The organism is Haloarcula onubensis (assembly GCF_031624605.1).
Taxonomy (GTDB): Archaea; Halobacteriota; Halobacteria; order Halobacteriales; family Haloarculaceae; genus Haloarcula; species Haloarcula onubensis.
Genome location: NZ_JAMQOS010000006.1, coordinates 172354 through 230024, shown reverse-complemented (window position 1 = coordinate 230024; position 57671 = coordinate 172354). Strand labels below are relative to the sequence as shown.

Genomic DNA, 57671 nt, shown 5'->3' with positions numbered 1-57671 from the left:
TGGTGCGACCCGAAGCGAGCCCTCGTTCGCGTCCAGATGTCCGAGGATACGACCGCACTAGAGTCGGCCGCGGAGTGGCGGGTGACTGGACTCGCACGATTCCAGGAGTACGGTCTACAGTTCTTCCTTGCTGGTGAACCCGCGTTCTGGTACGCTCCGGATGAAGACCTCACGCCCTCGGAGGTCGTGTGCCACACCCTCGTCCTCGATAGCGGCTCGCGACGCGTCAGTTACTCGATGCTGCTGATCGAGAAGTTGGATATCGACCAAGGCAGCCTCACAGAAACGGCAACGTGGTACGATCTGGAGACAGCGGTGGCCGCGATGTACCGACCCCTTCACGGAGAGTTCGAGGTTGCTGACGACCTCCCGGTGGTCCTCCCGAGTGAATCAGAATTTACTGCCCTCAAAGAGCAGTACGGTGTCTCGTAAGTGAAACACGGATTCTGTAGCTCAACGCGACTACTGTCTGAAGCCAGTAATACCTGATTGCTAGTTTTGCTGCGTCCTGTGCTATACCTCGGCTAGCATTCCCGAGTCGAGATTTATCTTCTCTCAAGAGAATGAGGGGAAGGCGAGTTGACTCAACGATTGCCCGTCGGACTCGTGCTTTCGCTCTATCGTGCCATAGAACCCTATGAGTATAGAAACATCCACAGACCGTTCTGACGAAGAACAGACTGAGAACAGCCGTTCAGATGCGTCCGCACAGCCAGAGACTGTCGCGGAGCCCTCCGAACAACTACCAGATTTCGTCGACATCTCTGGTCTCGACACGGAACAAGCGACCCGTCTGCGCGAACAGGGAATCAAAACGATCGAGGCTCTCGAAGCCGCTGACTCCGAGACAATCGCGGAGTTTGCAAACGTCAGCGTGGAACAGGCTGTCGATTGGCTGGAACAAGCCCGAGTCCTCGAATCTGAGACAGAGGCAGAACCAAAAGCAGATGTCGATACTGATGGGGAGGAAGCAACGGATGAGATTGCTTCAGAGCCACCGTCGACGTTCCGAGCAACCATCCAGGCAAGTCCTCTAAAAGCTATCCTCAAGGCACTTCGGGCGAACGTCGACGAAGCCCGATTCAAGATCGACGAATCTGGAATTCGCGTCCGTGCAGTCGATCCCGCCAACGTCGCAATGGACGATCTCACTCTGAATGCCTCAGCATTCGAGTCGTACGATGCTACTCCAGGTGTCCTCGGTCTTGACCTGGACCGCTTCGCTGATCCCGTGAACCTCGCAAAGAAAGACGATCTGGTCCAGTTCAGTCTCGATAGAGAGACACGCAAGCTGGTTGTCTTCGTCGACGGCATCGAGTTCCGAATGGCTTGTCTCGATCCAGCGACCATCAGAGCAGAGCCGACGCTCCCTGAGCTGAAACTACCAGCGAGCGCTACGCTCAACCGCGACGTTCTCCAGCAAGGGGTCAAAGCCGCAGACCTCGTTGCTGACCACGTCGGCTTCCGGATGGACGCCGACGATGAGGTTCTCACAATCGAAGCAGAAGGCGATACTGACGCTGTCGACTTCCAGCTTGATGCGGAGGAACTCGACCAGGCTACGTTCGCTGAAGCCTCGTCGCTGTTCAGCCTCGACTACATGAAGAAGCTCGTCCGAACCATTCCGAAGGGGGCTAGCGTCACGGTCGACTTCGGGAGCGGGTTCCCAATCATGCTCTCGTACGAACTTGACGATGATGCAGGGTCGATGACCCGGATGCTGGCTCCCCGTATCGAGACGTAACTACTCCCAGACAGTTTTCCACGTACTATGAAAACGAGCTACTCACAGTCAAAGTACCGAGCGCGGCGGTATCGCGGAGAACGCACACTTGGGGGCTGTCTCGTCTACGCCGGCGACGATCTCCTTGACAAACACCTGATGGTGCATACCGTGTCGCCGGGCGGGTTCGATTGGGGGCCGGACGCGTCACCAGAACGCGCTTGCCAACTCGCTATTGCCCTGCTTGCTTCCGCTTTCGGGGTTGAAGTCGCAATTGATGACTATCACCTGTTCGCAGAGAACTTTGTCAGACGCGAACTGAGCGGTGAGGAGTGGTCGATTCGTCTGCAGGATCTCCGAGAGTCGAGCTTTCGGGAACAGTACCTCCACAGGGATTATCCCGAGAACACCGCACCCCAACCGGACAACGTCGCCATCAAAACGATCGACTTGGATTCGATCACTTACGCTGATGAACTTGCCCTGGTCCGACGATACGACGAAGTCCTCTGGAAGAAGGGAAAAATCAGGGGAAACCTGCATCGACTTCAGGAAATCCGACTGGGGAACCGTGATCCTGCTGCCGAATCACTGCCGGAGCAGTGGCTTTCGACACATGGCCGACTGACGTCCGCTGCTGCCAAGCGGGCCATCGCTGAGGAGTTCGAGACGATGGGAGAGTTCGCGGCGTGGGCCTGCTACGCCACTACGCTCAGAACCGTCGATCACGTTGGTGAATCGACCGAGGAGAGAATTCGAAGTCTTCGGCCAACTCTCATTCGCTGGTTCGGTGGTGAAGAGCACATCCCACCCTACGATGACGATCAAGAGATGCTTGTGAGCGGTAATAATCGAGATATACACTGAATAAGGGAAGGAGCGACCTTCTATGTATGGCTCTGTTGAAATCCTACCATTTCGACGTCTGTCTCTCTGAAACAGTCGTTAGGTCGAACTGCGGACTGAGAGCTACAGATTCTGATTAATCCACCGACACCACGAGTGAAAGTCGCTTGCTCCACACTGATTGGCAATTGACTGGAGTGTCCCAGTTGGGATATCATCTGCTGATTTCATTGGCACCGTCACGATACGGACTTCATCTGTGTCAGGCGATTCGTAGCGGAGTTTTAGATGACTGCCAACTCGGCCTGTCCGGACGAACCCGTGGTCAATTAGAACAGATGCGATTTCACGGCCGGAGAAGTTCGTCCGGACCATCTACTGCATAAACTCAGGAAGCTCCTTATCCCCGAGCTCAACGTCTTCAATCCCCCACTCTTCAAGATCGGCGTCAGTGACTGGTTCTCCGCCACCCTCGTGCAACTCAAGGGCCTCCGCAAGCATGCGGAGTGCCTCCGTTTTGGTCTCTCCGAACGAAGCGACGCCAGTTTCGAGGTCACGAGCGGTGATTTGCCCATCGTCCTCGTGAATAAACTCCACGCCTTCTTCGGGAGACTCATCATTCGTTGCACTTGCCATACTTTGAGTAGGTAAAGCGAGGGAATAAGCGTTCGGTTGATGAGCTCTGCGAACCGGAATACTGCGATTTCGGGAGAGCCTGCATTCGGTCAAACTACTCCCCAATCCTGTACATCTCTTAGGATTTCAACAGAGCCGGTCGATAGTGTTTGTGAACCGCCTCGGAGTCAAGTTCCCACGCACTCGCTTTGTTTTCTCTGCAGATCCAGAGCCGCTCATTAGAAAAGAACCTATTCGTTTGCATGGTGCCGAGGGTCCTCAGAACTCGACCGAACCATCCGGGTAGATGCTTCCCGATCTTTCCGGAGCTGCTCTTCTGTCTGGCCAGTAATCTCAGCCAGTTCCTCAATCGAAGGGATGTCTGTCAGCACCGTTCTATCTGTGTCAAAATTTTGGACCTACAAGAATATAGCTTTCGTCAGCTTGCCAATCTGCGCTATCTCAGCTCAATCTGAGTTGCGCTAAATGACACGCATGCCAGCGATGATGAAGAGCAAACAGGCCCGAGAGGAGATTCATCGGCATCCGCTTAGGGGTAGTGCTGTATGAGACAGCGCCGCCCCATTTTACCCTCATCAATGGGTTGAGGGGAAGACTCGTCGAGTGTCCACTATGGCTAGCCTCGACTGTTTCCCATCTGATTCGCAATGTTCACACATACACAGTCAGAAGCGAACCGCGAGCGAGAACACTCCACGTCGAAGTCCCGTTCAGGGGAGGATAACCACCAATCAGCAGTCACATCCACGTCGATCCTCGATCTTCTGGATCAGGAAGCAACGCACGCGTTTGCAGGGTTGACACCGGCAGACGACGCAGTGTATCCAGACGCTGTTTCACCGGAAACGAGGTGTCTGGATCCGGATCCACAGTCGCTGAAAGACGTTCTCAGCGTCCTCCCCCAAGCGAGTTCGGGTGGACTCTGGGCCACAAACGAGTTCGTCGGTGTCGACGGGACCATTGACATCGAAGCTCTTCGCAACGTCGATGGGCTGGATATCGATACACTAGAGACTGCAACTGGCCAGTCACTCTCAGAAATAGCCACGAACGCGTCGTCAGACCCGTTGGTTCGTGTTCGCGATCACCAGGATATCGTCGACGAACGACGCAAAGCGCTCTGCGCACTCGGGTTCGATGTAAAGTTCCGCTGGCAGATCGCCTCTGATCGGTACTCCATCATCAATCCACAAGAGGCGTACTTCCCAATCGTGGGAGCACTCCAGCAGCGCGGTGAGACTGAGGCATTCGGCTGGGCAAGCTACCGGGACTGGGGCGGTCTCCTCAAGATGTTCGTCGTCTGTCCCGGCCTCGAGCACACTGTCACGGCAAGAGAAGACCCCGAGATAGAGGAGGATGCTGACGGTATCACCACCGTCTCTGGGCCAAACGAGTCAGATCTCGTCGTCTACGGTGGATTCGAGACTGGCTACGATTTCCGGGGGACACAGATGCTGTGGGCGAAACCCATCCTCTACTTCCCCGAGACCGGGACTATCGTCCCTGACACAGGCAAGCGCTACACTCGTCGGCACTACGGTCGGGCCACCGACGCCGACCACGAACGGGCGAACGACAGAGTTCCGATCAACGAGTGGTGGAAAGCAATCTACGACGATATCGCTGATCGCCTGGTGAAGGTCGATCTGGCGATTCGCAGAACGCGGGCCATCGCCTACGACTTCGGCGAGCTTCCGTTCGATGCGGCCGGTTGCTACCGCTACTGGGGCGTCGCCAACAGATATGCTGAGGCCGCTGCGGACCGGGCCACGACGCTGGCATCTCCATCATCCCGACCAACCGTTTACAACCTCCAGCTCTCTCTGTTGATCGCACTCCTCGACGAATACGAGGGCTCCTGGGCATCGAATACCCACCAGGAGTACCTTGAGATCGCTGGTGAACTGCTTCGAAAACCGGCGATGATGATTCAACTGGCGATGAAGGAACACGACCGGAAAACCGACGAGCCCGAGGAACGTGTTCTGCCAGCTACTCAGCAGACGCTCAGCGACGCGCTCGAAGACGTCGTCGATATTCCCGGCATCGAGGTAGATACGGAAGCGAATCTCACCGACGGGGCCGCTCAGCGACTCCACGATCGGGTTCAGCACCGCCTCGACGACATCGAAGGCTCGTCCTGAGGGCTGGGCATTTATCAGCCCGAAAGCGGGCGACGGGGCTCCTAACGGGTCTCGCATACGTACTATGTCTTCATCAGAACCCGACCCGACAATCGACCCGCCAGAACCGCTCGTCGTGCTTTCGCACCTGGTGCATCGCCTCCTCAAGCGCGAAGGCGGGACGATCCCGGTCGAACGCGTTACGCTTCGAGTCTGCGATTACGCCGATATCGGTGAGCAAGAGGCCGCTGACCTTATCGATGCTGGGGCAGCGGATGGGATGTTCACGCTCGACCGGGGGTCTGGCGGGAGCACGACAATTGTCGGCGTTTCTCCACAGGGATCAGAACCGCCCGTGATTACGGAAGCGTTCGGTGGTCCCGCTAGCACGTCTGGGGGTGACGATTTCGAAGTTCTCGATGTCGTCACGGAGAGTATTGCGACTGCACTCAGAGATGCAGGCTACAGAACATTTACCGAACTAGTCGACGCCGAAGTCGCTGAGCTTGCGAATCTGACTGGCACGCTAACAGAGAGCCGAGCAGAGGCGATTATTCAGGCCGCTCCCCGGCACGTTCCGGTGGGTGTGTGGCTTTCGCGAGCTGCCGACGCTCGGTACTCCCGTCGACTCGATGAAATGGGGAGGCACGGTGTCGCTCGAGTCCTCGACATCACGACTGCCGATGAACCCGTGGGGGAACCACGCTACCGCACGGATGGCTTGTCACCTGATGCTGTCGACGCACAGTACGTGTCCGATATCGGGCGGAATGCGCAGGACCCTGTCCCAACGGGTCTCCACATCCTCGATAACCCTGACCACCCCGACGTACCGAAGGCAGCGACACATCCAGACGCCGGCGATGACGCACTACCCGTCGACGAAGCGGGCGACGTCGTCCCGCCAGCAGTTCCGACCGAACCACGGCTTCAAATCCCGCTCGACGAACTGCTTGCGAAGAAACTCGCTCGTGGGCTGGTTCCAGTTCGGATTGTTGGCCCGCGAGGCTCTGGGAAGAACTACCTGATCAAGTACCTGTGTCACCGGACGAATCGCGGCTACGTCTCGGTAGACTGTGACGAGGCAACCCATACGGAGGACCTCTTCGGACCACTCACTCCCACTGAAGATGGGTTGATTGCGCCTCGTAACGGTCCCGCAAAGCAAGCGCTGCTGAACGGATCGGTGCTGGTGCTCAACGAGTTCCCGGTGATGCGAGCCGGGGCGGCGATGTCGCTCCATCGTCTGCTCAATGAGGGGAAACTCCTCGTGAAGGCCCACGGCGAACTGGTCGAACCCCATCCGTCAGCGCGAATCGTGATTACGATGAACCCACCGACGCGGGAGTACCGAGATTCTGAGCCGATGAACTCGGCCACTCGTGGCCGGTTCCGAGCGCTGGAACAACCCTACATCCAAGACGTCGACGAAGAGGTCGCCACGCTGGACGCGCAGGTGAATGCCAGTCACGAAGTCGTGGACCGTGGGACGCTCAGGAAGATTGTTCAGTTCGCTCATCAGACCCGGCAGAACGAGAACTGGCCGACTCTCTCGACTCGGAATCTGACGATTCTCTGTGAGCACATTGAGGACGGTGCTTCACCGAAGGCGGCGGTCAAGAACGAGGTATGGGCGGTCGCCGAGCCGAATCAATATCCGGAGGACACCTACGAAACGCTGAACGACTATCTATGATTGTTTTTGAACCTCTTGCCTAACCTGATGGAACAAGTATTGTCTTATTGATATTGTCTCAGGATGTCGTGCAAGATATAGAGGGTGGATGCAGCATCGGGGTCCGACAAATACAAACAGGCATTTCGCCAACACATACCATCACAGCGTCGGGACTGCAACATATGTCCTCCCCCGATTCGCAACCCGGATGGACGTGTCCAGAATACGTTACAACCGTCGTCGATGCCCTCGCTACTGGTGGTTTCGTGTTCTACAGCCCACTCGCGCAGTCCGGTCCAACACTCTATAAATTCTAATGGTAGTTGCTAATCACGCTTTTTTGGATCATATCAAACGGTATACTATTCCCCTAAGAATTATATTTCGGAGAACAAACAGTTAGTTATGAGAATTCGCGGGTTGGAAGTTCCTGAACCACTGGATACGAGGATTATCGAGGTGGAGATAGATCGGATCAGTAACTCTGGAACACCGATTGCATACCCGACCAAACCCAAGTTCCAAGGTCTGTTTTCAAGTGGTGATGGGATTCATCTCTCCGACGGAGAACCAGGCGATGTCTTGGAGGTTTTACTCACGGAAATAGATGAGATGCGAGCAATAGCTGAACCTATCGATAGAGTGGAGTCTTCCGAGGAAACGGGGCAGAGGTTATCTGACGAGGAACGTAAAAAACGACGCAAAGAGATCGCAGAAAAGTCCGAAGCAAATCGGAAAAAGAATGAACAGGCGATTGCAGATGCCGCTGAGGAACTCCCTGTTATCACGGATGACAAGGAGAATAAAAGCGGCGTAGACCGATCACAGGACGATGAAGAGCCATTTGCAGACGGGTTGCGGGACAGCAAGAACGATCTCCTGTAGGATCTCGGAGAGGGCTTTGCTCTCATTATTGGGGGCCGCTGAAACCTGATCCTACCCGGGGTAAAGCTCTGCGGGTCTCTACCAGAAGTGAAGTGCTTTTTATTGGCTATATTTGAAGTTGAGCAGTGACTGGAGAGGCCCTTTCTTGGAACCAGTGAAGCGGCCGTGCTTGACGGAGTCTGCGAGATACGCGCCCTGTATCTTGCACGGGCCTTTTTAACACATATCTGACAGACCGTGTCACTTAGTGTGGTGAGAGTCACATTCTCCGGAGGAATTTATCTCCCGAAATTGAGTGAGGGGCTACGCACTTCTCGTGTAACACCATGTTCAATACCACTACATCCGCTGAGTCTATAGCAGAGAAATTCGCCCCTGAGATGGCTGCTCAGGTGCGGATGTCACCTGGACGAACGGAGCGACTCCATGCATTCGTTTGTGGACACCTGCCTTCAGGCATCGACGTAGAAGTCGTTCTTACGCCAACCGTCAAGACCGCGGCGGTCCTCCCAGCAGAAGCCGATGCGCTCGTGAGAAGTGATGCGACCGAGCTTGAACGGCAGCAGGCCGCACAATTGGTCGAAAGCGTCGACGCTGAGTTCCTCATATTAGTAACGACAGACCCAGCACCGATAGACAGAATCCCCGTGAACGATCAGCTGACAGCTGACCACGCTCACCAGTTCGGTCTCGCCTTTCACGAACTGCTTCATATTCTCAAGACGGCTATCGGTCCCATCGCAGAACTTCTCGAATCCGAGATCGAGCCCAACCATCGCCAGCAGGTACACGACCTCATCAATATCATCGAGGACGGAGCTATCGAACAGGAAGCGATTGAGGGAGCAAACTTCAGCGACAACGCCGAGATACGCCTCGAACTCACCCGCAGAATCCACTCACAGGTTCCTGATGATATCTCTGACGGTGAGCAAGTCCTATTCTCCTTCTGGGATGCCGTGACGAGCGCCCTCTACGAGTGGGCAATCTATCCAACGGGTATCACAGAGGTTCTCCTCGACGAAGATGACCAGCACATACTCTTCGCGTCGGAGGCGGATGCCTCGGGATTCGACGCTGTTCAGGAGGCACTCCAGACGTTAGTACGGGATGCCCTCGCAATCCGGGGCACAGAATCCGACGACGTCACCCACAGCCACGACAAGACGGCATCAGTGCGGCGAGCTCAGTTAGTTGTCGAGACGTGGCAGACGGCGATCCTCCCGCTCCTGGAAGTGCGCTCTGAAGCATCAACACAGTCGCCATATCAGGACGAGTCTGGGGACTCTGATGTTGACTCCAACCCCTCATCGGACTCTGGCTCTCCCGGAGCAGCAGATTCTAACTCTGATCCAGAACAGCCAATCGACGAGGGGGCTGGCGGAGTTCACGATGAGCACCCGCAACTCGAACGGAGCGCGACCGACGACCCATTCCAAGACGTTCTCAGCCAGCCCTCGATCACTCCGGATTCGTTCGACAAGAATCTCGAAGCGACACCTTCCCCACAGACCTCTGAGTCCTTGGACGCTGGCACATCAGCCCCCAATTCCGACGAGGCATCAGGTTCGACCGACAGTGATCAAGACCAGCCGTCGCAGACCCCGAAGTCTTCCGACTCTAGAGCCCGGGCACTTGCTCGCTCTATTGACCAGCCTAGGACACACCTCGATTTACCGCAGAGTGGAGAGACCCCACTGGAGGAGAAGAGGGATGACGATTCTATTGATGCACGTCAGTCGACTATTGGAGACTTCGACGCGGTCGAGGCTGCTAATACCGACCACGAAGCGGGAGAGACAACCAACTCTCACGAGGACTTAGAGCAGGGTCATGACCGACGGGAGCCACTGATCACGAATCCCATACCCGACGACCAGCTAGACTCCATAGCCGATCCCGGCCCAGCGCATGCTGAGGTACTCGATCGAGATTCTGATGACGAGGCAGACACCTACGAAGGGGCACTCGAAGCGGATCGAGCGGCAGCTCACGACGAAGCAGATCGAGAGGGTATTGACACCGACACCCTAGAGCGGGAGCTGGAAGAGCTCGCCCACCGGCTATCCCGAGATGGTTCAGACGACCAAACAGCCGGCGGCAACGCAGGAGGACCAGGACAGCTCGACGAACTGGAGATCGTCCCAATCGCTGACAACCTCGCACCACCAGGCGTGTGGGCTGACATCGAAGACGGCGCTGCTCAGGTTGCTGGCACGCTCGAGAAACAGCTTCGTCTCGACCGACAGCGTGGTGTCCGGCGAGGCTTGACCGCCGGCAGATACGATACTACTGCGGGACATCGGCTTCTGATCGGTGATCCCCGGGTCTGCAAGGTCGACACGCCGGGGCGCGAGAAACGATACGCACTGGTGTTGGTTCTCGACCGGTCTGGCTCGATGCGGAACGGCGAGCCTCTGAAGATCGAGGTCGCAATGAAGGCGATGGCGCGGTTTGCTGTCGCCGCCGAAGGATTGGGGATCGATGTCGCGATAGTCGATTTCATCGACAGCCATGCCCGGCTCGTGAAGCCGTTCTCAGTCGAGACGCGACACATCCAGGCAACCCTACTCGACACGGACTGTGGTGGGGGTACGCCGTTGGCAGACGCGCTCCAACTGGCAAGTCAGCTCGTCGAAAACATTCGCGATGAACCGCTTATCGTGGCCGTCACCGACGGAGAGCCCAGTAGCGTCGACGATGTCATCGAACGGATCCGAGCATCCCCAGCCCCAATCTGTTCTCTCACAATCGCTACTGACACTCAGGCAGGGAATCTATCGGCTGATGCCTCAGAGCTCGCCACATACTACGAACGGGAAGCGACAATCTACAATGGGGATCAGCTAGACGACCGACTCGATCAATTCGCCAGTCTTCTCGTCGGTTTCTAAACTCTACGCTAACCCCGGTTTATCCGCCCGAATGGGGTACAGGGCGGAGTCCAGTTCAGCCCGTGAGACGAATGCAACGAAGACACATCTACGCCGCGTCGTCGACGCTACCGCCCCTTCGACTCCCACCAGGGTCCATGGGTGGAACCGACGCTCTACACGACTACGATGTCGAGAGCGATCCTCCGGCAATTGAACCAGTCGAACACCGTATTCGGCTCGATTTCATGGCTGGCGGCCCCATCCGCCGCGATCAATTACTGGAGAAGTACAACTCTTGGAAGGGCGGTCCTGAGAATATAGATCCCTGGAAACAGTCAGGAAAGGCGAAACCGGACGGTCTGAAATACGCTGAAGAGACGTGCCGTCGGACGTTCAACGAAGAAGAGCGATACTACGATTTCTTCGAGGACGATCGAGCTCTCAGTGAGGCACCTGCGTTTCTCGCTCACCGCTTGCGGCAGTGGCAGTCAGCTACGGATCCCGACGAAGCACTTCACTCTGAACGCAAGCGCCGTGCGAACTGGTACAGGAAGCTGATTCCCTGGCTCAATCTGTACCAAGTTCTGAAAGAATCGTCGTACGGGACGCTTTTTGGGAGTAGTGCTGGACCCCAGCCAAACGCTGAGGCCCTTACCAGGCAGAACACGCTCGTTGGGATGGTCGTCCTCGGAGATGACGACCAAACACCTTCCAAGTATGCTCAATCTCACCGTCTCCCAGCGAAGTACGTCATTCGAGAAGCAGATCTATCCTGTAGTGAGAGCTCTGCGGCAGCACCTCCGAGCAAGTTCGGAATTGAACTCCCGGCACCACTGCTCGTGGGAGAGTATACGACTGGGGGACGGTATCCGTTCATCCCCTGGTCGGATGGCCTTGTCTGTTCGTGTCCATACAAGCACGATCAACCTTGGAGAGTCCTCTGCAAGCACGAACTGCTTGCAGCTGTCGTCGCCGCCGATCAGAACTCTATCTTTCTACCAGTAACCAAGGGACTTGATATCCCGTATCGAGCACGGCGGTTCGTGAGTCCGGACTTTTCTGACTAGGATACTCCGGAACTCCACAGCTTGGAGCAGACGTGAGGCTTAGTTTTGATTTGGCAGATTCTGAGTTACCCCACAATTTGCAGGACTGTATCGGCTCGTGGGGTAACTATCGTGCACTATCAGATGAGCGCATAGTTGCGTATTCCGCAACAACTGTGTCTATTTCCTGTTTGCCAACGTCCCTTCCTTCGATTGTCGCTATGCCAGACCTCGATACCCGGCCTCAAGATGATGATTCCCGTCCGCTCTCCTTTTACGAGGAAGATAGCTGGCGCCGGCGTCAAGTTCTCTCAGCTGGCACAGTTACGGTACTTACGGCCCTCTCCGGCTGCCTCGGCTTCCTCAATCAAACTGGGGATGATGCATCCCCTGAACAAGAGACGAGTGTTTCGTCAGGTCAAGAGGTTGGAAGAGACGAGACATCCAGCTCAAGAGATTATAGGGAACCTCGATCCGAGATAGAGAGCCCCGACGCCTCTGAGTCAGCTGAAACAACTCTCGGGAATGAATTCGTCAATGGACCCGTCGATAGTCCTCTAACTAATGATCATCCCTGGATAGACGATCCTGAGGGAAATCTCCAGTTGACGGACGTGACTGTTCACATGGGGACACAGTGGGTTTTTGATTACCATCTGTTGGAAGACGATACATTAGCAGTATCAGTAGCTGGTGATCGATTCATCGTTGAAGGCAATGTCCATCTCGAGTGGGAGTGCGATACGTTTGGTCTGACGCATGTCTTGATGAACGGCCGGGTGGGCGAGATTTATCTCGAACCCGTCGCCAACGATGCTTGCCGCACGAATGAGAACAGTGCTGGAAGAGGTCCATGGCTGGCTCCGTTCTCGGTTACAGGCTGCTTCAACGGCGGACGGCCTGACGCGCTGGAGGTCCATCTCGAAGGACCGTTCATCCAAGGTGATGGTCCCCGTGGTGGTGCCTATACTTTTCAAGAGCTCTAACCGAATCTGGGCTCAAATGGAAAGATAGGGCCGTATCAGCGCTGGTTTATCGACCCGAACAGAGTGGAGGGGCCGGACAGAATCTGGCTTCTCCACGAAGCCATGGCAACGGAACAAGAAACTCAGAATGAAGCGGTTCAAGCGGACAGGCAATCCACACTGAAGCGAACAGTCTCCAGACAGACGGTGTTCGATAGCGGTGGACTCGCCGTCGACGGAACCCCGGTGGAATCAACCCTCTCGGATCACGGAATCGAACTCGCACCGTATCGGTCAAGCCGTATCGATATGCCTCGCTGCCGAGACTTCGTGGATGAGAGACCAATTGAGAGCAATAATGACATCAGCGAGAGTAATCATGCGGCTCTTTTCGCAGCGACAAGCTGTGATCAGCGTACGCTAGACGGACGTCTAGCGGCCATTCAGCCGCTTTTCGGCTCGTCCACTACAGCCGGTGAAGGAGAATAGCCTGTATGAGGCCGTTGCTCCTTCTCTTACTACGCGCTACCGAAGTTACCCCACGTGGTGAGCAGAGTGCAATTCGTGGGGTAACCTGTGCCGGAGGAGATCATTTCGGGACCAGTTGGTGTCACAACCTACACGAGAGAGGCCAATGAGACAGCTGGCACCTACGCGAATCGCAGAAGCGTTGCCTCCAGAGAGACTTCTGGAGACCAACCAGCAAAGGCTGATACGAGGAGGAATCGTCTGTATGCACGATATCCTAACCGTCCAGCAGTACGTGGCCTACGAGAATCAGCATGAAGGACGACGTTGGGTTCTCAGAATGCTCGCAGCGCGAGCAGCGGTGCTACGTGAGTTGGAAACAGAGCCAGAGACTGAAGACTGAGACTGCAGGCAGACTGATATTCGTCCCCGACGAATCTGAGTCATACAACGGAGGATTTCGATGGCAGCTCAACCCGGAACTGGCAGTGGTCGCGACTTCGTCACAATCTTCAAAACAGGCTCGGTTGATCGTAGTGAGTATCCCGAACTCGCAGATCTACTACTCGAGGGACGGACACAGCTTACCGCGGAAACGAGCTACCTAATGAAATTCGGAGACGAGTCACACCGCAGTCTCACACCCTTCGACGTTGCCTCGCTCCACGATGTCCCAGCCTACCCGTTGCCGGAGACTGCACTGGATTCCCTGCCTGCTCACGTTCGAGCAGAACTCGAACAGAACGGTGCCATCCAGATGGTCGCCTCGTACGACCCTGAGAACCATCGGTTCGAAGAAGTCGACCTCGCTTGGGACGACCAGGACTTCCTCGAACGAGTCACGGAACTGATCGCCGGGGAACTCTCGCTTCACGAGGCTGTCGACTGGGTCGTCGTCGAGGAAGCAGAGCGGTTCACTGTCGCCCAGTGGGCCGAAATCCGAGATGTGACCGAAGATGCAGTTCGGTCGAATATCAACGCTGCTCGCGAGAAGTTGCTCGCCGAGCCCGAGTAGCCTCAGAACCCAAGTATTGGGCAGTCAACATGCAGTCCCGGGTTCGGTGTTAGGCTTCGTTTCTAACGTTTCTAATCTCATAACGTATTGGCCTACCCAGCGTTTCTAACGTTAATAATAGTGTTACCGTTGCTGCTGTTGTCGATATCGCCAGCTCTGAATTTTATCCCTCTGAAGAGCGTGGAGGAGCGAACGGTCACACTCGTTCTTCCATCCCTCTCCACATGGCAGTCACAAACTCACCCTCAATCCAAGAAGACGAACAGGGGCCGATAGTTGATGACCGCGATCGGCGGGCTCGTGAAGAAAATATGGACGTAGCACTGCTTCGCCAGGGTGGCCTCTATGAGGTCCAGTCCGAATCAGGCGCGCGATACGAGGTAGACCTTCTAAACAGACAGTGCAACTGTCCCGATGGAGAAAACCCGTCTACTCCGAGCCCCTGCAAGCACGTCAGGCGAGTTGAGTTAGAATTAGAGGCCGGTCAAATCCCGCGTCCAGATGGACGCCTGCCACAGCGAAGTGACATTGGACAGTCTGAACCCGTATCCAGGGACTCCGAGGTGAGATTCAAATCTCATCTTCTCTCGAAAATCCAGCGCCGAGAGGAGGAGCTCGCTCATCTGGATGCTGAGGTACAGGCTCTCCAGTTCGTGTATGATGTCATCGAGGAAATCTCAGAAGGGGATGACTTCAATCTCAAAACTGCGTTGTCTGAGGAATACGGACCAGCGAGTCAATTGTAAGCCTCTTACTTAGATATCTCCTCATCGTCCAGTTCTTCGTTGGCAAACTCGATCAGTTTCTGCAATCGGTCGTCAAACTCGTCTTCGAACTCAGTATGGAGCGCATCATCGTACATTCGAAGAGTACGTCCCAATCCAATGGCAGCGAGGTAGTCTCGAAACTGGTTGCTATTCATATCCTCGGGGGGCGTTTTCAACGATTCCGCGTTCCAGCCCGCTGACCAGAGTTGGAGAAGGTCGAGGTGTTTGACAACTGCAAGTCGAGCAAAATCTGCAAGCGCAGCATCAACCTCTCGAGATAATTGCTTGTATGAGACTGAATCGCGGTCGAAGTCTCGTTCGCCGGCCAACAGATCACTGAGATAAGAGAGCGAACGCAGTGACAGGAATCCATCTCTATCGATTGCCATCGGTGGATGGTTCTCGGATTCAGCTATATCGGATAATGCCTGTCCACATGATCCACAATAATGGTGAACCGCCTTGACCTGACCTCCGCAGTTCGGGCAGTATGGCATAGCATGAGCTACGTGCCATAGACATTGGTTTTTATTGATAAGATTATCCCCTGCTAGATCTTCGTGTAGTAGCCTCAAATTGAGTCGATATCGTTGAGTGCTTCTGTCGCCACATCACCGAGTTCGCCGGCCTCGATGTGGGAGTACCGTTCTCGCACCATCTCCTCGGAGTTATCAAGATATCGGGCCGCCACGGTGTATCCAAAGGCTCTGACGAGGACCTCACCCATCCCACGCCGGCCGCCGTGGGGGGCGAGATAGTCGTGTTTCGGATGGTCGATGTCGATCTCGGCGGCCTCTGAGAGTCGCTGGAGAATCGACCGTGCGCCGTCAGTCGTGATTGACGGTGGTCGAATATCCTCAGCAAGTGCCAGCAGGAGGTCGCGAGCGTATTCCTCACGGCGTTCAGTAATTGCTTCCGGGCGTTCCCCTCGGTCGGTGAGCGCATCCTGGACGAGCCCTGCGAGCGTCCGCTGGTCAAACGTCGGAAACACTGGCCACCGCTCAGTCGGTGGGTCCATCAGCTGACGGTAGCTCCGCAGCGGCGAGATCACCGGGTCGGGGAGACTGGCGGCGTCCCACTGCTGTTTCTTCCGGTAGACGTCCATACTCCCGTCGTCGAGCGAAAGGTCCTCCCAGCGGACGCCGCGCCGGCGTGGGTCGTTCGGATCTCGGAGGAGTTCCCCGACGCGGACAGCAGTGTACGCGAGGACGAAGACTAGGGCCCGGTCACGTGCCGCCTTCAGAGCTGTGTAGCGCGCTCGCTGCTTGTCGAGGGGGTCAGTAGACTCCGGGAGTGTCGTGTACGCCTCGATAGCGTTGCGAGCCCGCTCGTCGACGTGACGAGTGAGTGCGTGACGCTGTTCAGATGTCCAGGCCTGCTGGTCGCCGGGCTTGCGACCATCGTCCTCGGGCAGCGGCGCCGTCGCACTCGCCCGTTGGGCGTAGTGCGCTTCGAGATACCCCTCGTTGACGCACCAGCCGCACCACGCAGAGATATAGCGATAATAGGTTTGTACCGTGTTCTGCTTGAGTCCCCTATCTCCGGCGAGGTGACGAGCGTACTCTCGGAACATTCGTTCGTCGAGGTCCTCGAAAGCTGGGTCTCGGTCGAGGTCGTCGGGGACGACTCCCGTCCAGTCGTCGCGACCGCGTTCGCCGGCAGCCCATTCGGCAAATCGCTTGAGTTCGCGCGCAACGTTGCGTCGATAGTTCCCGCCATCACCACCCCGACCCTTCCCCTTATCTTGGAGGTACCGCTCGAAGGAACTCGCGAGTGACCGATCGGCGCGTTCGCGTGGTGTCATGAGTCCCCGTTCGCGTACTGGTAGGTCGGACGGACATCCTCGAGAAGCGCTTCGACGATCTCCCAAAGGATCAGCGAAGGGGTCTCGTGTTCAAACGTGATTCCCCAGCGATCCTCCGCATCGCCGGCTGAGTACTGGAAATGCGTTCGTCCGAGATCGGGATGGTCCTCGTCCTGGTGCCATCCAGCGTGAAATCCCGTGTTCGGGTCGGTGTAGTTGATACGGAACCAATCGTGTGGCTCCTGTCGGTACCACTTGATGGACAGTTCCGGCGACTCAGGCCCTGTCGAAGGGTCGAGACGGGCTGGATCAAAACGTGCCCGCAGCTGTTTGGCCTCGATATCATCAGGAACGAACTCGACCGCCGTAATCTGTGGCACACGGTCGAGGACGTCTCGCTTCAGCTGGGCGTAGAGGTTTGCGTTCGGATCACCACCGGGATGCGGAACCGACATCCGTCAGCTACTGGCCTCGGCAGGCTCGTTCGTTGGAGCGAGAAAGTCCCATTCGCGGATGGCGAAGCCGACGATGTCGATGCGCCGCTGGAAGTGTTCCCACTCGCGGGCGATCTCACGGCGGCGGTCTTCCTCGTCGGCGTCGAGACCCTCCTCGGCGAGCGTTCCGCGAAGGTGGTTCGGTGACTCGACGTCGAATTCGTCCTCCCAGTCGCGGATCTGCGCCTTCATATCGGCGAGACGGTCCGTGAGTTCCTCGACAGTGTGCCCGCTGTCTCGAAGCCGCATCGCCTCCTGCATCGCTTGGCGGCGGTAATCAGGGTAGTACGTCGTGTGAGTACCGCTCTCGTCACGGTGGAGGATCCCGTCGTCGACGAGTCGTTCGAGGACGCGCTTGGTCGGCTCGTGTGACCAGCCCGCTTCGGAGGCGATCCAGTTTGCCGTCCGCGGCTCCGACAACTGTCGGGCGGCCATCCTCACCCGGTCTTCGCCCGTGGTCTGACCCTCCATCAGACCCTTGGAATTCGCTTCGTCTTCGGTCATACCCTTCCGTTCGCGCTCTATCTCCATATAAGTTGAGGGCATTCGTTCTATATCGAGCTTGGGTATTCTACCAAGTCTTCGACGTAGCTGAGTGGAGCTACAGCAAACTCGCAGCCCAGTCTCGGCTGCTCTAACCCGGGATAAGCGCCGTTCTGAGCCGATTGCAGCATTCGTGGTTCACCGACGGCGTCGGGGTACTTGAAAGTGGTCGTGATTACCGGCGTAATCGAGACTACACTCTTGACATCTCGCAGCCTTTCCGGAAATCCCGGAAGCGACGATTTACCGGAAACAGAATCGCTTGACAACGGCCGAGTTGGCGACAGGAACGAACTGTAGCTCCGCAGATTCCGGAAACTACCCAGCCACCATTATATACCGCGCTAGAAAACCAGTCTACTAATTAATCCATGATTCGCGATGCTCGTGTGCTTCGGGCGGGGTTCATACCGAAGGAAATCGAGCATCGCGACGCCGAGTTGAACCACCTCTCCAGCGTTCTGGAGCCGATTACGAACCAGGAACCCGCCGACACAGCCATTGTCACCGGTCCCAGCGGCGCCGGGAAGACGTGCATCTCGAAGTTTGTCACCGAACGCCTGCGAGAGGAGGTACTGGACATCGAGACAACCTACGTTAACTGCTGGCGCAACTACACCCGCTTCCGAACGCTGTATCAAATTCTCGACGACCTCGGCCAGACCATTGATATCCATCGGCAGTCGACACCCCACGACGAACTTGTCGACCGGATTCAGCAGTACGACGGGCCGCGAACGGTGATCATCCTCGACGAGGTCGACCAGCTGGAAGATCCGGGCATCCTCTACGATCTGCACAGCTTGGAGCAGTTCGCGCTGGTCTGTATCGCTAACAAAGAAGAGGAGCTGTTCAGCCGTGTCGACGACCGGCTCGTAAGCCGACTCCGCTCCAGCGAACACGTCCGGATGGACAAGTACAACGACGAGCAACTCTACGACATCCTGAGTGCCCGTGCGAAATGGGGTCTCGACGAGGATGTTATTACCGACGACCAACTCTATCGCATCGCCGACGCGGCCGCCGGCGACGCCCGTCTCGCGATAGGGATTCTCCGTACTGCCGCTAGTGAGGCTGATAGAGAAGATGAAGAGCGAATCACAGACGAAATGCTGTTGGACGCTGCGGATGACGCCCGGGCACAAATTAGGCAGACGAGCCTCGATTCGCTCACACCACACCAACAATCCGTCTACGAAATCGTTCACGAGGATGGTCCGCTCGGACCAGGAGCCATCCACGAGCGCTATCGCGACGCCGTCGACGATCCGCGAACGAAACGGACGATTCGGACGTACCTCTCAAAGATGGTCCAGTACAACCTTCTAGAAGCCAACGGGACGAGCCGAGACCGGCAGTATTCTGTAGTCACTGAGCCAGTCAGTTCGCCGACTAACTGAGTCCCACGCAGTGATCCGACGCTAAAGTTGCTCTGTTAACCAACATTCGGACTGGCTTGGCTCGTTTTGTTGGTTAAACTGTTGCAGACGATTCCGGAGAGTTTCGCGGAAGCGGGCGAGACACTCAAAATCCCGGGTACAACGGTCTATTCCAGAATGCTCCGGTCGATTTCCTGAAACACGGAAGCTACACGCCGCAGGTTATCGGATCCGTGGACCACTACTCACGTATGTCAGACCACGCATCCCCGAATCGCTTGGAAGTCGAGCAACCAACGCGGGGAGCGGACCGGAATCGATCCATTTCCAGCCAAGCAGATACAGCGAGTGACGACATCCTGCTTCCCTACCTCGAGAACGGGGTCACGCTGTTGGACGTCGACGGCAGTCGGGGCGTGCCTATCCTGCAGTCGATAGTCCTCGATCATCTCCTCATGCACGACGGGCCCGCTTTCTGGGTCGACGCCAACGGGCACGCCACGACCACCACGCTCTCACGAATTGCTCCCAGCCAACGGCTGCTCAATCGAATCCACGTCGCACGCGGATTCACCGCCTACCAACACTACGGCGCCGTCTGTGATCTCCCGACGGCAGTGAACCACTGTATTCAGGAATCGACGACAGGGGACAGCCTGGGAGGGCGACAGTCCACGGGTCACGACGAGGACACATCCCCGTATACGCCCTCCCTCATCGTCGCCCCAGCGATCGATGCACAGTACCGTGCCGACGATACCCTCGGAGAGGCACACGCCGAGACGCTCCAAGCCCGAGCGCTCGCAAAGTTAGCGACCTATGTTGAGGGGTACGACATCCCCGTTCTGGTCACCCGAAGCAAGCGCGACGAGTTCGCGGCACCGGTCGAGACGGCCGCTGATCACTATCTGGAGTGCGAGCAGACCCGGATGGGACCGAAAATTAGTGGCGACGACTTCGAGACACTCCTCTACCCCGTCGACGGCGGCGCTTACTACCAGACGACGTTTGCCTACTGGCGACAGTTGCTCGCGGCACGCGCCACGCAGGTCGGCGTGGAACCGGCGACGCCGTCGACGCCGACCCAGGAGGGCGTCGGGACAGGCGTCACAGCCGACGGTGAGACGGTTGCGGCCACCGCGGACCCCTTACTCGATGCGTGGACCGCGACCGGGACAGGAGGCCGATAGCGATGGGGCGCACAAACCCGACGTACCGGGATGCGCTGCGGGCCATCGAAGAGCGCTGGGCGGAGTTCCGTCGGGCACTGCGGCGTCGTGACCAGCTGCGATTCGACCGGTTGTTCGAGTACGCCCGCGAGCATGCTGACGCGAGCGGGCTGTTGAACCACCAGAACCCGCTGCTACCGGCGCTGCTCAGCATTGACCTGGAACAGGAGGCCCGACTCGACGACCACGAGGAACGCCTCGAGGAACTCGAAGCCGCGGTCGCAGCGAACGATGATCAGGAGGCCGCTCCACCGGACACGAACCCGTGACGATGCCGTTCAGTATCGACTTCTTGGACGACGGCCGCGTCTTGGAGTGGGAAGTGACCGACGACGGCGCCGTCGCGACCGAGCGAAATGACTACACCCCACGCTTCTACGTTGCCCCTCGCGACCCAGAGACCGACCTTGACCTCACGACGCTCCAGTCGGTGTACAACCAGCACCCGGACGTCGTCGCGACCGAGACGGTTGCGCGACGGTCCGGCTTTCGGCGGGACGAGGAGACAGTCCTCGCCGTCGACGTCGCCCACATCGACCGCCTCACTCCACTCGCCCGGCAGGCACGCCAGTTGTCCGACTATCCGATCGGTGATCTCGCATGCTTCAACGTCGATTTCTCGCGAGAGTTCCGGTACTGCTTGGAGAACAGCGTCGATCCCACGCCAGCGAGCGATCTGTCGACGCTCCGACTTAGCGTCCCGGTGACCGAAACGAGTAACGACGTCTACGGGGAATTGTCCGTCGCCGGCGACACCGTCACTGGCTCACCCTCGGAGCTCTTGGCCGCCGTACAGGCTGCATTCGACGCATACGATCCGGACGTCCTGGTCTGCTCGACGAGTGAGATTGTCCCGACACTCTACGAGATGGCAACAGACGCCGGCGTCGACGACTTCTCGCTGAGTAGGTGGCCGGACGTGGACTACCAGCAACTCGCAGGTGCGTCGACCTACGCCAGCTACGGCCAAGTGGGCCACTCACCAGCACGGTACAACGTTCCGGGCCGGGCAATCATCGACGAATCGAACACGTTCTTCTACGGAGAGACGAATCTCGATGGTGTCCTCGACCTCGTGTCGCGCTCGAAAAAGCCCGTCCAAGAACTCGCCTGGGCATCTATCGGGAACTTTCTCACAGCGATTCAGATCTGTGAAGCCCACGACCGCGGCGTGCTCGTCCCGTGGAACTCCTGGCGCCACGAATTCTTCAAGCCAATGGGCACGTTGCACGATGCCGACCGTGGCGGGTTCATTTTCGCGCCGGAAGTTAGCTTTCACGAGAATGTTCACGAACTCGACTTTTCGAGTCTGTATCCGAATATAATCTGTACGCGAAACGTCTCGCCCGACGTCATCCGGTGTGACTGCCACAGCGATCGTGACGATGTGCCCGGGTTGGGCTACTCGATTTGTGACGAGCGTGGCTACCTCGTCGACGTCCTCCAGCCGATCATCGACGCCCGAGACGAGATCAAGGCAGCCATCCGTCGAGAACGCCAACGTGACGGGCCCGACGAGAAACGACTCGACGAACTCGAGGGCCGCTCGGGAGCGCTGAAGTGGATCCTCGTCGCATGCTTCGGCTATCAGGGGTTCAGTAACGCGAAATTCGGCCGTATCGAGTGTCACGAAGCGATCAACGCCTACGCTCGTGAGATATTGCTCTTGGCGAAACAGCGCCTAGAGGCGAGCGGCTGGCGCGTCGTCCATGGTATCGTCGACTCAATCTGGGTCACGCCCGATCCAGACGTCGACAACGCGTACCGCGAGGACCTCGAAACGCTCGCGATGGACATTACCGATGAAGTCGAGATTCGCCTCGAGTACGAAGCTCACTACGATTGGGTGGCGTTCGTCCCGCAGCGAGAGAGCAACGCCGGCGCGTTGACGAAGTACTTTGGAAAAGTCAGCGGCGAGGAGGAGTTCAAGCTCCGTGGCATCGAAGCTCGCCAGCGGTCGACACCGCCGTTCATCGAAGCGGTACAACGGGAGTGTATAGAGGTGCTTGATGAGACACGGTCAGCAGACGCAGTCATCCGCCGGCTCAAAGCCGCGATTGCGAGCCTGCATTCCGGAGAGGTTGCTGCCGACCAACTCGTCGAACGGAATCGAGTCTCAAAACCACTGGAAGGGTATACCCAGAACACGCAGAATGTGGCCGCGCTCAAACGAGCACGAGATCAGGAATTGGGCGTCCATCCGGGACAGGACATCAAGTACGTGGTCGTCGACGATCAGAAATCATCTCGGGACCGTGTCGCCCTAGCTCATGAAGAGATTGAGGAATACGATCCCGAGTACTACGAGACACAGCTCGTTCGAGCGGTCGAGAGTATACTCTCTCCAAAGGGTTGGGATCGGACAGATATTCGACGGGAGCTCGCTGATACGACTACGAGGAGACTGAGAGACTATTGTTGATATGTGGTAAGGGGGACACCGGATTTCCGGTGAAATACAGTGCTGGTGAGAGTCACGGTAGTAATCAAGAGGGCTTAGTACCAACTATCACAGTGTTATTTTTGAAACGCCACAGTTTCTGCATGAAATAGGTTGATTGTACTATTCGCTAGCGGCTCTGGCGACATATTTCCCTGCCGCTTCAACCGAATATCTAAACGCAAGAGTCAACATTTACACTTCGATGACGGGGGGTGCAATATGTCTGGGAGAGATTCCAGTCGAGGACTGCCGGAGATGTGGAAGTTACACATCGATGACGGGGGGTGTGGCCGACAGATGATTTGAACGACAATATCAGAGCGTTATCCAAATCCAGCCAATCCGCTCGCTGTTACACTTCGAGCACGGGGGGTGAACCACAGCAATGTACTTCGTTACCGGTACAGAGCCCAGATATTCCAGATTGGCAAATATGAGGGATAGCCCAAATGAGGCGGAGAGATATACATCGACGGAGGTTAATCTTTTTAGTACCTGCGTCACACAGCAAGAGTATGGCCGGCAGCAATCAGGGTGGGAGTGACCAATCTACGTTGGAAGGGGAATCAACGCAATCAGAGGTAGAGGAGAAGCCCAACGCCACTGAAAATAATCCCGCTGCCGACGACGCATCCCTCAGTCTTTCTGAAGAGGATTCTAGCGAGAGTACACAGCAGTCGATTCGGGATATGCTCAACGAGGAGGGTAACGGGTCAGTATTCGTCAATCGTGATCTCGTCGAGCCCGACACTATCATCGACGAAGAGCGAATCGTCGGTCGCGACGATCAGCTCGAATCGGTCGTGTCATTCCTGAAGCCGACACTGCAAGCAAACCGACCGCCGAATATGCTCCTCTACGGCCCCGCCGGTACTGGAAAGTCACTCATTATCGGTGCTGTGACCCAGCAAATCGTCGAGCTCTGCAAATCGAAGGGCGAGAGCTTCGGTGTTGTCGACATCAACTGCCAGCCGATCAATACGCTCGATCAGGCGGTCTATGAACTTGTCCAGACAGTCGCTAAAGACGTCGGCGCAGAAGTGGGCGTCCCCGAAACTGGCGTGTCGACGAAACGCAAGTACCGACGTCTCTACGAACTCATCAACGAACACTACGATTCGGTCATCTTCATCCTCGACGAGATCGACCTCCTGGTCGGACGCCGCGCTAACGACGAACCCGCCTACTCGAAGTTGCTCTACCAGCTCTCGCGAGCCAGCAACACGAACGAGATCGAGGGCCGAGTATCCGTCGCGGCGCTGACGAACGACCCGAAATTCATGGAGGACATCGACGGCCGAGCCGAGAGTTCGTTTAACCCCCGGGACGTCTACTTCCCAGATTACGACGCTAATCAACTGCGCGAGATACTCCAGAATCGTCGGGATGCCTTCCGACCAGACGCCCTCTCTGATGACGTGATTCCACTCGTCGCTGCCTTCGCAGCGCAGAGTCACGGGGACGCTCGGAAGGCAATCGACCTGTTCCGTGGCGCCGGCGACCTCGCCGACGAGCGTGGTGAGGACAGCGTCGACGAACACCACGTCCGAGATTCCCAGGAAGAAATCGATAAGGACCGCTCGTTGAAACTCGTGGAGGGGCTCACGACACAGAAGAAGATCTCGCTGTACGCCACTGCCGCCGTCGCACATTATTCGAAGCGTTCAGGAAGCTCTGTTCCGAGCCCAGTTGGATTCAAAGTGTATCAGTGGGTTACTGATGAGCTCGACGCGGATCAAATGACTCGAGAGACGTATGTCAAGTACGTCAAAGAACTTTCTACGTACGGGCTCATCTCGACGTCGAGGAAGAGTCGAGGCCGCGGCGGGGGGATGTACATGGAGTTCACCTTCACGGGTGACCCTACGGGGATTATGGATCGAGTCACCGACGATACTCGTTTAGAGGGCATCGTTGGACAAGGAGAACTACTCCGAACGGTGGTTAACGCACAACTCAAAGAGTTCCACCAAGACTGAGGGACGGTATTTTCATCAAGTTCGAGTAGGGACACACCCCCCGCCGTCGATGTGTAAGTTCCTGACCCCACCCCCCGTCATCGAAGTGTAACTGATTTCGATGCAGTGACTGATTCCACGAAACCGAACAAGGGAGATCGTGATGATTGAATACAGAGTCCAGGTCGTCTATAGTGGCAAGCACTCTCGCTAGATTCTACTGATTCTGTAGGATGCATTCATTCAAAAGAGAGGGGGAGGTCCCTGAAGAATTACCTCGAGTTCATACTCCAACCCCCTCCCCCCGTCATCGATGTGTAAATCACCAGTGAGGGATGGGTAGAGGCGACAGAACAAGTAGTCTCATTCAGGTAGAGAGCGTCTAACGCTAGTGATAGTAAGAGAAGAAGGGTGTAGAAAGACAGTTGTCCAAAGCGATTGATCTCGTTCGATCAACTGGAGAGATACTCCAGTTGACACTCACTCTAGGTCCACTACGGATTAGGTTAACTCGGGGGTTACATAAAACTTCGTCAGACTAGAGTCATAAGTTCTAGAGAAGTTATTTATAGAGTGTGAGGACCTCTCGCCCGTGTTTGCGGCTGTTCCCTCCGTTTTCCTCGATTTCGTCTTCTCCCCCCGCCCCCTTCTCACGGTTTTACACATCGATGACGGGGGGAGGGGGTCATCGCTTCCAAACTCATCGACAATCTTCACTTGGGGTTAACCGGGGCAATGTACTCATTCTTCCACGAATCGCCCTCTCATACGAGATTTTATATACGATTTCGCTATAGACGCTCGCGATGGCTGACTCTTCACCCAAATCTGACTGCTCTCACTGTCCCGTCGACGGGTGTGAGAAGTCCTTTTCCTCGAGACACGGAGCTAGAATTCACTTTCGCTACCACACCGATGTGGAAAAACAAGCGACATTACTTGATGCTCTGGCAGAACTCCAGAACAACCTTGGTCGATCTCCTACTCCTGATGAAATGGATAAGAATGGGCCATTCAGTGTCACCACATATCAAAACCACTTCTCTTCCTGGGTTGAAGCTCTTCGAGCAGCAGGTTTGAAGCCTCATCGGAAAACGGATTTATCTGAAGCTGAGCTATTCGATGAAATCCATCGTCTTCGTGACGAACTCGGACGAATTCCAACTGCTCCTGACATTCGACAATATTCTGATTACAGTGTCCAGTCTTACCGAGGGAAGTTTGGCTCTTGGAACAATGCACTGAGTGAAGCTGGATATCAACCTACCTCATTCCGGCATATTGACGCCAAAGACCTCATTGACGAGATACATCGACTCCACGATTTGCTTGGTCACGTTCCGAAGACTGATCATATGGATGAACTAGGCAAGTATGGGAAGAGCACTTACAGGGTGAGATTCGGGTCATGGGCGGAAGCAGTACGAATTGCTGGTTATCAGCCAAGACGAAACGACGAGGGTCCGTGGAATCTTTACTACGGTCCTGACTGGACCTCGCAACGTGAGGAAATAATTCAACGAGATAACGAGCAGTGTAGAGTCTGTAAGAAATCGCGCTCAGAGGTATCTCCTGATCTGAATGTCCATCATATAACTCCTGCTAGAGAGTTCGTTTCTAACGATTCTCCGGATTTCGAGCCGATGAATCACCCCTCGAATCTGATTGCACTCTGTTGTGAGTGCCACCATTCTTTCGAGGGACTCTGGAGAGACAGTACGCCCGATCAATTCGCGCACAACGCCAAAAAAGCAATACGATTCTAAATCTCTATTCTTTAGGCTTCACAAGAGCGATATACACGTTTTTCCACTAGTCACCGTCTGGTCACGTCTTACACTTAATATCATATACCGCTCTAACTGATTCTGATGGTGATTGGCCGTACCGACACTCTCTGTGTCACTACTTCGACACGGTGTCCTGTCGATGGGTGCAATGAGGTCTAAGTGGGTTGAGGGGCTTTGGAAAGACAGCTATCCCGATAAATTCGCACGCCGCGGGCGCAGAGTAAATCTCCGATAAGTACGCTACTCTCTCGGATTGACCGGAGCAATGTATTCATTCTTCCAGGAATCACCTTCTCTCCATTGCCAATAGTAATATCTGTAATTTTCATCATTTGTCTCCTTCGTAGTCTTCACCGTGATGTAGGCTCCACCCGGAACATCGCTGTAGTCCTCGGTATCGGTCGAGATATCTCGTTCACTAAGCTCTTCAAGGTCCTCTTCATCTACTTCTTCCTCAGCTCGACGTTGTTCCAGTTCTGCCCCTCGTTGTTCTCGTTTCCACTCGGCAAGGTCACTTGCGTAGGCCGCTACCGTTTCTAGCCGTTCCGGGGACTGTTTCTCGAGTGGCTCGTGAAGATACTTCGGAAGATCCGGAGTCGGGGGCCTCTCTGTCATAGTTACCCCACGAGGCGAAAATACTTTGAATTTGTGGGGTAACTATGGTTTACTCTGCTCACACCGATTCTCTCACGATTCACGGGATATTTTCGACGCACTTGATGAGATCGTCCTCGGTGGTCCATCGATAGAGTCGTCCGTTTTCTTCAAGCATCTCGAAAATTGCAGTCTGCATCCCACTAAATGGGTTTTCGACGTCGACGCCAGTATCAACATCGTCGAAACTGAGGTCGTCGTACTCACGTTGACAGACATACGTTTTCGTGAAGTACTCCTCAAGAGCAGTGAAGTAGCCCTGTTCGACCAGGAAGCCGCCCTGTGCGTGTTCGGCGATTCCAACGATGTAGTCCGTGTAATCCGCGAGGAGGCGGAACTTGAGATAGGTGTTGACCCACTCGCTACGGATGTCTACCATCAGGAAGGCGTAGGTATCAGCCCGGCGATTGAGCCGATCTTTGACGAGTTGGAGTCGGCGAATCTCTGGCTGGCCATAACTCCCGAGGATGAAATACGCCCTGTCGGCTGAAAATATTGGGGACAGTTCGGCGACGCTCTGTTTCAGCGCCTCGTACTCCTCAGGAGTGAGCGAGGTTTCGTGGAGGTGGTTTTCGGCACGCTCGGCCAAATCCTCGACGGATACCATCTCCTTACCCATATTTTGGGCTCTCGGCCGTTGGATATCAATGTGCCGACCGAGACAGTTAGCGTATCGCTTCAAACCGATTCGTAATTGAGCGAAACGCTTTAGACTGTACTCCACAAATCTGAATGTGATGAGCACTCCTGACGAAGCTACGAACGATCTCGATACCGTTCGCGAGCGTCTCAATGTCGTTACACAGGAGACGCGATTTTCGCTCGTTCAGGACATCCTCGGACATCCGTCGGGGTTGCCGACGCTGAAAGAACTGGACTACGTCAATCCGAGCCGGAGTCAAACGACGATCCGCCAGCATCTAGACCGCCTCGTCGCTGCAGGCATCGTTGAGGAAGTTGAACTTCCTGCGGATCGCCGACAGAACGATTTGCCGTACAAGTTCTACGGGATCAGCGAAGCTGGTCGTCGGTTCCTCGACGATCACAAGTTGCTGCGCGCTGAGGAGACTCTCCGAGAGATCTACGCTCGGGTCGAGAAGACCGCCAAGATCGAACGATACGAGTCGGCTCCGCGTCCTGATCGGTGAATGACTCTCCAGATTCTCGTTTGACATTCTGAAAGTTACCCCACAGAATTCACGATGTTCTGTTTTGTGGGGTAACTATCGAGAGCGAGCTAGAACCGATTGTCGTTCTATTCGATAATACATATCGCACACGGGGGGTGTCCGATTTGATATTTTCTCCCGCTCAAACAGAAACCTCACCCATGGCTCCAAGTTTGGCACCCGAATACTGCGCGGGTTCATATCCGATGCCGACGTAACTACCCTCCGTAAATGACTGCACCCTCCCAAAACGACGGGTCACCAGACGCCGATATCCCCAGTAATACGCCTAAGTACAGCCCAGTCACACTCAGTTCGGTCCACGCTGCTATTGGCGAACTTGGTTACTCGAAAGAGTACATTCCTGTGGTCTCTCAAGCCCTCGATGAACTCCAACTCGCGCTGTCGACTGCTCAAGGTGGGACCTTCCTCACTGAGGGGCTCGCGCACGAAGCGAAGTCCTCGAAATATCTTCACATCGACACTCATTCCGAACCCAAGAAAGGGCCGACCCAAGCTCTCACAGACCACTCTCCTGGATTCGATGAAATCATGCTCGCGAGCGGCAGTCTCGTCCGGACGATACTCGATGAATTTCTCTGCGTCGTCGACCCCGCATGGCAGCACTCGCTCGCTGAGGAACCGTTCCCGACTCGGAGCACCGAGTTGGGGGGTGGTATGCCTGGTGGCCTTTCAGCAGACTCTCCCAGTACGAACGCGTTCGCTGAGGATAGACTCATTCCTGGCGTCAACTCTCTTGAGATGCTGTACGCTGTCCACGCGATCGTCGAATTGGCTTTTTATATCTATCTCACAGAGCCTGGTTTCGCTGGTTCGCTGACGACTGACTTGGAACCCGACGTACCCCGATTAGTCGCCCGGACTGCTCACTTCGACGATCTTGTGATGAACGAGCCCGGCCCGTACCGCGCTCCTATCGCTAGCGACTAGGTCTCATCTCCGTCCAAGGTGTATCGCTCGATAAAACGCACATATCTGATTCTCACAAAGATATATTGCGCTTCGTGCCCTATCCATGCTTATGACGGAGTTTGATCCGGCGCCAGAGTCAACAGCCACCGAGCCACGGTGGCAGCAGGGAGAGGATACGTTCAGTCGTGTCTACGATGTCGCTATGGGGATTACGTCACCCACCCCCGCTGCCGAGATTGCAGATGTCGCAGATTGCTCTCCGAACGCTGCCAAAAAGCATCTTGATCGACTGGCGAAGATGGGTATCGTCAGTGTGAACCGTGACGGCCGGCCCGTGCAGTACGAACGCAACGAGGGGTATCTAGAATGGCAAGATGCCAGCCGGATTGCCGACGAACTGACCGTCGAGGAGATTATCGACCGGGTAGGTGAACTGGAAGAAGAACGGGCCGACTATGAAGATGAATTTGACGCTACCGATCCAACTGCTGTGAGCGTTTACGACCAGGACAGCCACGGGGCTATTCATGACCGGATGACTGCAGTCAGTGAGTGGCACGGTGTTATTCGGGATATTCGACTGTACGAACTCGCCCGCCAGCTCGCAGAGAACGATGGGCACCTCATCCCGGCATAGATGGGGCCAGACCCAACCACACCGAATTCAGGTTCTCCCGGTCCACCCGACCGACAGACGCTGCAACTCCTGGCCCGGAACCTTCGAACTGAGGCACTCATTGTCGAGACGGAATTCGATCCAGACAGCTACGAGCCTCGTCTGCTTCACGCGTTAGTTGACGCGGGACAGTATCCTGAGGGCGTCGTAGCGGCTCGACTCGACATTCGCTGGTTCACGACGGGAGATTTCTCGTTCCACTACGTCGAAACACACGAGGATGAAAGCCGATGGGAGTGTCGCTGGGACCGTCATCCAAATCCACACAACGCACGACTGCACTTCCACGAACCACCAACCGCAGTGGACGCTACCGACTTGTCACTGTCATCACGCCATCCGCTGGATGTCTACTCTACGGTTCTTGATGCTATCGAGGGACGTATCCAAACGCTCTGGAAGAATTGAGCAGCTTGCAGTCTTGAGTTTCGAAACGGTGACTGGTGTACAGACCATTCACCGGTGCCTCTGACAGCCGTTATCCAATCGGCATCTGTACATTATCTGCGGACGACATAAAATCTCCCGTAACACCAGTGTCACCTCCCGAAACGAGTTGCAGAAAACCGGGCGTGGGCAACACCCGGCGGGATGCAGTTGGGCGAGGTCCCGGCAACTGTAAACTGGAGGTGGGAAACTCGCGGGGACCACCGCCCACACAGAAAGTTCTCCACTCACGATATACGCTTTGTGGTGAGTTTCTCTCACACCGACGGCTGACGACGTCGACGACCGGCCGGACGCAACCAACGTCCGGCCCTAGACACACGGGATTCGGATGTGTGGTCGGGAGCTACTAGGGGGTATTGACCACAAATCCGTGTCCCACTGAAACCGTACCTTAGGCGGTGTTATAAAAATTAGCCAACCGGGGCTCTCCGTATCGAGCCATCGGAAGTAGAACACCCGCACTCGTGCGTGTACGCTACCTCGGATGCAGCCACGCTCACCGTGAACTGAGACTGGTTCCTATGCAGGGTGCTCTGCCAGTGTGTTCACCAGGACGCGGTTGTAATCGGGGATGTCCGCAACGACGCGTCCCCAGACGATGTTGCCGTCGCGGAACGCCGGTTCGTCGACCCAGTTCGCGCCGGCGTTTACGAGGTCGTCCTTGATGCCGAGTGACCCCGTCGCGTCCGAGCCCTCGACGATGCCGGCGGAAATGCCGACCAGCCCGGCGTGACAGATCAACCCGACGATATTGCCGTCCTCGTAGACGTCCCGGACGAGGTCGAGTACCGATTCGTCACGGCGAATCTTGTCGGGCGTCCAGCCGCCGGGCACGAGCACCGCGTCAAACGCCGGTGGGTCGACCTCCTCGGCCGCGAACTCGGTCTCGGCGGTGAGTCCGCCGCTCTTGCCCGTGTACTCTACGCCGGCCTCCATGCCGACGACGTCGATATCTGCTCCTTCCTCTTCCATACGCATGTAGACGGCCCAGAACTCCAGGTCCTCGAATCCGGGTCCGACCAACATCGCGATTCGTGTGTTTTCCAGTTTCATGTAAGATCACCGTTGGGATTGCGAACTATACGTTCCGGCCTGTGCCGTCCATACCGGTCCGTTCGGTCGGTACCCAACCGTACATCGAAATAGACACGATTTCTTGATAATCTTGGCCCTGTTGAAACACTCAACAGTTGATAGTTTTTGATGCCGTGCTGAATTCAGAGCGCATTTCGGTCAGTGGTCTCCCACTCAAAACCAGGACTGAATATCGGTCAATACAGACGGTGAACTTACCACCTCCTAAAGCCTCGTGATAGTGCATGAGCGAGAAAAGCGAGACAGGGTCGAGCGGGAAAGACACGGGGGTAGGGATGGCAATTGGACTTGCAATCGGCGTCGCTATCGGTTTTGCTACGGACAATCTCGGACTGTGGCTCGCTATCGGAGTGGCACTTGGTGCTGCAATCGGAGCTGGACTGAGTAACCGGGAATAGAGAGATATGACTTTGATTGATGAGTAGGCACACTCATTCTAACAGCCGATTCAGAAGAACAGACTGAGAAATAATTTGGCGTGCAATATCCAATCTCCAGTAACACCGTACGAATCGCCGTATCAGTAATACCCGCGCGTGCCTTGTCCAGAGTCCTCGAAGTCTTCCGCATCGATATCCGTGGTGTCTGGCGTACTAGTCCCAATCGGATCGTTTCCGTCAACACGGGGTAGCTCCTCGATGTCGTGATTCCTCATATCGGAGAGTTCCTCTAATTCCTCATTCGGTGGGAAGTCCTCTCGCTCAACACACTCCGCATCGCGTTCAGCTGCCTTTCTCCGCGCATCTTCGACGATGTCTTTCAATTCCGCTCCGGTGAGTCCTGCAGTGTGGCTTGCGAGTTCGGCCAGGTCTTCACCGGAGAGTTCCGATGGAACAGCGGCGAGATGGACGTTCAGTATGGCATGACGTGCCTCTTCGTCGGGGAGGCCGACCTCAAAGTGAGCCGATAGTCGACCCGGACGGAGTATTGCCGAGTCGATATCAGCAGGGCGATTCGTGGCTGAGACGACGATAGCCTCGCGATTCTCCTTCGTGAGTTGGACGAGGAATTCCGAGGTCACTTTACGATCCTCTGCATGAATCGTCCCGTCACCGAGAGTACGTGCACCGAAGAGATGCTCCGCTTCATCGATAAATATCACGCAGGGGCCCAGCGCTTGCGCTTCCTGAAACAGGACCTGAATCTGTTCAGTACTGGCGTTGACCCATCTGCTAGTGACATCACCCGGTGACAGCTCCACGAAGGGAATCCCGAGTTCGCCGGCGAGTGCCCGAGCGAACATCGTTTTCCCTGTCCCTGGCGGCCCGTAGAACATGATCCCTCGAGACGGCTGGATTCCGAACCGCTCGTACCGATCATCGCCTTCGAGTGTGGTCCTCAGTGGCTTTAGAACACGCTGATTTAGCGCTTCTTTCACCTCGTAGTACCCGCCGATATCCACAAACGTAGTTTGGGAGTATCGCCAGTCGTAGGATAATTCTTCCAGAGAAACGGTCATCGGGGTTTGCGAGGATTGCTTAGCTCCCTGAACGGAATTCTCTTTTGTCGGTCCCAATCCAGATGTGATTTCCCCCTCGCTATTATCCGGATTCAAGCCTCCAGAAGCTGTGTCAGGTTCTGTTTTTGATTCTGTGCTAAATTCCTTGGTGTCATTTCGATAATGGGCACCAGCCACACCAACACAGAATACTGCAAAAAGGGCAGCTGGCACGATGTACTCACCAGTAAACCCTTGACGCAAAACTTGCTCTCCTACGTAGTCCTCGACGAAAGTCAGCGCCAACGCGAGCAACAACATTAGCGCACTACCTGTTCCAATAGGGCCGTGGAACCTATCCTTCCAAAATGAGGCTGGGATGAACATTATTCCATAGATTAACCCATACATAAGAATTCCATTGTACCCTATACTTTCATCCCAGATTTCCCATGGCTGACCAAAAGCAAATCCAAAGTATGCCGCTACAGCCATCGTAAACAAGGTCGTGAACGCGATTTTGAGCTTAAGCTGCTTCCATAGAGAGAATGATAAGAGTGGTATGACCACTATGCATATGTCTATTAGGATGAGTAGTATTGCAAGTTGAATGTATTGGAAGTAGGACATTATATTTTATGTTATTTTTACCACACGAATATCACTGACGTATCCGTTGTCTCCTTCTATCACTTCTATATTATTTGAATAGAACGGTGGTTCTAGTTAGGCGAGTGTTCCCATTGTAATCTATTCTATATTTCCTGAGTCTGCTGCCCTTCCGGCAGATGCTTTACCGAACTCGTCCAATCTTGTTTCCTCCTGAGGCCGATCTCCAGAACTCCCTTTCCCGTTCGGGCTAATCATCATATTAGATGAGGATCGCTTGGTCCCGGAATAGGCTAGGTAGGGATTCCCACCGGCCGCACCCACAAGAGCTGAGGACCCTACCTTGGTGACATTCTTGGGTATAGTGAAACCAGCCATTTTCGCCCCACTTTTCGTCTGGACTGCCGCAGTTTTTCCGTATCCAGCGGCCTTCCCTCCTCTACTCTGCCACTTTTGTTTGTCGTCAACTTTGTCAGCGGCATCTTGCATCCGCTCTCCAGCAGCCTGCTGCACTTCCGAGAGATTGACTGTCTGTGTTCCGCCGATAGCATCTTGATATGTGGCCATTGTAGCGCCGGAGTCTGAATCAGTATATACCGACGCCGAAGCCCCTTCTGCCGGTTCCTCGGGGAGAATCCCCCTGTCAGAAGCTTTCTCGAGGTTCAGTTCGCCTGAGTTGACTGCATCAGAAATGAACTCACTGGTTTCTCTTGTCTCTTCGGCCTCCTTCTTCACTGCGTCGACAGAGCGGTTGTATCGACTAACTGGATTGGCCTTATCGGCAACACCAGATGCCGTCTCGCTAACTTTGTTCACCCCGGAGCTGACGCTGTCGTCGACTTTCGATAGCGTCTGGCTCTGACCAGTAGCGAATTTTCTTCCTCGCTGCGCTACACTCCCCATACGACTGGCCAGTCCAGAACCACCACTTCCTAAGCTAGAGGCACCTGTACTGGCAGCGCTGGCGCCTGAAGCACCAGCCCCGGACGCCCCAGCGGCACCTCCTGCACCACCAGCACCACCGGCACCAGCAGCGCCGGCGCCACCGGCTGCTGCACCACCACCTGCCACAACGCCACCGACACCAGCCGTGGCGACGGTTCCGACTGCTGCAGCGGCGGCCAAGGTTGCAGTGGTCGCTACTTCCCCGACACCGAGTGGTTTTCCCGCCCAAGATATCTGTTTCCAGACGACTACGACCAGTATTATCGGGAAGATCATAATCAGAGCTATCTCCGCAGCGAGAGTTGCTGCAGTTCCAGCTATTCCGTCGGCACTCTCGACGAATCCACCGTTTTCGATGAGTGCCATCGTAAGGATGACCAGCGAGATAATGGGACCCGAAAGTAGCGCGTAGACGCCCATTTTGAGATAGGTCGCCCCGACGTTACCAACGGCTTCCAGCGGCCCTCGCCCAACGAACCAGAGAGCCACGAAGAACGGGGTTCCGATGAACACGAGATACACTATGAACCACCGAAGAAGCAGGAAGAATATCGTGAATATCACGGCTAACATCGTCAGGAAAGCCGTGAACAGAGAGATGACCATACTCAGCGTGGATGCCAAATCCCCAGCCGACTCGTAGGAACCGAAGGCCCCACCGACAGTTGGGTCGTAGTCCAGCATTCCGATCGTCACGGCATTGGTCACATCGATAGCGAACCCCCACGCCGGCTGGGAAATCCCGATGAAGAAAATCGCCATCACCAGCCGGATTATCATCTCAACGATGCTGAATTCCCTATTCTCCCCGAACGGCCATGCGACGAGTGCAACCGCGAAAAAAATAGGCAGCAGTATCAGGGAGATATCGAACACGCCGTTGAATACGTTTCCTGCAGTGGCTGATTCATACGGATTCGGGGCGACGATCAGCTGTCGAATCATCCGCTCAGTAATCGCGGATGAAAACTCGGTGGCGGCATCCTCGAATATCTCCTCGACCTCGTCGAGGAAGAACTCGACAATGCCGGTCATGACATTTCTGAATGCGTCTTCGAGTTCTCCCATTATCGATCTCCCACAGTCGAGGTCGGCTGGGTGTTCTGAGAGGGCGCTTCAGATGCGTCCAGTGTGCTATCAATACCTGACGTGTCTTCTTGGACTGGTTGAAGCGAATCGATGTCTTCACCCATTCCAGCACTAACCGCTGGTTCGCTCGGTGCTACACCACCCTCTTGCTGGGCGATGTACGCCCATGGATCGAGGTCGTTATCGAGGACGTGATGTTCGAATTCCCCGGTGTGAACCTCGATACGGCGACGGCCGTGTTCCGTGGAGGAGAGAAGACAGCCAGAAAATCCCGAGGCTTGGCCTCGAGGCGCGTCTGACTGTAGGTAGTTCACCTCTTCCGGAGAGAGGTCGAAGTACTCTCGCGTCTCCTCGGCCACTGACTGCGTGTAGAACAGCATCTTGATGTCGCAGTTATCGTAGACCTCGTGGGCCTCTGGTGTCCGGAGGAACTCGTGAGCCGTCTGGCTCATGAGCGTCAGACCGGCGTCGTAGTGCCGGGCGTGTCTGATGAAGAGGTTGATGAGATCACGCGTCGACTCCCGGCCCAGCAGATAGTGCGCCTCGTCGAAGGTGACGTCGAACCGGCTGGGTGAGCGTTTGGCCTCGAGATACGCCCAATTCAACATCGCGTGAAGAATGAGGGGCATCTCCCCGGTGTCAGCGAAGGAGCTCATATCCATCACGACGAGGCGTGAGTTGAGATCCAGATTCGTCTGCCCGTTCAAATTCTGGTTGATGCCTCCGGGCTTGAACGACTCGAATTTCGGCTCAAGCGCTTCGGCAAAGCTACGGTGTGCTTCCGATGGCTCGAATATCGCGTCAGGAACAGCGAATGGCTGTGTCCCTGCCATCTGTCCATCGGATTCTAGGATATTGAGTTCCTGTAACTGGAGGAGGTCCTCCATTGGGACAATCTCTTTCTCGAACGCTTTCGCAAAGCCGCCCACCGAGATGATTTTGACCCCGCGGATGAGGTCACCGATAGTCGGTGACTCATTCTCATAGGTGTCGTACTGCCCCATCACGATCCCTTTCGAGAGGTACGCGTAGTGCGCTGCCTGGGTCAGCATTCCTTCTTCAGCCGGTGGGACTCCGCCACTGGCTTCGAAGAGGGTGTGTAGCATCTCGACGATGGCCCGGACGGTCAGTGCATAGGTATCTTCAGTCTCGCCAATGTCTCTGTTCGGTGGTTCAAGATCCATCGGGTTGACTTTCTGATTCCCACCGAAGCGGATCACTTCTCCACCGAGCTTTTCGGCGAAATACGGGTAGTCGTCTCCAGCAGGGTCGAAGAGGACGAACTGAACATCTGGCTCACGGAGCATTCGGCGATACACCTCGCTCTTCCTGCAGTAGGACTTCCCCGACCCCGTCTTCCCGGTGATTGCGGCTGCAAAGCCGGAATGAGCGTAGCGGTCGATTACGACCGGACGGGATGTATCGTCGAATCCCAGCAGTATCCCATCTTCGTCGTAGATCGGCGGTTCGACGAGATTGAATAACGTCCCGAGTGCTTCCAATTGGACCGTGTGGGTGTTGTCGATAGTATCGGTCGCAAAGGGCGCGACTGAGCCGTTGGCTTCGAACTGCTGTCGTCGCAGGACGACCGTTTCGACATCCTGTTCGGCAAGAATGGTCTCGACCTGCGAGCGCGTTTCTGCCAGCTCCTCTTGGGACTCCCCGAGCAGTTCGATATAGACTGCAATCTGGAACATTTTCGTCTTGCCGCGGACGACGTCCTGGAGGATGCGAAGCAGGTCGTCCCGTTCGGCTTCGTCTTCCTGCAAATCGGTACGCCCCTTCTTCGCCTTCCGCATCAACGATGTCTGCGTATGGGTATATCGTGCCTGAAGCTTGTTGCGAGCCTTCTTTTGGTCCGTGGGCTCGATGTGTAGCGACAGCCTGAGGTTGGCGTCAGCCACCGTGAGGGGCACGAGCCAGCCGAGGCCGACTTTCGATGGGAAGGCTGTGACAGTTAACGTCGTCGAGATGGTGCCGTTTCGAACCTGATATTCCGGGGTTCGCTCCATCGTTTTGGGCGCGATCAGCTTCTTGTCCAAGTTCTCGCGCTCCGCAAGCGATTCAACGGGAGAGACCAGCGGGACTTCATCAGTTTGGAGTTGATAGGCCGCCCACTCGATGTTCTCGCGGTTTGGCTCCCGGTTTATCAGTTGTAGATACTCTATCGCGACTTCTGTCTCGTTCCCGGTCAGATCGTCGATAGGGATTCGTTCTTCGTCGTCGTCGGATTCCTTTCCGAATAGGACATGTAATGGGTTCATTCATCCTCTCCTGCTTGCTTTTCACCTGGCTGTTCTGCTGGCGAACCCTCTTCGCTAGATTCGCTCAGAGCCTTCTCAGACGCTTCTTCACTGTCGGCTGTTCTTGACTCCGCTTCAGTACGCTGCTCCTCGCTGTCCTGGTCTGTGGTGTCTGGCACTGCTGCTGAAATGCCAGCAGTGGTAAGTTGGCCGCCATCAGCTGCAACATCAGACACGACTTGACCGTCGTCATCAGCGTCGGATTCTACATCGATGTCTCCGTCTCGACCATCGTCACCATCAGTATGAATCGGCAGATTGAGTCGACGCTGTGAACGAATCGCTACGGCCACAGCGAAGACCAGTGCAAAGACACCAGCTGCATACACCTGAATCGTGAACGTAGTCTGTGCCGGTGCGGACAGGTCCCATTGGAAGGGATACGCCCTGACGAATAACACCGTAGCGTAGGCTGTGACAGAGAGGCCTGCTGTTCCAACCAGCTTGGCTTTCCTCTCGGTCGGCAGCAGTATGACGAGACTCAGGAGGAAGGCCGGCAGACTCACCGCCAGTCCAGCGAAGGATGCTGTTCGTGCGGTCCAGTAGATATCAGTGCCTCGCGGTGCCGCTTCCAGACTCCAGACGAATCCGCCGAGACCACCGAGCGCTACCCCCACGCTCAGGATGGCCAGAGAGAGCCCAGCGTACACTGAGGCGGGAATAATCGGCCGCTCACCGTGACCGATGGGGCCGATGTTTCTGGCATACCAGCGCAGTATGCGGTCTTTCGAGACCCGGTCAGCCAAATCTGGGTGGGCAAAGCCTCCGTCAGGAATTGGAGCTAAATGAGTCGAATCGGATTCTGGTTCAGGTTCTGGGTCTGTATCAGAAACCCGGCTGTACTCACGTCCATCGCTGTTGCTTTGATCAGAATTCGGTGTGTCACCAACGGTGTCTGCGGAGCTAAATGCGGCGGCTTCGGCCACTCCCGAGGGTCGGGTGAAATTGCTCTGTGTGAACCCGAACGCTGGCTTCTCGTTGTTGTAGACCTCGTAGAGTATCTCCAGCACAGCGGGCCGGGTATCGATTAGAGTTGTTTCGACCTGTACCTGGGGCAGTTTCGAGGCCACGTGTGAGGCGCGTGCTTTCACTTCCTCGATGTACGCGTCCTCATCTTTCTCTTCAGGTTCGCTCTCGCCCTGTATTTTAGACAGAAGCGAGTTTAGGGGACTCTCTTCGGATCGATCTTCGCCCTTGGGGACAGCCACTGCGACAAAGAACTCTCTATCTCGAATATCTGCGACGTCGATGACTTCTCTGACCCACTCTGCGTGATACTTCCGACCGTAATCTAACAGCGGGGACTCGTCAGGAGCGACATCTGAATCATCTTCGGTGTTCGATCCGATGACTACTTCATTCTCGACAGCAACTCCTTCGAGATACGGCTCAGGATTGTATGCCGTAGACATCGTCAGAATTTGTGTCGGAAACGACAAGCTCCGGAGATAGCTGAGGAACGAGCGGTAGATACTCTCTCGACGGTCAGTCGAAAGGACCAACCAGTCGGTTGGCTCGACCCGTACTATCATCGCATAGCTCGTTGGCGTCTCGATGATGCCACCATCTCGAATCGTGGTAAAGTCCATCAAGTCGAGTGTGGAACCCGACCCGTCGACGGAGCTCATCGATTCTCCACGGATTCAACAGCTGACGGGCTGTCGAAGTCACTGACACTACTTTCCTCGTGGAACGCCCGCCTGGCTTCTTCGGCGGGGTATGCGTCGTAGGTGAGCCATTGGTCTGAGGTGTCACCATGGCCGAGGCTTCCCTGGTCGGGGGTCGGCGCTTGCCAAATGAACTCTTCAGGGTCGCGAAAGTCACGGAGAATTGCCTTCATGAAATTCAATGGGCGTTGACCGGCTGGTGTCCGCCTGTAGACGAAGACACCAGTACAGACTCCGACCAAGAGTAGTGGTAGGGTGATCTGTAGCGGCAACCCGAGTGTGTACAGTATCACACACGGCAGCATCGGTGGGCCGACTGATTCCGCCAACTTTCGGACTTCGTAGCCACCGATCTTTGATTTCAGCAGATTCGAGGCCATCGGGATATCTTGGCTCACGGAGAATCCTCCGCACAATCCGTTTGGTCTCTGCCCGACGGGAGGCCGAGCTGTTGCTCGGTCGCGACGAGCTGCTGTTCAGCTTTCAACATTAGGCCCCGCCACGTCAGGCCCAGGTCCTCTCGAACGGTGACGAGCCACTCATACTCGTCTGCATCGGAAATCTCGATTCGGGTCCTGTGGCTGGCAGGTGTCTCGGATGGCATCAGAACTGCCCCTCATCGAACTCGAGAGGATACTCGTCATATCCATAGTACGGGTCGACTGAGTCGAACTGACCGTCGTGAGTTTCCTCACCCTCGTGCCATGGATCGGAAATTGGTTCGTCCTCAAACGCCTGGCTGTGGGTCTCTAAAGACTCGAACGTTTCATGTTCGCCATCCCTGGATTCATTGCTTGGTTCCTCACCACTGTTGCTTAGTGATTCGTGTGACTGGAAGGACCTTGGACCAGCATCGCGATCTTCGTCGACCGATGAAACATCACTGGACGACCTGGTTGTATCGTGTGGACCGCCTTCCTTGTCGACATCTGCTTCATCATTAGCAGAGAATCCCTGGTCACTACTGGAGCATTCTGCTGTCCGGTCGAGGGTGCTCACCGGGCTGGTGGAGGACGATGGGTTGGTATGGGCCCGTAGGATCGCTTGGACGAGGTCGGTGCTTGCTGCGTCTTTCGCGCCTGCGAGGAGTACGCCGCGCCACAACAGCCCGTGGCGTTCACGGAGGTCACGGATTCGTTCGTATTCTTCGGCAGAGTGCCAGTCAATTTGTACTTCGGGCATTGTCGGGTGTCCTTACTATTGAGCGGACTAGCCTCGCTTACACGCTCACGAACCGCCTGGAGGGCGGGCATCGCATTGTCGTGTGATTAGGGGGATTTTAGCGGGCTTTTCCGTTGGATGGTCTCTGTCGGTAAATGATATAGTGGTAACAGGATTGCAAGGATTGTAACATTACAACCGTTGCAATCTGTGAGTCTACTTGCTGTAGGTCGCCCTCTCTGTGCGTACTCAGTTGACAGCGGGTTCCGCCGCTGGCAGCTCCTCCATCCCTCCAATGACATTCGAATCAACAGACCTGCTCGGGCATCTCATTCCCGTAGTTTCCAGTATCGGGTGGTTCCCCGCGTTTGGAGCAACGGCCGACGTATCGACATCTGCTATTCTTTCTCAGCTCCTCCATCTTAGCCCTGAGTGGGTAGCTGTGAGCCAGCAGCCGCTGGGAATGTTGCTCACATACCCACTCGGTGGCAGTTTCGACACCGTCGTGACTTTCCTCAGTGGGCACAGCGGAATTGTTGACGAGATCGCCAGCGCCGCTGCGATGCCCGCGTGGTTCGGAACATCGATGCAGACACTCGGACTGATTCTACTCATTGTCGGAGCGATGGCGTGGGCCGTCAGTCCAAGTACTCGAACGCGAGAACGGGGCTTCTACCTCGTATCCTCCGGATTCGTCCTCGCGATTGTCGGTTACGGATTCGAAACATTTCAGGAGTTGATTCAATATGTCTTCACCGCCTGACGAGGGGAACTCATCCTTCGCTCGTATCTTGTCCTGCTCGAGGACTTGGTCGCACTCGGTGGCGGCCTTTCGACAGAGATTCATCTTCGCTGTCCTCCTCCCAGCTATCGTTTTCAGTTCAGTCACGATGCCCGTCAGCGCGACTTCGCTTGACCCTATCTACGAAGTCCCGACACCCAGTCCCGGTGTAGAAACGTCCCACGACGGGACTTTTCGGATTCTGGCGAATAACGACGAAGATGTCTCACCATCGTATTTTGACTCAGACCCAGGTACTGATGAGACATATCTTGGGTACCCCAGTGCGCTTGGTGATGAGGTAATGCCATCCGCAGATGCACTCTACGCGACGACGACAGGCGATGTTTACCGGACACATCTCTCTGATTCTGGGCCTATCCCATATCAGGACGAGTGGGTCACGTATACCGAATGGCAACGCTCGGGTGGAACGCCAGCCAGATTTTACCCAGTTAGCTCTGATTCGACGGTCCCAACAGACGCATCTGGGCAGTGGCAAGTCGTCACTCGAAACCGGAATTTAGAGCCTCGGACGGTCTACAACGCGCAAGTCTACAGGAATCCTCTCACCGACGAGCTTGAGATACTGAACTCCGATGATGCACTGGTCTATACCGCTCGCAGTGCGACCATTCAGGAACGGTATCTGCACATTCGGGACCAGTACTTGCAATACAGCGATGATTCCTCCAGAGCAGCCGTCCCGATGTTTGATGGGGAAGAGGTATATCCCACAGCAAGCGGTGGGTCTGTTCCGCTCCCGCACGGACCCGGTAGTGCTGAAACAATATCGGATGCCTGGATTGGGATTTCCGATGTTCGGGAGAGCGCGTGGTATCGCGACTCCTACGTCACTGATAACGCCGACCTCGGAGCGTATATTTTGTACGACTATCGGGCCAATGCTCCCGATGACTTCACAAGCAGGTCAAGCTGTACCCGTACTCACACCGTCACCCGAACAGTTACCGTTGGGAACGAGACAAAGACTGTCACGGATACGCATACGCACAGGTATCCCCGGACTCGATGGGCTGAGTTCGACCTCGTCGATTCGAGTGCGACCGTCACTTCCGTCTCCTTAGATGGGACGGGCTACGATGGTGACTTTGCACTCGTCGAACAGGAGGAAGGCGTCTGGATGGCGACCGATGGAGGAAGGGACCGCTCAGCTGAGTTCATCCCCGGTGAATACGAACTCACCGCGACCCTAGAAGTCGAGTCCGAGGTCGAAGCCCGGTGGGGTGTACGGAGTAGCCGATGCAGTGAATATGAACGCTCTCAGAGCTATACCCGGACGCTAACTCGAAGTCACTCCGTCCCGGTGACTATCGTGGACACAGACGCGTCGGGTCTTGAGATAGATGTCACCGTCCTCGACGGCGTCGAATCGGACCGGACAATCGTGCAATGGGATGGGGACCAGGACCTCACTGGCGCTCCGTGGAGTTCGATCGAACTCGAAATTGGCGACGCCACTTTCAGTGTTGATTCACCGTGGCGATTCTACGGAGTCTCACAGACAACGCACATTGAGGAACGGAGTGGTAGTGCCAGCGAGACATATCCAGTCACCCACACTCAGGGTGACGCCTGGCCTGCGCTCGTGCATACGGTGACCAGCGTCGGTAACGTGTCCGTGTCTGCGGCCTACGGGCCAGATGGCGAATACGGTGGCTTGTGGATTGAAGATGAGACCGCGATTGACGAGGAAATTCCGGGAACAGAGCTACCCGCGGGTGTCGTCGACGAAGCCAACGGTTCACCGACGTATCTGTTCGAGAGGCTCGAAGGGGAATTCAGGCCACGAGATGCAAGAGTCGACGAAGCGCTGAATGTTCGGGCCTCGACGGTCTTCGATACCCAGGTTCCGGATGCGAATATTGACGCCCATATCGTGACATCTGAACTTTCGGAACTGGTCGTCGCCGACACCGTACCGGGAGACGACCCGAGCGACAGGCGTGTCCTCCTCCGGTTAACTGATCCCGATGGAAATCCAATACCGAACCGCGAGATTTCACTGAGCGGCGCCGTTGACGAGACCGTGACGACGAATGGAGACGGCGAGGCGTGGACGACGCTCGATGGGCCATATCTTCGCGCTTCGTATACTGGCGATGATCTGGCTGGTAGTGATGGGCGATACTACGAGGGCGATTTCACGACCTATATGGCGCCTTATTCGTACGATGGCTGGGGAGCAACAGGGACGGTTGAACGGTATCTTGAGGCGGCTATCGGCAGCGTGCTCATGTTCGTCGAATGGATTGCGCTCGGACTCCTGGCCTTCTGGTGGCGAAAATATATCAACATGAGAGAGGCTCCCCAATGACGAGCGAATCCGGTTGCTGTGATTTGACCAGTGTCGTGAGGCAATTCCATGTCTAGCGTCGACGGCATCGTGACACCTGCTGAAGCACTGGCGTCGATTGCTAACGTGCTTGGGTACTACGGGACGCTTATCGCGCTCATCGTCGGTCTCGTCGGCTGGGTGAGTGCGACCCGAGATCCCGCGAGACAAGCTCGCTTCCGTGGGATGGCCGTTGCTGGTGCTCTGGGCCACGTGGTTATCATCGGCGTTGAAGCGCTCTATGCGACAATCCGCTTCATCATGGGAACTGAGTTCCTGCCCGATGGCTGGCCGTATGGGACATCTCTCTCCGCATCGGGAGAGAGTGATCTGATACTCCTTTCAGAAGCGCTCAGTGGGTTGCTGTATCATCTGGGTCTGGCGATATTCATCATCGGCATCACTGCGTGGGCCTTTGGACATATCGGGCGTGAAGGTTCGCTCAGGAGCAATACTGGGGTGACTCTCGGGCTGGTAATGATTGCTACCTCAATTGGCGGGAATCTGTTCAGTGTATTTGCCTATATCCTGCTGTGAAACCCCTTGGAGTCAAGCTCCGAAGCACTCGCTTTGTTTCCTCTGTAGGCTTAGTGAGCAGTCTTCAGCTGAAAACACGAGAAGCCCCTCTAAGTCGGGCGTTCGAACTATATTGGAGATGCTGGTAGTTTCCACGGGATTCTAAGGTAGGACCCTGCTTCACACCGCCTCACGCCGACTCGCGTGTAACAGGAGGATGCCGAGGCCGACGAACCAGACGATCTGGGTAATCCCGAAGATGCCGCCGCCGACTTCGCCGAGTGCCGGGATGGCTGAGAGGATGCCTGCCGTACCGACCACGAGACCGACGTAGTTCAGCGCCCGGTGTAGTGCCCGTGCCCGTAGTGCGACCACGCTTACGAGAAGGGTCCAGATACCGCCGACGATTTCGTTGCCGCCACCAAGCCCGTCGATGACCGGACTGACCGCTAGCCAGACCGTCGTTGCTTGGGTCGGGTCCGTGCCGTACAGATCGACGACCACGCCCGTGGCGATGTTGGCGACCATCCCACTGGCGATGACGAGTCCGGCCCAGATCAGTCCAAACGCGGTCGTCGCGCCCATCAGCATTGGTGCGTCGGGCTTGAGACGTGCGTGGAGGGACAGGACGAGCGCGACCAGAACGACGCCGAAGACCACATAGATGAGTAGGTACATCGCGTACAGACTCGTCTGGTTCGCCACGAGCAGTTCGACCTGCTGGAGCGGCGTGCGGACCGTCGCAAAGTCGAGAACCACGAGGAAGTACACGATGCCGGCCACGTAGATTGCCGCTTCCGTCAGCGAGGCCAGACCACCGACTCTCAAATAGTCCCACCGACTTACACCGGTCGGCCGCTCAATACCTTCGACTGCTTGGTTAGTTGACGATGCCACTTCATATCACCGCTATTATAATAGTTGTCTGAGAGGATAAACGTATCGCAGGCGTCTACACTCATCACTCGTACTGTACTCGTTACTGTCCGGACCATCTAGAGGTGGTCGTCATCTGATCCATGATTGACAAACAAGATTGTCCACAGCCGATCGGGTATGTCTGGGCTGTGGACTACCTGACCGGATTCCGACCGAGCACTGTCGAGACTCTGGCGAGCACGCTCAAGAGAGGGCGCTGCAGCCACCATGGGACCGCCGCGAGACGCACGTCCGCCCGGTAGTGGGAGAGCACCGACGCCACCGCGAGTAAGTCCGGCTCCCCACCTGCATTGGCTTCATATAGCGCCCGAATCGCGGCTTCGAATTCGCCCGGCGGACGTAGCGTCGTCCGAACCACAAGCGTGTCGCTGCCGCTGTTCCGGATACTATGGGCCTCACCGATCTCGATAGTCAACGCCTCGCCAGGAAGCAGCGTGTATATTTCGCCGCGTACCGTTACGTCGGCTTGACCCGCTACGACCTCCGAGCGTGCCTCCGCCCGCGGGTGAAGACGGGCGGGCCCACTGTCTATTCCCGGTGGAAGAACACCTTCCATCAGCAAGTACGCGCCCTGCTTGTCGACACTATGTTCAAGGAAGGTGATAGACGCCCCCGTCGACACGTCCTCAACGGTATTTGGATACCCAGGTAGAGTGTCGCTCGTGGGGCCATCAGGTGCTATCGACTGCTGCGTATCTGTTCGAGATTCCATTCAATCTAGTAGCACTCCGGCAAGCCTAACCATTCCGCACAATTTGGCCCCACTTATTATCTCAGCCCGTTTTCTTTGGAGAAAATCTCAGTGCCAGTTCGTGAAGGACAACCGGTCGCCTATTGACGATTTTCAGGCTGCTTCGACCGCCTCGCCCAGCCGTTCCTCGACGAACACAGCGAACTCATCGGCAAACGACACGACCGATTCCCAGTCGGTGAGTTCAGCGTCTCCTGACTCGTCCATCTCGAATTCTTGATTTCTCACGATGAATTTCAGCAGCGCTCGCTTGAGAAAGCCGTACTCTGAGAAGCGTAGCGCGCCGCCGAAGAGAGCGATTCTGTCGGGTTGCCAGTTCGTGTCATCGATAAACTTGTCAAGGTATCCCGTCGCCTCCGAGAGCCCCTCTTCATTCTTCGCCCCGGACGCACCGGAGACTTGGAAGAATCCGTTCGGCTTTCTCACCAGTACGTCGCGGTTCGTTTTGACCCACCTCCGAACTGACTTCTGTTGTCTCCCATAGTGGACTGACGCGCCGACTAAGACGGCGTCAAACTCGTCGAGATTGAGTTCGGAATCGATCTCCGCGACGTTCACCGTCGTTGCCTTGTGGTCGCGGGCTTTGAATTCCTCCGTGATACTGTCAGCTATCTTCGCGGTCTGTCCCTCGCCAGTTCCAAACACAGTAAGGATAGTGGCCATACCTGTAATAACGTCGCCATCAATCAAATACTAGCTGCAGACCCTCGTGGGCAACCAATCTGTGGTTAATGTTCTACGCTGCGTCACTATTCTGATTTCTATCAAGCGGAACTCTACAGTGAATCCCATCGCTCACTTGATCCTCTGTACGCAGAGTACCTTGACGACCTACTCGAAGTCTACCAGAAGGACGTGACCGACTCGGCGCGCGAACTACACGACCATTCCCGGTGAGCAAAGCCGTAACTTCGTCCGTAATGGTGAGGAAATGGGACACGAAAAAAGAGTCCTTTAGAAACGGGTACCTCCGAAAGACCACATCACAGCCGCCGCTTGTTGTTCTCGTCGTATGCTCGGAGGTCCTGCGCCGCGAGTGTGACCGTTCGTTCGATCCGCTTTTGCCTGGTCTCGTCTGTCTTAGCCTCCTTGACGGCCGCGATGAAAGCATGCTGGTCCGTATTTGAGAAGTTCTGGAAGTTCTCCCAAGCGGTTTCGTCCGCACGCAGCGCTGCCTCCAGTTCGGCCGGGACGTTGTGGTCGTCGCCGAGGCGATAGGCAGCCGCCCACTCGCCCGTTTCCTTCGCCACTTCGACGAGTTCCATTCCGACCGGGGTCATCTTTCCCGCCTTGATCATCGCGCTGACCCGCTCCTTGTTCGCCTTCGACCACTTGCTGTCGGGGCTCCTGGGCGTGAACCGACGAGTGTACGTCTCATCGTCGATGCCCTTGACCAGGCCGTCGACCCACCCGAAGCAGAGCGCTTCCTCAACTGACTCGTCGTAGCCGATACCGACTCGCTCGGCATCGGCCTTGTAGTAGCCCACCCACAGCTCCTCTGCCGTGTCGTGGTACTCTTCTAGCCAGGTACGGAACTCGTTCTGAGACTCGAAGAACAGTGGGTCCATGCAGTAAGAAAGGCACCATATATCAAGAAACCTACTCTAAACGTGGGCGCTAATGGAGATTCTCAGAGGATTCGGGGTGGGATACTGTCTACAGTAACACCGTCGCTACTACTGACCGCCCCGAACACGTCTTGACATAGCGACCACCCGTGCTGAATTCACGCTGTGTATTCAGCAGTTCCTTTCCAAATTACTCGGCTTCTGTCAGTAACGCTGTGACCGATACAGAGGGTGCGTGTAGCAACTTCACCTCTTGTCTTTTCGGTCACTCCCAATGAGTCCTCCGTGCGAATGAACTCCTTACAAGAGCGGTGAACTGAACCCGACCGGCTCAATCACACTAAGATGAGCTCGGGCCTGAGGAAGCCGATCACGAGAATACTCGCCAGTACAGCGATCGCTGTGAGTCGCAGGGCACCAGAAGCCCGTCGTCGAGATTTCGGCAAGGACTCGGCAATGCCGGAGAGGGCCATCCCGGCACCAATAACTAGTGTGGCATAGTAGAGGGTCGCTCCTTTTAGAATGACGTAGTACGCTTGCTGCCCGGCTATTAGAAGTGCGCCACAGAGGAACACCAGTCCAAGCCCTCTGGAGGGCTCGCCGAACACGGTCTCATCGATAATGGAGGGCATCAAGCGTGTTGTCTCCGGCGACGTTCAAATATTGCGGGATTTGCGTACCCGCCGCTGAGACGAGTATAGTGTGATCGTGAAACGGTGCTGATGGCGCTGACCGACTCGCGCGTTACATCTTGCACGGAACTCAGGAAACCTATTAAAATTGTCAGGACTGTAGTGGTTCAATACAGCGGGCGCATTTATCGGTGCAGTCTGTGTACGTTCTTCTGTATGCCTGAAGAAGTCCTGTTCAAATCAGAGAGCGACCAGAGTAGAGAAGAGATTGCATCGTACCTCCGGAAAGTCGCGGACAATCTCGAGAGCGGAGACCCTATCAACCTGAAAACAGGCTCGGAGTCTGTATCACTGAATCCCCCTACACGGCCGACCTTCGAGGTCAAAGCTGAACGCGAGGGTCCGGCTGGCAACATGACCGAACGCAGTATCGAGTTCGAACTCGAATGGGACGAGAACGACGGTCGGGAGGGCAGCAAAAGTGGTGAGTTAGAAATCGAGTAGTCGCTCCACTCTCACATTGAGTAGATGATTTGACGGGAATCGCCTGAAAGAATCAGATTCGACGTCCCGAATTCCTTCTCTGTATTCATCACTACTTTCGAGAACGGTCTCCAGCGGAAGAGGTGAAAAGGTCTGCTCACCTATAGTACTCGTTTCTATTCGCCGTCTTCCTCTAGTTCTGAGAGTCCAATCGGCAGGTGTGGGCTCTGCAGTTCTTCACTCTGCGGGAACTTCATCGAGTCGAGGATTTCGTTGAGCGCTTCGTCGTATGACCGATTGACCAGTGGATTCCGGTGCTTGAAGGCCGTCATTCTCGCGTACGTGTCCGGCTTCAGTGGAATATTCTGATAGCGTGGAGTCTTCTTCTGTTCAGCGTTGGAGTCTGCTTTTCGGGTATTTGCTGACATCTATCGCTCCGGGTAACACATCGCGCTTAGGAGGGTGCGAGTGTATGGCAACTACCTTGGCACAATGATGTATTAAACATTTCCACACAAAATCAACACTATCAGTGGGGTAAGAGTGCCATTTTGTAATATTACAATAGTTGCAACTTACTTTTGTTTATCATATCGACTCTCCTAAAGAAGGACGGGAAAATGAACATCCTCCGAACATCCCGACCGGTCAAGAGCATCTCCACGGCGCTTATCGCACTGCTAGTACTCGTCCCCCTGATGGTGGCCCCAGTGGCCGCACAGGAGGTTGGTGGTGACCCGGATGACGTCACTGGCGATGCAGGCACAGATAACTTCGAAGGAATCCTGAACAACATGTACGATGTCGTGATGACTGGCCTCCGCTATGTGGGTCTCATCGCGCTCGCTGCCGGTGGTGTCCTCTACTTCACTGCCCGCAAAAACAGTGACCGAGCTGAGAATGGCATGAAAATCGGTATCGGTGGAGCTGCACTCACGCTGTTCTACTTCGGCATGAACACTGTCATCGGCCTCCTCGAATACATCGCTGGAGGGGCGTAATCGTACCCAGTCGAGAACTGGGATTCAGCCATCATCCAGAGTGCAGTACTGAGTATAATCACAACGAAGCTCACTCACGAGGTCCGGACACCGAGGCCTTGCACTTCTGTGGGCATTATCGAGCAGTCTCAGCACTCACACTGTGACTGACATACTAGCGTAATGATTGAAACCGAAATCCCCCGACAGAACAACATCTGGTGCGAGAATTCGAGCGTTACAGAGCCCAGTGAAAGCTGGTTCAAACCCAACAGGATTGGGTGGGTGCTGTGACGCCCACGCCAGACGACGATGAAAGCGCCGGCAGCGCTCCGAATAATGGGTATGACGGTATATTCAGCGGCAAAGGCATCGATGTCCGACGCGCGAAGAAGCTTGAATCTCATGTCTCGGATGGTCAGGACCGCTCAGCCGCTGATTCCGAGTCTCCTCGGCGTTTCACGAACGCGCAGAGAAGCGAGGAACGGAATCTACCAGCACCAGCAGATGAGGAAGATGGTGACGACTCTGTCGACCTCTCTGAGGAGCAGAGGGAGAGTGAGGAGACAGTCGAGCCGTATGATCCAGCAAAGGATGACATCGGCCCTGGAAAAGCCCTCGGGGACCCAATCGAAGCACGCCCGTATATCCATATCTCCCCAGCCCGTGAGCAAGTGACGCCCGGGAACGTGGTGAGTGGGCTCTTTGGATTGTACCGGGCTGGTGTCACCAATACCTCGCGTTTCAATCTCCTCTCCACCTTCGGACTGAAGAACTACGATAAGACGTTCGAGTTCATCATCCACAAGCCGCGTGCGACGAAGCGTTTCGACTTCTATCTTTCTGCGACACCGTACGATGCGACCTCGTTCAAGAATCTTGCCGCAAATGTGCGGGCGATGTACCCCGAAAGCTTCGAGTTTGAGATCGTCCCGTTCAACCAAGTCGCGGCGTTCGCTTCGAACGACGGTAATGCCCAGGTCGGCGGTCGACGAATCGCTGCGCTAGACGACATCGAAGATCTCGAACGACTCGATGGATTCGCTGACCCTTCGGTTTTCGAGCATCACGAAATCGGTGGGGGAAACGAGCCAACACCTGACGAGGCAGAGCAATCACTGCACTTGGACGGCGTCCCGTTGCGTCCGCGAGAGGTGCCACCAGAGAAACGCCCCTCGATAGTACAGTGGGAGGGTGTCCCCCGGAAGGGACTCGACTGGATGACGCTCATTCAGCCGTTCAGCGATATCGACATGGACGTCAATGACCAGTACCGCTCTCCTCTGAGTGTCTTGCTGGAGCAGGCAGTTCACACTGACGACCCGTTCGTGTTTCAGGCCGTCTTCTCTCCACGAAAGGACTGGACCGACGAGGCCGAGGAACACAAACGCGACCTCAAGATGGGCAACTACGGGGCACTCTCTGCAGCGACCAACGAGATGTCTCGACAGCTCTTCGGAAGTAGTGACCAGGAACGGCAGAATCTCCACCGAGGAGAAATCCCTGAGCAAGTCGGTGGGACGCTCAACGATGGCGATTCCAAGAAAACGACGGGCTCTCGGATGGCCCAGATCGACCACAAGCAACCGACCACGACGTTCGACTTGACGCTTCGGGCAGCCTCTGACCCAGATACCGTCCAGAGTATCTCGAACGCGTTCACCAGCCTATCAGGCCCATATTATGGAATTGAGGGCAAGATACTCGATCAGAGTGACAAGCCCTTCTCGCAACTATGCCACTCACGGCAGAACCGAGAGAGCGCGCTGAGCGGGCTCTTGAGCAACCGATCTCCCATCATCGTTGTTTCTCCTGATGAGCTAGCGAACTTCGTGGTCGCTCCCAGTACGGATGCGCTGCCTCGAGCGAGTCGGGGGTCATCTGGCGGCTCGCCGGATGCACGAGCGCCGCTTACAGCGACTGACGAGGATATGCTGTCGAAATACGACACTGGGATGCACATCGGGAGCGCAGAAACGGCCGTCGAAAACCGGCCGGATATCCCGATTCGACTGTCCGCAGAGCAACTCACCCATCACATTCTCCGAGCAGCGACGACGGGTGGCGGGAAGACGACAGCGATGATCAACGATGCCCTCAGCGCCTACGAGGCATTCGACGGGCCGACGTTCATCTTCGACAAGAAAGGGGGCTCAATGAGCGAGGAGTACAAACGGGCCCACTTCCACAAATTCGGCTCGCTGGACAATGTTATTCATCTCCCAGTCCCCGGCCCTGAAGAAGAAGTCCTCGCGTTCCCCTACTTCGATATTCGGCCCCAGCTGGCCGCAGGCGTGAGTCGAACCGTCGCGGTTCAAGAGAAAATTGACCGCTACAACGAGCTCCTGGTGTACGTTCTCGGGAGCGAACTGACGCAGCAAGCGTTCGTGGCACAAGAGATTCTCAACAACCTAATCAAAGCTCTCTTCGACCCAGAATACGGGCGCGATGCCTGGCCGATAGAGGACCTTCTGAAGGCCGCTTTCGAAATGCAGGAAGGAGAGATACCGGAGGTGAGCGACGATACACTCCGTCTCACTCTGTCCCGTCATCTCCATGCCGACGAACAACGTTTCCAGACGTCTATCGACGCCGTGATGAACCGGATTACGAAGCTCGCTGAGAGGAGTTTCATCTGGCGAATCCTGAATTTCGTGCCCGAGTGGGACGGCGAGGCTGGGGCTTACGCTGACCAGTCGCCAATGTTCGACATCCAGGACCTGCTGGACTCACGGAGCGTGGTCCTCATCGACACTGGTGACCTACGGCCAGCTTCGAGCAACCTCTTCACGTTCATGTTGCTGGATTATATCTGGAGCGGGGCACGGCTACGACACCGAATCGGTGAAACGCCCAGTGTGCGTGACGACTACGTAATCAACCTGATTATCGACGAGGCAGCACCCCTCCTCCAGTCCGAACTGGTCCGGGACGATATGATTCCAGACGGACGAGAGTTCGGGCTCGCGATGGAGGTTATCGTCCACTTCGCTGAGCAGGTGAAAGCCGACGCGCTGGACGTCGCGAGCTACAAAGAGATTCTTCGCAACATCAACACCAAACTCATCGGGAAACTGGCTGTCGACGACGAACTTGTCATGACCCTCTTCCACGAAGGGATCGAGTCTGAAGAGCTCGTGGACCGAATCACGTCGCTTCCGCGTGGCGAGTGGGTCGCACAACTACCCGATACAGGCTTCATGACCGATATTCCTGAGATGGTGACGCTCCTCCCTGTAGACATTCCAGCCGGCCACAGCGCTTCGGGCGACCCTGTGACGGAAGAGACAGTCTCTCCATATGGGATTCTGTACAGCGATGCAGCCGATGAAATGTCACGGCGAACTCGTGATGACTACTGTCTGTTGCCGGGCAGCAACACGAAACCATCGGCACAGCAAGTCTCGAACGCGCAGGCAGAACCATCCGGTCCGTCTGTAACGCCAGATGGTCTTCCGCAGTCCCCCGCCACCTCCGGTTCTAGTGGCGACAGCGGCGCGACGAACAATCTCGGCACCTCACTTGGCGGTGGGCGCTCACCTACTGCGAAACGCGACGAGAAGAGGCCGGCCTCCAAATCCCGAGAAGACGGAGACGAAGACGATGGGGGCACCCATCCTCGACCGGTACCAACGGACGATCTCGTCGACGACTTGGACGCGACCAAATCGAGCACCACCAGGGCCACCCGCCCACCTGCCGATTCCGCAGGAACCAAACCAGACTCAGAGCCCGTTCCGAATCAGCAGAAGGCCGATTCGGGGGGCAAAGGTGAATCTCCCGATGGTGGTCCCAATGCCGATTCAGAAATAGACATGACCCTGTCAGTTGACGAACGGAGGTTTCTCACCGAGGTCGTTACCACGGTTAACGGTCGACATCCCACATTCGATATCCTCGATTCGATGGCAGCAATCAAAAATCAGTTCTCTGATATAGATTTAGAGAAGCTGGAGGACCTCGGCTATCTTGAGGTGCACGAAGACCTGAGCCGGATTTACTACACTGTTACCGGCGACGGGCAGGTGGCCTGTGGCGCATCCGTAACTACTGGAGAGAACCAGGGAGATGTGAATGAGAAGACCGTCCACAAGGTACTGGTAGAGGCCTTAGCACGGTCGCTCGCGAACGACCGAACCAACCAGTACTTCATCAGCAAATATTCGCTGATCGACGATGGGGCTGCCAAGCCTGACCTCGCGGCCTATGACGGTGAACAGTTGGCTCTCATTGGTGAGGCCATATCGAACAGCCCACCCTATCTCATCGTCAAACACTTCGACGATTACAACGCGGTTGCGGCCGAGCGTAAAGTCTGGATAGTGCCGAATATCTCGGTCGCCTGGGAGATTGTTCGAGCCCTATCGAATGCAGGGCGAATTGGTGAACTCCCTGCCAAGCGAGAGGGGCTGACCTACGATGATCTGAACGCTGAGATCTGGGGCGAAAACAGTGAGTGGGAGTTCGCCGGCGGACGGGAATTGATCCGTGAACTCAAGTAACCGCGTGAATCCATTCGCGCACAAAGTGCGCGTTCCGCGCACGACAGGTAGAGAGCTTCTACCGCAGGAATCCCTCTCTGAAAACACCCGACCGCTGTTGATGGAGACACAAAGTGTGCAAAATGGCTTAGAGCCTAATTGGGGCTCTCTCGACACTCGGATTCCAAACTTCCCTGCGTCTGGAACTCGGTTTGCGACAAAATCCGCGCAAGGCGTAAGGGTGGTTGAAAAGTGGGCAGATGCAGAAATACAGGGTCTGAACCGCTCTGATGCCAATATTGGAAATGAGGGGGCGTTAGGGTGGTGCCCGTCGACGAGAGCATACCTAGAGGAGCTATCGAGCGCTCTCCTGTCCCCATTAGCCATTCTCGAATTGATTTATCATAGTGTTGGGTGGGGACAGAGTCGATACAGCAGTGAAATCGCGTGCAGTCTATCGGTTTCATCTCGTAGTGTTCCATCCACCCTGAAACCGGTTTGTCACGCCTCGGTGACGGAGGCGTATGCGCCGGAACAATACCAACTCAAACCATGCCGATAATCGACGTTAGAGACGAGGAAATTCCCGAAGAAATCCGCCCCATCGAGAACTGGATCTGCTGGCGTGAGGGGGAGCGAGACGGGAAACCTACCAAAATCCCGACGAAACCATATCGGACCAGTGGCAGCCCGAATCTGGATGTCACCGACCCGAACCAGCGTCGGGATTTCGAGCAAGCAGTTGCGGCCCACGGCGACAGTCGCGTCAACTCCGACGGCCTCGGGTTTGTGTTTACCGAGGATGTCTCAATCGCCGGCGTCGATCTCGACAAATGCCGTGATGCCGACACCGGCGAACTCGAAGAATGGGCTGAAGATATCATCGACCGATTGGACTCCTACACCGAAGTCTCTCCATCCGGAACTGGCGTGCATATCCTCGTCGGTGGTGAGCTTCCCGATGGTGGGAATCGGAAAGGTAGGGTCGAAATGTATGACTCCGACCGCTACTTCACTGTGACCGGCGAGCACGTCGATGGGACACCCCGGGAAATACGGACCTGTCAAGATGACATAGAAGCCGTTCACCGAGATTTCATCCGAGGTGGTATCGACTCTGACGGACAGGCGAGTCTAGATACTGCAGCCGCGTCGAATATATCAAAAAACGGTGGAAACGAAGCCGATTCAACCTCCTCGTCTAGCGGGCAGCACCAGTCAGAATCGCTTCGAGATAGATACGGTGATGATCTCGACACCATCGAAGCCTCGGCTGTGAGAGACGCACTGGCGCGAGTCGATGCTCGGTATCTTCCGGAAGTCATGCCGAAAACGTTCGACGATCTTGCCGGGCCGGGCGTTGCGCTATCGGACGAGGAGCTACTCTCCAAGATGTTCGACGCCAAGGGTGGTAGTCGTCGACGTCGCCTCTACGATGGCGACAACTCGATGTGGGGCTCACCACAAGCCGAGTACCCCTCTCAATCTGAAGCCGACATGGCGATGGCTCACTACCTGGCTTTCTGGACGGGTAAAGACCCTGCTCAGATGGACGCTCTCTTTCGCGATTCCGGTCTGTATCGAGAGAAATGGGACCGGCGTCACTACAGTTCGGGGTCAACGTACGGAGATGTCACTATTGCCCGGGCGCTACTCCGTGTGGACGACTACTACGAATTACCCTCCGCCAATGGGAAGAAATTCGGCGGGTCATCTTCGAACGGGACACGCGAGGCAACTGATGCATCGACTTCTTTCGACGATTCATCGAGATCTTCGGGCCACGCCGCTGCGGCTGACCCGGGAACTGGTCTGAGCAACGGTGGCGGCACTGGCGACACTTCAGATCGCTTGGCGACTGATTCCCCATCCGCCGGCAGTAAAGCCGACACGGAGCCATCCAGCGCCTCTGGTGGCGATTCGACGCCGGCACCAGAGCCTCCCTCGCCCACAGCCCACACTGACCCACCTGTTCGACACGCCGATTCAGCGTCCGGCGACTCCGTCGAAAATGGGTACGTCGCAGAACAGGACGAACACGGACGCACTCCTGCTTCTCCCCGTGGTCTCGACACCGACGATACGCTCCGTGAGAGTACACAGGAGGCTATGGAACTCACGGCGGCGGCAGCCGGTCAGGACTGGGAGCGTACAGACCCACATCTAACCGATGACGAAAAGCACGCGAACGACTGGAGTGTACCTCGCGAAGGCCGGACGCCGACACAGCAGGCCCTGGACATGGCCCGTGAGGACAACCGGATATTGGCCCGGAAACTTCGTCGGGAAAGCCAGCAGTATGCTGACTACCACGCACTCGAGGAGGAGAACGAGCGTGTCAAGCTCAGTAACCGGGTATACCTCCAAGCCATCGACGAGCTGATGAGCGAACGCCATCGCTACCGGGAACTGCTTCGGAAGGAAGGCCTCCTGTCAGAGGAGGATGCTCGTCTTCCAGATCATCCAACGAAGCATCTCAAGGCTATCATCCGGCCGATGATCCGACGCGAAGACACGCCGACGGCCAAGGAAACGCTCACCGGCATCGACGCGGTCCTTCAGCAATACACCGAGGCCAACGAACAAATCAGAGGGGCGGACCGAAAGACCAGTACAGGTGTCCGTGACCGGTTATCAAGGCTGTTTGGCCAGTGACTCACTCATGACTTGAAGGGGGCGACATTGGTTCAGTCGATAACTGCGTTTCCGAAGCAGGAAATTTCTCTCTGCTGCAATCCTCAACGAATGTTGTACTCGGACATGGTTCGGTCAATACAGGGCGCATATCTCGCACGGTGCCACGTCCCGCTTCCAGGCAGGCGAACTGGTCATCTGCAGGGGACGCGGGGTGGATGTCGTGGGAGTCCGGCATGATGAGGAACTGTCTGAAGAGTTGGTTCGCCGGAAGATTGACTCGGTGTTTTGATTTGATGAGCGGGGAATCACGGCAGGTTCTTAGTATATAAGTTCTCGCCTAAACCTGCCGAATACCGGTGCGAGACGGTGTATACTGACCGTGAGTTAGGTGAAAAACTATTAATCCCCGTTCGTTACCGTCCGCGTATGATTACACCGGCAATAGGCGTGATTTGCAGTGTTTGAACGCGTAAAAGACGTTGTATTGAACACGAGCTTCACCGGATTCAGCTTCACTGGAGTCAAAGCTGTTCTGTTGGAGAAATTCACGGCTTACGAGAAGCACGTTCACGAAGGACCACAGACCGATGAGCTGAAAGGCGTTATCGAGAATCAAAGCAAACCCGTTGTCAGGCAACGACGGAAGGAAATCGAATCTATCGCTGGTGCAGGGACCGTGTTCGATTTCCT

General features: G+C 55.9%; 53 protein-coding genes (2 of these 53 only partly in view). 31 read left to right on the top strand and 22 right to left on the bottom strand.

Features of this window, described 5'->3' with window-relative positions; all coding sequences use genetic code 11:
- From NDI86_RS17670 to NDI86_RS17660, 3 genes are all read left to right on the top strand, one after another.
- Positions 1–432, top strand: the end of a protein-coding gene (locus NDI86_RS17670; RefSeq protein WP_310901695.1) for a MarR family transcriptional regulator. Its footprint begins 519 nt before the window's first position; the window shows 432 of its 951 coding nt (coding positions 520–951); its start codon lies beyond the left edge, outside the window; the stop codon is at positions 430–432.
- Positions 433–637: 205 nt separating this feature from the next.
- Positions 638–1744 carry a DNA polymerase sliding clamp gene (locus NDI86_RS17665; protein WP_310901694.1) on the top strand — a complete coding sequence of 369 codons (1107 nt, stop codon included), beginning with the start codon at positions 638–640 and terminating at the stop codon, positions 1742–1744.
- Between the two features lie 27 nt (positions 1745–1771).
- Positions 1772–2590 (top strand): DUF6166 domain-containing protein, encoded by an 819-nt coding sequence (locus tag NDI86_RS17660; RefSeq protein WP_310901693.1) that lies wholly within the window; start codon positions 1772–1774, stop codon positions 2588–2590.
- A gap of 102 nt (positions 2591–2692) precedes the next feature.
- Here the strand turns inward: NDI86_RS17660 and NDI86_RS17655 are convergent, their stop codons facing one another.
- Positions 2693–2944 (bottom strand): type II toxin-antitoxin system HicA family toxin, encoded by a 252-nt coding sequence (locus NDI86_RS17655; protein ID WP_310901692.1) that lies wholly within the window; start codon positions 2942–2944, stop codon positions 2693–2695.
- The gene (locus NDI86_RS17650; RefSeq protein WP_121513016.1) at positions 2945–3205 is read right to left on the bottom strand and encodes a type II toxin-antitoxin system HicB family antitoxin; all 261 of its coding nucleotides are present in this window, start codon (positions 3203–3205) and stop codon (positions 2945–2947) included.
- Between the two features lie 647 nt (positions 3206–3852).
- Between NDI86_RS17650 and NDI86_RS17645 the strand changes: the two genes are divergently transcribed.
- The 9 genes from NDI86_RS17645 to NDI86_RS17610 all read left to right on the top strand — a co-directional run bounded on the left by NDI86_RS17645 (position 3853) and on the right by NDI86_RS17610 (position 15007).
- Positions 3853–5349 carry a hypothetical protein gene (locus NDI86_RS17645; protein WP_310901691.1) on the top strand — a complete coding sequence of 499 codons (1497 nt, stop codon included), beginning with the start codon at positions 3853–3855 and terminating at the stop codon, positions 5347–5349.
- A gap of 64 nt (positions 5350–5413) precedes the next feature.
- A complete protein-coding gene (locus NDI86_RS17640; protein WP_310901690.1) occupies positions 5414–7024 on the top strand; it encodes an AAA family ATPase in 1611 nt (536 codons plus the stop codon).
- Between the two features lie 387 nt (positions 7025–7411).
- Positions 7412–7891, top strand: coding sequence for a hypothetical protein (locus NDI86_RS17635; protein ID WP_310901689.1), 480 nt, complete (start codon positions 7412–7414; stop codon positions 7889–7891).
- 326 nt (positions 7892–8217) lie between these two features.
- Complete coding sequence (locus NDI86_RS17630; RefSeq protein ID WP_310901688.1) at positions 8218–10785, top strand: VWA domain-containing protein; 2568 nt, start codon at positions 8218–8220, stop codon at positions 10783–10785.
- 137 nt (positions 10786–10922) lie between these two features.
- Entirely contained in the window at positions 10923–11834 is a 912-nt protein-coding gene (locus tag NDI86_RS17625; RefSeq protein ID WP_310901687.1) for a hypothetical protein, read from the top strand.
- 200 nt (positions 11835–12034) lie between these two features.
- Positions 12035–12799, top strand: a complete 765-nt coding sequence (locus NDI86_RS17620; RefSeq protein ID WP_310901686.1) for a hypothetical protein — start codon at positions 12035–12037, stop codon at positions 12797–12799.
- A gap of 613 nt (positions 12800–13412) precedes the next feature.
- Complete coding sequence (locus NDI86_RS22260; protein ID WP_470303454.1) at positions 13413–13649, top strand: DUF8129 domain-containing protein; 237 nt, start codon at positions 13413–13415, stop codon at positions 13647–13649.
- Between the two features lie 60 nt (positions 13650–13709).
- Complete coding sequence (locus NDI86_RS17615; RefSeq protein WP_310901685.1) at positions 13710–14261, top strand: hypothetical protein; 552 nt, start codon at positions 13710–13712, stop codon at positions 14259–14261.
- 224 nt (positions 14262–14485) lie between these two features.
- On the top strand, positions 14486–15007 hold the full coding sequence (locus NDI86_RS17610) for a hypothetical protein (protein WP_310901684.1): 522 nt from the start codon (positions 14486–14488) through the stop codon (positions 15005–15007).
- 5 nt (positions 15008–15012) lie between these two features.
- Here NDI86_RS17610 and NDI86_RS17605 read toward each other — a convergent pair whose 3' ends face one another.
- The 4 genes from NDI86_RS17605 to NDI86_RS17590 form a co-directional block, all read right to left on the bottom strand.
- Positions 15013–15417 (bottom strand): hypothetical protein, encoded by a 405-nt coding sequence (locus tag NDI86_RS17605; protein ID WP_310901683.1) that lies wholly within the window; start codon positions 15415–15417, stop codon positions 15013–15015.
- A gap of 182 nt (positions 15418–15599) precedes the next feature.
- Positions 15600–16832 carry a tyrosine-type recombinase/integrase gene (locus NDI86_RS17600; protein WP_310901682.1) on the bottom strand — a complete coding sequence of 411 codons (1233 nt, stop codon included), beginning with the start codon at positions 16830–16832 and terminating at the stop codon, positions 15600–15602.
- Positions 16829–17287, bottom strand: a complete 459-nt coding sequence (locus NDI86_RS17595; RefSeq protein ID WP_310901681.1) for a hypothetical protein — start codon at positions 17285–17287, stop codon at positions 16829–16831. The genes NDI86_RS17600 and NDI86_RS17595 overlap by 4 nt, the downstream gene beginning before the upstream one ends.
- A 3-nt stretch (positions 17288–17290) precedes the next feature.
- Complete coding sequence (locus NDI86_RS17590; protein ID WP_417936289.1) at positions 17291–17830, bottom strand: DUF7342 family protein; 540 nt, start codon at positions 17828–17830, stop codon at positions 17291–17293.
- Positions 17831–18240: 410 nt separating this feature from the next.
- On the opposite strand from NDI86_RS17590, the gene NDI86_RS17585 reads away from it, so the two are divergent.
- The 6 genes from NDI86_RS17585 (at position 18241) to NDI86_RS22170 (ending at position 26644) form a co-directional block, all read left to right on the top strand.
- Positions 18241–19269 carry a Cdc6/Cdc18 family protein gene (locus NDI86_RS17585; protein ID WP_310901679.1) on the top strand — a complete coding sequence of 343 codons (1029 nt, stop codon included), beginning with the start codon at positions 18241–18243 and terminating at the stop codon, positions 19267–19269.
- A gap of 230 nt (positions 19270–19499) precedes the next feature.
- A complete protein-coding gene (locus NDI86_RS17580) occupies positions 19500–20438 on the top strand; it encodes a hypothetical protein (RefSeq protein ID WP_417936286.1) in 939 nt (312 codons plus the stop codon).
- A 2-nt stretch (positions 20439–20440) separates the two neighbouring features.
- Positions 20441–20746 carry a DUF8156 family protein gene (locus NDI86_RS17575; protein ID WP_310901678.1) on the top strand — a complete coding sequence of 102 codons (306 nt, stop codon included), beginning with the start codon at positions 20441–20443 and terminating at the stop codon, positions 20744–20746.
- 2 nt (positions 20747–20748) lie between these two features.
- Entirely contained in the window at positions 20749–22899 is a 2151-nt protein-coding gene (locus tag NDI86_RS17570; RefSeq protein ID WP_310901677.1) for a type B DNA-directed DNA polymerase, read from the top strand.
- A 710-nt stretch (positions 22900–23609) separates the two neighbouring features.
- Positions 23610–24899: an orc1/cdc6 family replication initiation protein gene (locus NDI86_RS17565; protein ID WP_417936288.1), complete on the top strand. Its 1290-nt coding sequence runs from the start codon at positions 23610–23612 to the stop codon at positions 24897–24899.
- A 785-nt stretch (positions 24900–25684) separates the two neighbouring features.
- Entirely contained in the window at positions 25685–26644 is a 960-nt protein-coding gene (locus NDI86_RS22170) for a homing endonuclease associated repeat-containing protein (RefSeq protein ID WP_417936285.1), read from the top strand.
- A gap of 264 nt (positions 26645–26908) precedes the next feature.
- Here NDI86_RS22170 and NDI86_RS17560 read toward each other — a convergent pair whose 3' ends face one another.
- On the bottom strand, positions 26909–27283 hold the full coding sequence (locus tag NDI86_RS17560; RefSeq protein WP_310901675.1) for a hypothetical protein: 375 nt from the start codon (positions 27281–27283) through the stop codon (positions 26909–26911).
- 79 nt (positions 27284–27362) lie between these two features.
- Entirely contained in the window at positions 27363–27941 is a 579-nt protein-coding gene (locus NDI86_RS17555) for a DUF8170 family protein (protein WP_310901674.1), read from the bottom strand.
- Between the two features lie 118 nt (positions 27942–28059).
- On the opposite strand from NDI86_RS17555, the gene NDI86_RS17550 reads away from it, so the two are divergent.
- The 4 genes from NDI86_RS17550 (at position 28060) to NDI86_RS22165 (ending at position 30508) form a co-directional block, all read left to right on the top strand.
- Positions 28060–28470, top strand: coding sequence for a helix-turn-helix domain-containing protein (locus NDI86_RS17550; RefSeq protein ID WP_310901673.1), 411 nt, complete (start codon positions 28060–28062; stop codon positions 28468–28470).
- Positions 28471–28722: 252 nt separating this feature from the next.
- Positions 28723–29442: a hypothetical protein gene (locus tag NDI86_RS17545; protein ID WP_310901672.1), complete on the top strand. Its 720-nt coding sequence runs from the start codon at positions 28723–28725 to the stop codon at positions 29440–29442.
- Positions 29443–29533: 91 nt separating this feature from the next.
- The gene (locus NDI86_RS17540; protein ID WP_310901671.1) at positions 29534–30061 is read left to right on the top strand and encodes a winged helix-turn-helix domain-containing protein; all 528 of its coding nucleotides are present in this window, start codon (positions 29534–29536) and stop codon (positions 30059–30061) included.
- Positions 30062–30508, top strand: a complete 447-nt coding sequence (locus NDI86_RS22165; RefSeq protein ID WP_417936284.1) for a toxin-antitoxin system TumE family protein — start codon at positions 30062–30064, stop codon at positions 30506–30508.
- 561 nt (positions 30509–31069) lie between these two features.
- Here NDI86_RS22165 and NDI86_RS17535 read toward each other — a convergent pair.
- A complete protein-coding gene (locus NDI86_RS17535) occupies positions 31070–31603 on the bottom strand; it encodes a type 1 glutamine amidotransferase domain-containing protein (RefSeq protein ID WP_310901670.1) in 534 nt (177 codons plus the stop codon).
- A gap of 266 nt (positions 31604–31869) precedes the next feature.
- Here NDI86_RS17535 and NDI86_RS22255 point away from each other — a divergent pair, with 266 nt between their 5' ends.
- Positions 31870–32043: a glycine zipper domain-containing protein gene (locus NDI86_RS22255; protein WP_470303453.1), complete on the top strand. Its 174-nt coding sequence runs from the start codon at positions 31870–31872 to the stop codon at positions 32041–32043.
- A gap of 122 nt (positions 32044–32165) precedes the next feature.
- Here the strand turns inward: NDI86_RS22255 and NDI86_RS17530 are convergent, their stop codons facing one another.
- From NDI86_RS17530 to NDI86_RS17500, 7 genes are all read right to left on the bottom strand, one after another.
- The gene (locus tag NDI86_RS17530; protein ID WP_310901669.1) at positions 32166–33713 is read right to left on the bottom strand and encodes an ATP-binding protein; all 1548 of its coding nucleotides are present in this window, start codon (positions 33711–33713) and stop codon (positions 32166–32168) included.
- A 120-nt stretch (positions 33714–33833) separates the two neighbouring features.
- Positions 33834–35705 (bottom strand): hypothetical protein, encoded by a 1872-nt coding sequence (locus NDI86_RS17525; RefSeq protein ID WP_310901668.1) that lies wholly within the window; start codon positions 35703–35705, stop codon positions 33834–33836.
- Positions 35705–37990 carry a VirB4 family type IV secretion system protein gene (locus NDI86_RS17520; protein ID WP_310901667.1) on the bottom strand — a complete coding sequence of 762 codons (2286 nt, stop codon included), beginning with the start codon at positions 37988–37990 and terminating at the stop codon, positions 35705–35707. Before NDI86_RS17520 ends, NDI86_RS17525 begins: the two co-directional genes overlap by 1 nt.
- A complete protein-coding gene (locus NDI86_RS17515; RefSeq protein ID WP_310901666.1) occupies positions 37987–39618 on the bottom strand; it encodes a cell division protein CdpA domain-containing protein in 1632 nt (543 codons plus the stop codon). The genes NDI86_RS17520 and NDI86_RS17515 overlap by 4 nt, the downstream gene beginning before the upstream one ends.
- A gap of 35 nt (positions 39619–39653) precedes the next feature.
- Entirely contained in the window at positions 39654–40094 is a 441-nt protein-coding gene (locus NDI86_RS17510) for a hypothetical protein (protein WP_310901665.1), read from the bottom strand.
- Positions 40091–40300: a hypothetical protein gene (locus NDI86_RS17505; RefSeq protein ID WP_310901664.1), complete on the bottom strand. Its 210-nt coding sequence runs from the start codon at positions 40298–40300 to the stop codon at positions 40091–40093. Before NDI86_RS17505 ends, NDI86_RS17510 begins: the two co-directional genes overlap by 4 nt.
- Positions 40300–40878, bottom strand: a complete 579-nt coding sequence (locus NDI86_RS17500) for a hypothetical protein (RefSeq protein WP_310901663.1) — start codon at positions 40876–40878, stop codon at positions 40300–40302. Before NDI86_RS17500 ends, NDI86_RS17505 begins: the two co-directional genes overlap by 1 nt.
- 274 nt (positions 40879–41152) lie before the next feature.
- On the opposite strand from NDI86_RS17500, the gene NDI86_RS17495 reads away from it, so the two are divergent.
- The 3 genes from NDI86_RS17495 to NDI86_RS17485 all read left to right on the top strand — a co-directional run bounded on the left by NDI86_RS17495 (position 41153) and on the right by NDI86_RS17485 (position 44531).
- Entirely contained in the window at positions 41153–41620 is a 468-nt protein-coding gene (locus tag NDI86_RS17495; protein WP_310901662.1) for a hypothetical protein, read from the top strand.
- A 322-nt stretch (positions 41621–41942) separates the two neighbouring features.
- The gene (locus tag NDI86_RS17490; protein WP_310901661.1) at positions 41943–43976 is read left to right on the top strand and encodes an Ig-like domain-containing protein; all 2034 of its coding nucleotides are present in this window, start codon (positions 41943–41945) and stop codon (positions 43974–43976) included.
- Positions 43977–44024: 48 nt separating this feature from the next.
- Positions 44025–44531 carry a hypothetical protein gene (locus NDI86_RS17485; protein WP_310901660.1) on the top strand — a complete coding sequence of 169 codons (507 nt, stop codon included), beginning with the start codon at positions 44025–44027 and terminating at the stop codon, positions 44529–44531.
- 159 nt (positions 44532–44690) lie between these two features.
- On the opposite strand, the gene NDI86_RS17480 is transcribed toward NDI86_RS17485, so the two are convergent.
- From NDI86_RS17480 to NDI86_RS17460, 5 genes are all read right to left on the bottom strand, one after another.
- Positions 44691–45338, bottom strand: coding sequence for a hypothetical protein (locus tag NDI86_RS17480; RefSeq protein ID WP_310901659.1), 648 nt, complete (start codon positions 45336–45338; stop codon positions 44691–44693).
- Between the two features lie 244 nt (positions 45339–45582).
- Positions 45583–46161: a cupin domain-containing protein gene (locus tag NDI86_RS17475; protein WP_310901658.1), complete on the bottom strand. Its 579-nt coding sequence runs from the start codon at positions 46159–46161 to the stop codon at positions 45583–45585.
- A 132-nt stretch (positions 46162–46293) separates the two neighbouring features.
- A complete protein-coding gene (locus NDI86_RS17470) occupies positions 46294–46863 on the bottom strand; it encodes a flavodoxin domain-containing protein (RefSeq protein ID WP_310901657.1) in 570 nt (189 codons plus the stop codon).
- Between the two features lie 320 nt (positions 46864–47183).
- Positions 47184–47768: a YdeI/OmpD-associated family protein gene (locus tag NDI86_RS17465; protein WP_310901656.1), complete on the bottom strand. Its 585-nt coding sequence runs from the start codon at positions 47766–47768 to the stop codon at positions 47184–47186.
- 335 nt (positions 47769–48103) lie between these two features.
- The gene (locus tag NDI86_RS17460; protein ID WP_310901655.1) at positions 48104–48400 is read right to left on the bottom strand and encodes a DUF8011 family protein; all 297 of its coding nucleotides are present in this window, start codon (positions 48398–48400) and stop codon (positions 48104–48106) included.
- Positions 48401–48616: 216 nt separating this feature from the next.
- Between NDI86_RS17460 and NDI86_RS17455 the strand changes: the two genes are divergently transcribed.
- Positions 48617–48904, top strand: a complete 288-nt coding sequence (locus NDI86_RS17455) for an amphi-Trp domain-containing protein (RefSeq protein ID WP_310901654.1) — start codon at positions 48617–48619, stop codon at positions 48902–48904.
- Positions 48905–49059: 155 nt separating this feature from the next.
- On the opposite strand, the gene NDI86_RS17450 is transcribed toward NDI86_RS17455, so the two are convergent.
- Positions 49060–49311, bottom strand: a complete 252-nt coding sequence (locus NDI86_RS17450; RefSeq protein WP_310901653.1) for a hypothetical protein — start codon at positions 49309–49311, stop codon at positions 49060–49062.
- 192 nt (positions 49312–49503) lie between these two features.
- On the opposite strand from NDI86_RS17450, the gene NDI86_RS17445 reads away from it, so the two are divergent.
- The 4 genes from NDI86_RS17445 to NDI86_RS17430 form a co-directional block, all read left to right on the top strand.
- Positions 49504–49884 carry a hypothetical protein gene (locus tag NDI86_RS17445; protein ID WP_220589692.1) on the top strand — a complete coding sequence of 127 codons (381 nt, stop codon included), beginning with the start codon at positions 49504–49506 and terminating at the stop codon, positions 49882–49884.
- A 269-nt stretch (positions 49885–50153) separates the two neighbouring features.
- Complete coding sequence (locus NDI86_RS17440; protein ID WP_310901652.1) at positions 50154–54365, top strand: ATP-binding protein; 4212 nt, start codon at positions 50154–50156, stop codon at positions 54363–54365.
- Between the two features lie 531 nt (positions 54366–54896).
- Entirely contained in the window at positions 54897–56999 is a 2103-nt protein-coding gene (locus NDI86_RS17435; protein WP_310901651.1) for a phage NrS-1 polymerase family protein, read from the top strand.
- Between the two features lie 439 nt (positions 57000–57438).
- Positions 57439–57671: the start of a hypothetical protein gene (locus NDI86_RS17430; protein WP_310901650.1), read on the top strand. 559 nt of this gene lie beyond the right edge of the window; only the first 233 of its 792 coding nucleotides appear in the window; the start codon lies at positions 57439–57441; its stop codon lies off the right edge, out of view.

Excerpts from the sequence above, each read along its gene's own strand:
- NDI86_RS17595 (WP_310901681.1), bottom strand. The coding sequence starts at position 17,287 with ATGTCGGTTCCGCATCCCGGTGGTGATCCGAACGCAAACCTCTACGCC.
- NDI86_RS17445 (WP_220589692.1), top strand. The coding sequence starts at position 49,504 with ATGAACATCCTCCGAACATCCCGACCGGTCAAGAGCATCTCCACGGCG.
- NDI86_RS17630 (WP_310901688.1), top strand. The coding sequence starts at position 8,218 with ATGTTCAATACCACTACATCCGCTGAGTCTATAGCAGAGAAATTCGCC.
- NDI86_RS17665 (WP_310901694.1), top strand. The coding sequence starts at position 638 with ATGAGTATAGAAACATCCACAGACCGTTCTGACGAAGAACAGACTGAG.
- NDI86_RS17470 (WP_310901657.1), bottom strand. The coding sequence starts at position 46,863 with ATGGCCACTATCCTTACTGTGTTTGGAACTGGCGAGGGACAGACCGCG.
- NDI86_RS17575 (WP_310901678.1), top strand. The coding sequence starts at position 20,441 with ATGGGGCGCACAAACCCGACGTACCGGGATGCGCTGCGGGCCATCGAA.
- NDI86_RS17525 (WP_310901668.1), bottom strand. The coding sequence starts at position 35,705 with ATGGGAGAACTCGAAGACGCATTCAGAAATGTCATGACCGGCATTGTC.
- NDI86_RS17580 (WP_417936286.1), top strand. The coding sequence starts at position 19,500 with ATGTCAGACCACGCATCCCCGAATCGCTTGGAAGTCGAGCAACCAACG.
- NDI86_RS17560 (WP_310901675.1), bottom strand. The coding sequence starts at position 27,283 with ATGACAGAGAGGCCCCCGACTCCGGATCTTCCGAAGTATCTTCACGAG.
- NDI86_RS22260 (WP_470303454.1), top strand. The coding sequence starts at position 13,413 with ATGAGACAGCTGGCACCTACGCGAATCGCAGAAGCGTTGCCTCCAGAG.
- NDI86_RS17450 (WP_310901653.1), bottom strand. The coding sequence starts at position 49,311 with ATGTCAGCAAATACCCGAAAAGCAGACTCCAACGCTGAACAGAAGAAG.
- NDI86_RS17650 (WP_121513016.1), bottom strand. The coding sequence starts at position 3,205 with ATGGCAAGTGCAACGAATGATGAGTCTCCCGAAGAAGGCGTGGAGTTT.
- NDI86_RS17545 (WP_310901672.1), top strand. The coding sequence starts at position 28,723 with ATGACTGCACCCTCCCAAAACGACGGGTCACCAGACGCCGATATCCCC.
- NDI86_RS17585 (WP_310901679.1), top strand. The coding sequence starts at position 18,241 with ATGATTCGCGATGCTCGTGTGCTTCGGGCGGGGTTCATACCGAAGGAA.
- NDI86_RS22170 (WP_417936285.1), top strand. The coding sequence starts at position 25,685 with ATGGCTGACTCTTCACCCAAATCTGACTGCTCTCACTGTCCCGTCGAC.
- NDI86_RS17460 (WP_310901655.1), bottom strand. The coding sequence starts at position 48,400 with ATGCCCTCCATTATCGATGAGACCGTGTTCGGCGAGCCCTCCAGAGGG.
- NDI86_RS22165 (WP_417936284.1), top strand. The coding sequence starts at position 30,062 with ATGGGGCCAGACCCAACCACACCGAATTCAGGTTCTCCCGGTCCACCC.
- NDI86_RS17660 (WP_310901693.1), top strand. The coding sequence starts at position 1,772 with ATGAAAACGAGCTACTCACAGTCAAAGTACCGAGCGCGGCGGTATCGC.
- NDI86_RS17645 (WP_310901691.1), top strand. The coding sequence starts at position 3,853 with ATGTTCACACATACACAGTCAGAAGCGAACCGCGAGCGAGAACACTCC.
- NDI86_RS22255 (WP_470303453.1), top strand. The coding sequence starts at position 31,870 with ATGAGCGAGAAAAGCGAGACAGGGTCGAGCGGGAAAGACACGGGGGTA.
- NDI86_RS17550 (WP_310901673.1), top strand. The coding sequence starts at position 28,060 with ATGAGCACTCCTGACGAAGCTACGAACGATCTCGATACCGTTCGCGAG.
- NDI86_RS17565 (WP_417936288.1), top strand. The coding sequence starts at position 23,610 with ATGCTCAACGAGGAGGGTAACGGGTCAGTATTCGTCAATCGTGATCTC.
- NDI86_RS17570 (WP_310901677.1), top strand. The coding sequence starts at position 20,749 with ATGCCGTTCAGTATCGACTTCTTGGACGACGGCCGCGTCTTGGAGTGG.
- NDI86_RS17615 (WP_310901685.1), top strand. The coding sequence starts at position 13,710 with ATGGCAGCTCAACCCGGAACTGGCAGTGGTCGCGACTTCGTCACAATC.
- NDI86_RS17610 (WP_310901684.1), top strand. The coding sequence starts at position 14,486 with ATGGCAGTCACAAACTCACCCTCAATCCAAGAAGACGAACAGGGGCCG.
- NDI86_RS17485 (WP_310901660.1), top strand. The coding sequence starts at position 44,025 with ATGTCTAGCGTCGACGGCATCGTGACACCTGCTGAAGCACTGGCGTCG.
- NDI86_RS17635 (WP_310901689.1), top strand. The coding sequence starts at position 7,412 with ATGAGAATTCGCGGGTTGGAAGTTCCTGAACCACTGGATACGAGGATT.
- NDI86_RS17500 (WP_310901663.1), bottom strand. The coding sequence starts at position 40,878 with ATGCCCGAAGTACAAATTGACTGGCACTCTGCCGAAGAATACGAACGA.
- NDI86_RS17620 (WP_310901686.1), top strand. The coding sequence starts at position 12,035 with ATGCCAGACCTCGATACCCGGCCTCAAGATGATGATTCCCGTCCGCTC.
- NDI86_RS17625 (WP_310901687.1), top strand. The coding sequence starts at position 10,923 with ATGGGTGGAACCGACGCTCTACACGACTACGATGTCGAGAGCGATCCT.
- NDI86_RS17465 (WP_310901656.1), bottom strand. The coding sequence starts at position 47,768 with ATGGACCCACTGTTCTTCGAGTCTCAGAACGAGTTCCGTACCTGGCTA.
- NDI86_RS17535 (WP_310901670.1), bottom strand. The coding sequence starts at position 31,603 with ATGAAACTGGAAAACACACGAATCGCGATGTTGGTCGGACCCGGATTC.
- NDI86_RS17520 (WP_310901667.1), bottom strand. The coding sequence starts at position 37,990 with ATGAACCCATTACATGTCCTATTCGGAAAGGAATCCGACGACGACGAA.
- NDI86_RS17655 (WP_310901692.1), bottom strand. The coding sequence starts at position 2,944 with ATGGTCCGGACGAACTTCTCCGGCCGTGAAATCGCATCTGTTCTAATT.
- NDI86_RS17530 (WP_310901669.1), bottom strand. The coding sequence starts at position 33,713 with ATGTCCTACTTCCAATACATTCAACTTGCAATACTACTCATCCTAATA.
- NDI86_RS17605 (WP_310901683.1), bottom strand. The coding sequence starts at position 15,417 with ATGGCAATCGATAGAGATGGATTCCTGTCACTGCGTTCGCTCTCTTAT.
- NDI86_RS17475 (WP_310901658.1), bottom strand. The coding sequence starts at position 46,161 with ATGGAATCTCGAACAGATACGCAGCAGTCGATAGCACCTGATGGCCCC.
- NDI86_RS17515 (WP_310901666.1), bottom strand. The coding sequence starts at position 39,618 with ATGGACTTTACCACGATTCGAGATGGTGGCATCATCGAGACGCCAACG.
- NDI86_RS17495 (WP_310901662.1), top strand. The coding sequence starts at position 41,153 with ATGACATTCGAATCAACAGACCTGCTCGGGCATCTCATTCCCGTAGTT.
- NDI86_RS17455 (WP_310901654.1), top strand. The coding sequence starts at position 48,617 with ATGCCTGAAGAAGTCCTGTTCAAATCAGAGAGCGACCAGAGTAGAGAA.
- NDI86_RS17505 (WP_310901664.1), bottom strand. The coding sequence starts at position 40,300 with ATGCCATCCGAGACACCTGCCAGCCACAGGACCCGAATCGAGATTTCC.
- NDI86_RS17435 (WP_310901651.1), top strand. The coding sequence starts at position 54,897 with ATGCCGATAATCGACGTTAGAGACGAGGAAATTCCCGAAGAAATCCGC.
- NDI86_RS17540 (WP_310901671.1), top strand. The coding sequence starts at position 29,534 with ATGACGGAGTTTGATCCGGCGCCAGAGTCAACAGCCACCGAGCCACGG.
- NDI86_RS17555 (WP_310901674.1), bottom strand. The coding sequence starts at position 27,941 with ATGGGTAAGGAGATGGTATCCGTCGAGGATTTGGCCGAGCGTGCCGAA.
- NDI86_RS17600 (WP_310901682.1), bottom strand. The coding sequence starts at position 16,832 with ATGACACCACGCGAACGCGCCGATCGGTCACTCGCGAGTTCCTTCGAG.
- NDI86_RS17590 (WP_417936289.1), bottom strand. The coding sequence starts at position 17,830 with ATGACCGAAGACGAAGCGAATTCCAAGGGTCTGATGGAGGGTCAGACC.
- NDI86_RS17640 (WP_310901690.1), top strand. The coding sequence starts at position 5,414 with ATGTCTTCATCAGAACCCGACCCGACAATCGACCCGCCAGAACCGCTC.
- NDI86_RS17490 (WP_310901661.1), top strand. The coding sequence starts at position 41,943 with ATGCCATCCGCAGATGCACTCTACGCGACGACGACAGGCGATGTTTAC.